General features: G+C 72.2%; 48 protein-coding genes, 1 pseudogene and 1 riboswitch (2 of these 50 running past the window's edge). Of the genes and pseudogenes, 19 read left to right on the top strand and 30 right to left on the bottom strand.

Going from position 1 to position 57,119, the window contains the following annotated elements; genetic code table 11:
* Positions 1-146 carry the 3' end of a PadR family transcriptional regulator gene (locus ACZ4YL_RS10545; protein ID WP_468115352.1) on the top strand. It extends 427 nt beyond the left edge of the window, so 146 of the gene's 573 nt are visible here — the last part of the coding sequence; the start codon falls outside the window, past its left edge; it ends in the stop codon at positions 144-146.
* A 142-nt stretch (positions 147-288) separates the two neighbouring features.
* Positions 289-2,025, top strand: coding sequence for an acyl-CoA dehydrogenase family protein (locus tag ACZ4YL_RS10540; RefSeq protein ID WP_468115351.1), 1,737 nt, complete (start codon positions 289-291; stop codon positions 2,023-2,025).
* A gap of 66 nt (positions 2,026-2,091) precedes the next feature.
* Here the strand turns inward: ACZ4YL_RS10540 and ACZ4YL_RS10535 are convergent.
* The 4 genes and pseudogenes from ACZ4YL_RS10535 to bla form a co-directional block, all read right to left on the bottom strand.
* Positions 2,092-2,737: pseudogene (locus tag ACZ4YL_RS10535) on the bottom strand (SDR family oxidoreductase); the annotation flags it as partial.
* Between the two features lie 88 nt (positions 2,738-2,825).
* On the bottom strand, positions 2,826-3,671 hold the full coding sequence (locus tag ACZ4YL_RS10530; RefSeq protein WP_468115349.1) for a class I SAM-dependent methyltransferase: 846 nt from the start codon (positions 3,669-3,671) through the stop codon (positions 2,826-2,828).
* A gap of 262 nt (positions 3,672-3,933) precedes the next feature.
* Complete coding sequence (locus tag ACZ4YL_RS10525; RefSeq protein ID WP_468115348.1) at positions 3,934-4,836, bottom strand: DUF6891 domain-containing protein; 903 nt, start codon at positions 4,834-4,836, stop codon at positions 3,934-3,936.
* A gap of 41 nt (positions 4,837-4,877) precedes the next feature.
* The gene (gene bla / locus ACZ4YL_RS10520; RefSeq protein ID WP_468115346.1) at positions 4,878-5,777 is read right to left on the bottom strand and encodes a class A beta-lactamase; all 900 of its coding nucleotides are present in this window, start codon (positions 5,775-5,777) and stop codon (positions 4,878-4,880) included.
* A gap of 277 nt (positions 5,778-6,054) precedes the next feature.
* Between bla and ACZ4YL_RS10515 the strand changes: the two genes are divergently transcribed.
* From ACZ4YL_RS10515 to ACZ4YL_RS10495, 5 genes are all read left to right on the top strand, one after another.
* Complete coding sequence (locus ACZ4YL_RS10515) at positions 6,055-6,672, top strand: hypothetical protein (protein ID WP_468115344.1); 618 nt, start codon at positions 6,055-6,057, stop codon at positions 6,670-6,672.
* A 106-nt stretch (positions 6,673-6,778) separates the two neighbouring features.
* On the top strand, positions 6,779-7,339 hold the full coding sequence (locus ACZ4YL_RS10510) for a GNAT family N-acetyltransferase (protein WP_468115342.1): 561 nt from the start codon (positions 6,779-6,781) through the stop codon (positions 7,337-7,339).
* A 271-nt stretch (positions 7,340-7,610) separates the two neighbouring features.
* Positions 7,611-9,023: a family 2B encapsulin nanocompartment shell protein gene (locus ACZ4YL_RS10505; protein ID WP_468115340.1), complete on the top strand. Its 1,413-nt coding sequence runs from the start codon at positions 7,611-7,613 to the stop codon at positions 9,021-9,023.
* Between the two features lie 105 nt (positions 9,024-9,128).
* Positions 9,129-10,481, top strand: coding sequence for a family 2 encapsulin nanocompartment cargo protein terpene cyclase (locus tag ACZ4YL_RS10500; protein ID WP_468115339.1), 1,353 nt, complete (start codon positions 9,129-9,131; stop codon positions 10,479-10,481).
* A 15-nt stretch (positions 10,482-10,496) separates the two neighbouring features.
* Positions 10,497-11,384 (top strand): geranyl diphosphate 2-C-methyltransferase, encoded by an 888-nt coding sequence (locus tag ACZ4YL_RS10495; protein ID WP_468115337.1) that lies wholly within the window; start codon positions 10,497-10,499, stop codon positions 11,382-11,384.
* 81 nt (positions 11,385-11,465) lie between these two features.
* Here the strand turns inward: ACZ4YL_RS10495 and ACZ4YL_RS10490 are convergent, their stop codons facing one another.
* Positions 11,466-13,088, bottom strand: a complete 1,623-nt coding sequence (locus ACZ4YL_RS10490) for an FAD-binding oxidoreductase (RefSeq protein WP_468115335.1) — start codon at positions 13,086-13,088, stop codon at positions 11,466-11,468.
* Between the two features lie 64 nt (positions 13,089-13,152).
* Here ACZ4YL_RS10490 and ACZ4YL_RS10485 point away from each other — a divergent pair, with 64 nt between their 5' ends.
* A complete protein-coding gene (locus ACZ4YL_RS10485) occupies positions 13,153-13,794 on the top strand; it encodes a TetR/AcrR family transcriptional regulator (RefSeq protein WP_468115333.1) in 642 nt (213 codons plus the stop codon).
* A gap of 81 nt (positions 13,795-13,875) precedes the next feature.
* The gene (locus ACZ4YL_RS10480) at positions 13,876-14,283 is read left to right on the top strand and encodes a DUF3224 domain-containing protein (protein ID WP_468115332.1); all 408 of its coding nucleotides are present in this window, start codon (positions 13,876-13,878) and stop codon (positions 14,281-14,283) included.
* 45 nt (positions 14,284-14,328) lie between these two features.
* Here the strand turns inward: ACZ4YL_RS10480 and ACZ4YL_RS10475 are convergent, their stop codons facing one another.
* Entirely contained in the window at positions 14,329-14,820 is a 492-nt protein-coding gene (locus ACZ4YL_RS10475) for a MarR family winged helix-turn-helix transcriptional regulator (RefSeq protein WP_468115330.1), read from the bottom strand.
* An 87-nt stretch (positions 14,821-14,907) separates the two neighbouring features.
* Between ACZ4YL_RS10475 and ACZ4YL_RS10470 the strand changes: the two genes are divergently transcribed.
* A complete protein-coding gene (locus ACZ4YL_RS10470) occupies positions 14,908-15,777 on the top strand; it encodes an SDR family oxidoreductase (protein ID WP_189744253.1) in 870 nt (289 codons plus the stop codon).
* A 263-nt stretch (positions 15,778-16,040) separates the two neighbouring features.
* Here the strand turns inward: ACZ4YL_RS10470 and ACZ4YL_RS10465 are convergent, their stop codons facing one another.
* Positions 16,041-17,159, bottom strand: a complete 1,119-nt coding sequence (locus ACZ4YL_RS10465) for a serine hydrolase domain-containing protein (protein WP_468115328.1) — start codon at positions 17,157-17,159, stop codon at positions 16,041-16,043.
* 171 nt (positions 17,160-17,330) lie between these two features.
* Here ACZ4YL_RS10465 and ACZ4YL_RS10460 point away from each other — a divergent pair, with 171 nt between their 5' ends.
* Complete coding sequence (locus ACZ4YL_RS10460) at positions 17,331-17,990, top strand: TetR/AcrR family transcriptional regulator (protein WP_189744257.1); 660 nt, start codon at positions 17,331-17,333, stop codon at positions 17,988-17,990.
* A 37-nt stretch (positions 17,991-18,027) separates the two neighbouring features.
* Positions 18,028-18,872 (top strand): IS5 family transposase gene (locus ACZ4YL_RS10455; RefSeq protein ID WP_468115325.1). Its coding sequence is split into 2 segments (ribosomal slippage): positions 18,028-18,358 and positions 18,358-18,872, totalling 846 coding nucleotides; the frame shifts between segments, so codons are not numbered across the junction.
* A 121-nt stretch (positions 18,873-18,993) separates the two neighbouring features.
* Here ACZ4YL_RS10455 and ACZ4YL_RS10450 read toward each other — a convergent pair.
* Entirely contained in the window at positions 18,994-19,392 is a 399-nt protein-coding gene (locus ACZ4YL_RS10450; protein ID WP_468115324.1) for a hypothetical protein, read from the bottom strand.
* Positions 19,393-20,021: 629 nt separating this feature from the next.
* Positions 20,022-20,441 (bottom strand): hypothetical protein, encoded by a 420-nt coding sequence (locus tag ACZ4YL_RS10445; protein ID WP_468115322.1) that lies wholly within the window; start codon positions 20,439-20,441, stop codon positions 20,022-20,024.
* Between the two features lie 348 nt (positions 20,442-20,789).
* Here ACZ4YL_RS10445 and ACZ4YL_RS10440 point away from each other — a divergent pair, with 348 nt between their 5' ends.
* Positions 20,790-21,527, top strand: a complete 738-nt coding sequence (locus tag ACZ4YL_RS10440; RefSeq protein ID WP_468115632.1) for an NPP1 family protein — start codon at positions 20,790-20,792, stop codon at positions 21,525-21,527.
* An 85-nt stretch (positions 21,528-21,612) separates the two neighbouring features.
* Here the strand turns inward: ACZ4YL_RS10440 and ACZ4YL_RS10435 are convergent, their stop codons facing one another.
* The 5 genes from ACZ4YL_RS10435 to ACZ4YL_RS10415 all read right to left on the bottom strand — a co-directional run bounded on the left by ACZ4YL_RS10435 (position 21,613) and on the right by ACZ4YL_RS10415 (position 29,441).
* Positions 21,613-22,767, bottom strand: a complete 1,155-nt coding sequence (locus ACZ4YL_RS10435) for a substrate-binding domain-containing protein (RefSeq protein WP_468115320.1) — start codon at positions 22,765-22,767, stop codon at positions 21,613-21,615.
* A gap of 33 nt (positions 22,768-22,800) precedes the next feature.
* Positions 22,801-23,865, bottom strand: a complete 1,065-nt coding sequence (locus ACZ4YL_RS10430; protein WP_468115318.1) for an ABC transporter permease — start codon at positions 23,863-23,865, stop codon at positions 22,801-22,803.
* Positions 23,862-25,412 carry a sugar ABC transporter ATP-binding protein gene (locus ACZ4YL_RS10425; RefSeq protein WP_468115316.1) on the bottom strand — a complete coding sequence of 517 codons (1,551 nt, stop codon included), beginning with the start codon at positions 25,410-25,412 and terminating at the stop codon, positions 23,862-23,864. The genes ACZ4YL_RS10430 and ACZ4YL_RS10425 overlap by 4 nt, the downstream gene beginning before the upstream one ends.
* A 131-nt stretch (positions 25,413-25,543) precedes the next feature.
* Positions 25,544-28,363, bottom strand: coding sequence for a SpoIIE family protein phosphatase (locus tag ACZ4YL_RS10420; protein WP_468115314.1), 2,820 nt, complete (start codon positions 28,361-28,363; stop codon positions 25,544-25,546).
* A 106-nt stretch (positions 28,364-28,469) separates the two neighbouring features.
* Positions 28,470-29,441, bottom strand: a complete 972-nt coding sequence (locus ACZ4YL_RS10415; RefSeq protein ID WP_468115312.1) for a cyclase family protein — start codon at positions 29,439-29,441, stop codon at positions 28,470-28,472.
* A gap of 91 nt (positions 29,442-29,532) precedes the next feature.
* On the opposite strand from ACZ4YL_RS10415, the gene ACZ4YL_RS10410 reads away from it, so the two are divergent.
* Positions 29,533-30,483: an NAD-dependent epimerase/dehydratase family protein gene (locus tag ACZ4YL_RS10410; RefSeq protein ID WP_468115310.1), complete on the top strand. Its 951-nt coding sequence runs from the start codon at positions 29,533-29,535 to the stop codon at positions 30,481-30,483.
* Between the two features lie 28 nt (positions 30,484-30,511).
* On the top strand, positions 30,512-33,901 hold the full coding sequence (locus ACZ4YL_RS10405) for an aminotransferase class I/II-fold pyridoxal phosphate-dependent enzyme (RefSeq protein WP_468115308.1): 3,390 nt from the start codon (positions 30,512-30,514) through the stop codon (positions 33,899-33,901).
* Between the two features lie 10 nt (positions 33,902-33,911).
* Here ACZ4YL_RS10405 and ACZ4YL_RS10400 read toward each other — a convergent pair whose 3' ends face one another.
* The 14 genes from ACZ4YL_RS10400 to ACZ4YL_RS10335 form a co-directional block, all read right to left on the bottom strand.
* The gene (locus ACZ4YL_RS10400) at positions 33,912-34,478 is read right to left on the bottom strand and encodes a toxin (RefSeq protein WP_468115306.1); all 567 of its coding nucleotides are present in this window, start codon (positions 34,476-34,478) and stop codon (positions 33,912-33,914) included.
* Positions 34,475-34,939 carry a helix-turn-helix domain-containing protein gene (locus ACZ4YL_RS10395; protein ID WP_468115304.1) on the bottom strand — a complete coding sequence of 155 codons (465 nt, stop codon included), beginning with the start codon at positions 34,937-34,939 and terminating at the stop codon, positions 34,475-34,477. Before ACZ4YL_RS10395 ends, ACZ4YL_RS10400 begins: the two co-directional genes overlap by 4 nt.
* Positions 34,940-35,234: 295 nt before the next feature.
* Positions 35,235-36,386: an MAB_1171c family putative transporter gene (locus tag ACZ4YL_RS10390; RefSeq protein WP_468115302.1), complete on the bottom strand. Its 1,152-nt coding sequence runs from the start codon at positions 36,384-36,386 to the stop codon at positions 35,235-35,237.
* Positions 36,387-36,426: 40 nt separating this feature from the next.
* Entirely contained in the window at positions 36,427-37,158 is a 732-nt protein-coding gene (locus ACZ4YL_RS10385; RefSeq protein WP_468115300.1) for a TetR-like C-terminal domain-containing protein, read from the bottom strand.
* A gap of 127 nt (positions 37,159-37,285) precedes the next feature.
* On the bottom strand, positions 37,286-38,005 hold the full coding sequence (locus ACZ4YL_RS10380) for a hypothetical protein (protein WP_468115298.1): 720 nt from the start codon (positions 38,003-38,005) through the stop codon (positions 37,286-37,288).
* A complete protein-coding gene (locus ACZ4YL_RS10375; RefSeq protein ID WP_468115296.1) occupies positions 38,002-40,263 on the bottom strand; it encodes an MMPL family transporter in 2,262 nt (753 codons plus the stop codon). Before ACZ4YL_RS10375 ends, ACZ4YL_RS10380 begins: the two co-directional genes overlap by 4 nt.
* Positions 40,264-40,348: 85 nt before the next feature.
* The gene (locus tag ACZ4YL_RS10370) at positions 40,349-41,737 is read right to left on the bottom strand and encodes a HAMP domain-containing sensor histidine kinase (RefSeq protein ID WP_468115294.1); all 1,389 of its coding nucleotides are present in this window, start codon (positions 41,735-41,737) and stop codon (positions 40,349-40,351) included.
* Positions 41,734-42,420 (bottom strand): response regulator transcription factor, encoded by a 687-nt coding sequence (locus ACZ4YL_RS10365; RefSeq protein ID WP_468115292.1) that lies wholly within the window; start codon positions 42,418-42,420, stop codon positions 41,734-41,736. The genes ACZ4YL_RS10370 and ACZ4YL_RS10365 overlap by 4 nt, the downstream gene beginning before the upstream one ends.
* A 203-nt stretch (positions 42,421-42,623) precedes the next feature.
* Positions 42,624-43,397 (bottom strand): enoyl-CoA hydratase, encoded by a 774-nt coding sequence (locus ACZ4YL_RS10360; RefSeq protein WP_468115291.1) that lies wholly within the window; start codon positions 43,395-43,397, stop codon positions 42,624-42,626.
* Positions 43,394-44,296, bottom strand: a complete 903-nt coding sequence (mmsB, locus tag ACZ4YL_RS10355; protein WP_468115289.1) for a 3-hydroxyisobutyrate dehydrogenase — start codon at positions 44,294-44,296, stop codon at positions 43,394-43,396. Before mmsB ends, ACZ4YL_RS10360 begins: the two co-directional genes overlap by 4 nt.
* The gene (locus tag ACZ4YL_RS10350; protein WP_468115287.1) at positions 44,293-45,402 is read right to left on the bottom strand and encodes an enoyl-CoA hydratase/isomerase family protein; all 1,110 of its coding nucleotides are present in this window, start codon (positions 45,400-45,402) and stop codon (positions 44,293-44,295) included. The genes mmsB and ACZ4YL_RS10350 overlap by 4 nt, the downstream gene beginning before the upstream one ends.
* Entirely contained in the window at positions 45,399-46,553 is a 1,155-nt protein-coding gene (locus ACZ4YL_RS10345; RefSeq protein WP_468115285.1) for an acyl-CoA dehydrogenase family protein, read from the bottom strand. The genes ACZ4YL_RS10350 and ACZ4YL_RS10345 overlap by 4 nt, the downstream gene beginning before the upstream one ends.
* Entirely contained in the window at positions 46,550-48,049 is a 1,500-nt protein-coding gene (locus ACZ4YL_RS10340) for a CoA-acylating methylmalonate-semialdehyde dehydrogenase (protein WP_468115283.1), read from the bottom strand. Before ACZ4YL_RS10340 ends, ACZ4YL_RS10345 begins: the two co-directional genes overlap by 4 nt.
* 204 nt (positions 48,050-48,253) lie before the next feature.
* Positions 48,254-48,424, bottom strand: a riboswitch (cobalamin riboswitch).
* A 103-nt stretch (positions 48,425-48,527) separates the two neighbouring features.
* Positions 48,528-49,943, bottom strand: a complete 1,416-nt coding sequence (locus ACZ4YL_RS10335) for a short-chain fatty acyl-CoA regulator family protein (RefSeq protein WP_468115282.1) — start codon at positions 49,941-49,943, stop codon at positions 48,528-48,530.
* 412 nt (positions 49,944-50,355) lie between these two features.
* On the opposite strand from ACZ4YL_RS10335, the gene aceA reads away from it, so the two are divergent.
* The 3 genes from aceA to ACZ4YL_RS10320 all read left to right on the top strand — a co-directional run bounded on the left by aceA (position 50,356) and on the right by ACZ4YL_RS10320 (position 54,195).
* Complete coding sequence (gene aceA, locus ACZ4YL_RS10330; RefSeq protein WP_468115280.1) at positions 50,356-51,642, top strand: isocitrate lyase; 1,287 nt, start codon at positions 50,356-50,358, stop codon at positions 51,640-51,642.
* 85 nt (positions 51,643-51,727) lie between these two features.
* Positions 51,728-53,317, top strand: a complete 1,590-nt coding sequence (gene aceB / locus ACZ4YL_RS10325; RefSeq protein WP_468115278.1) for a malate synthase A — start codon at positions 51,728-51,730, stop codon at positions 53,315-53,317.
* The gene (locus tag ACZ4YL_RS10320) at positions 53,317-54,195 is read left to right on the top strand and encodes a 3-hydroxybutyryl-CoA dehydrogenase (protein ID WP_468115277.1); all 879 of its coding nucleotides are present in this window, start codon (positions 53,317-53,319) and stop codon (positions 54,193-54,195) included. The genes aceB and ACZ4YL_RS10320 overlap by 1 nt, the downstream gene beginning before the upstream one ends.
* Before the next feature lie 152 nt (positions 54,196-54,347).
* On the opposite strand, the gene ACZ4YL_RS10315 is transcribed toward ACZ4YL_RS10320, so the two are convergent.
* Positions 54,348-55,190 (bottom strand): aminoglycoside phosphotransferase family protein, encoded by an 843-nt coding sequence (locus tag ACZ4YL_RS10315; RefSeq protein WP_468115275.1) that lies wholly within the window; start codon positions 55,188-55,190, stop codon positions 54,348-54,350.
* 752 nt (positions 55,191-55,942) lie between these two features.
* Between ACZ4YL_RS10315 and ACZ4YL_RS10310 the strand changes: the two genes are divergently transcribed.
* On the top strand, positions 55,943-56,863 hold the full coding sequence (locus tag ACZ4YL_RS10310) for a S1 RNA-binding domain-containing protein (protein WP_468115274.1): 921 nt from the start codon (positions 55,943-55,945) through the stop codon (positions 56,861-56,863).
* Positions 56,864-56,885: 22 nt separating this feature from the next.
* Here the strand turns inward: ACZ4YL_RS10310 and ACZ4YL_RS10305 are convergent, their stop codons facing one another.
* A protein-coding gene (locus ACZ4YL_RS10305; RefSeq protein ID WP_468115272.1) for a ZIP family metal transporter crosses the window boundary here: on the bottom strand, positions 56,886-57,119 show its 3' end. It continues 486 nt past the right edge of the window; 234 of the gene's 720 nt are visible here — the last part of the coding sequence; the start codon falls outside the window, past its right edge; its stop codon occupies positions 56,886-56,888.

Below are 57,119 nucleotides of genomic sequence, written 5' to 3'. Positions count from 1 at the left end.
CCGCACCGCTCGACGCCGGTCAGGAGCTCCAGCACGTCGTGCTGCGCGGCGGCATCGCGTTCGAGCGGATGACGATCGCCTGGCTCGACGACGTCCTCGCCACGCTCCACCGGCTCGGCGGGACCCCGCCGACCGCCACCGCCTGAACCTCGCCGCGCCGCGCCCCGGCAGCCGCACCGCCCGCGCCCCCGCCGCACCGCCCCCGCCGCACCGCCCTCGCCGCACCGCCCCCCACGCATTCGCCCGGCCTCCCCTCCCCTCCTCCAACCCCTCGGAAGGTGAACCTCCATGGCAGACGCCCTGCTCTTCAACCCGCACACGTACGACCCGGCGCACTTCGACCCCGAGACCCGCAGGCTGCTGCGCGCCACCGTCGACTGGTTCGAGAGCCGCGGCAAGCGCCGGCTGATCGAGGACTACCGCTCCCGCGCCTGGCTCGCCGACTTCCTCGCCTTCTCCGCGAAGGAGGGCCTCTTCGCGACCTTCCTGACCCCGGCCACCGCGGCCGGCGAGGAGGAGTCCGACAAGCGCTGGGACACGGCACGGATCGCCGCCCTGAACGAGATCTTCGGCTTCTACGGCCTCGACTACTGGTACGCCTGGCAGGTCACCATCCTCGGCCTCGGCCCGGTCTGGCAGAGCGGCAACGCCGACGCCCGCGCCCGCGCCGCGCAGCTCCTCGCCGAGGGTGAGGTGTTCGCCTTCGGCCTGTCCGAGAAGACCCACGGCGCCGACATCTACTCCACCGACATGCTGCTGCAGCCGTACGTCGACGAAGCCGGTGCCGGCGGATTCCGCGCGAGCGGCTCCAAGTACTACATCGGCAACGGCAACGCCGCCGGCCTCGTCTCCGTCTTCGGCCGCCGCACCGACATCGAGGGCCCCGACGGCTACGTCTTCTTCGCCGCCGACAGCCGCCACCCGGCGTACCACCTGGTCAAGAACGTCGTCGACTCCTCCAAGTACGTCAGCGAGTTCCGCCTCGACGACTACCCGGTCCGCGCCGAGGACGTCCTGCACACCGGCAAGGCCGCCTTCGACGCCGCCCTCAACACCGTCAACGTCGGCAAGTTCAACCTCTGCACCGCCTCCATCGGCATCTGCGAGCACGCGATGTACGAGGCCGTCACCCACGCGCACAACCGGGTCCTCTACGGCCGCCCCGTCACCGCCTTCCCGCACGTACGCCGGGAGCTGGCCGACGCGTACGTCCGCCTGGTCGGGATGAAGCTCTTCAGCGACCGCGCCGTCGACTACTTCCGCACCGCGGGCCCCGACGACCGCCGCTACCTCCTCTTCAACCCGATGACGAAGATGAAGGTGACCACGGAGGGCGAGAAGGTCATCGACCTGATGTGGGACGTCATCGCCGCCAAGGGCTTCGAGAAGGACAACTACTTCGCGCAGGCGGCCATCGAGATCCGCGGTCTGCCGAAGCTGGAGGGCACGGTCCACGTCAACCTCGCCCTGATCCTCAAGTTCATGCGCAACCACCTGCTGAACCCGGCCGAGTACCCGGCCGTACCGACCCGGCTCGACGCGGCCGACGACGCCTTCCTCTTCCAGCAGGGGCCGGCCCGGGGTCTGGGCTCCGTACAGTTCCACGACTGGCGGACCGCGTACGACGCGTACGCCGACGTGCCGAACGTGGCCCGGTTCCGCGAGCAGGCCGATGCCCTCTGCGCGTTCGTGGCCACCGTCGCCCCGGACGAGGAGCAGAGCCGCGACCTCGACTTCCTCCTCTCCGTGGGCCAGCTGTTCGCGCTGGTCGTGTACGGACAGCTGATCCTGGAGCAGGCCCGCCTGACGGACCTGGACGGGTCGGTGCTCGACGAGCTGTTCTCCGTCCTCGTGCGTGACTTCTCCGGCCACGCGGTCGAGCTGTACGGCAAGGACTCCGCGACGGCGGCCCAGCAGGAGTGGGCGCTGGGCGCGGTCCGGCGTCCGGAAGTCGACGAGGAGCGGGCGGCGCGCGTCTGGGCGCGGGTCGAGGCGCTGTCCGGCACCTACGAGATGGCCCCGTAGGGACGCGGACCCCGGGGGACCGGCACGGCCCGGCACGGCCCGTCGCGGCCGGAGCCGGTCCCCTTCTCAGGCCTGCGCGGTGGGGCGTACGACGATGTCGCCCACGTCGACACCGTCCGGCTGCTCGACGGCGAGGCGATGGCGCGGGCCACCGCGTCCGGCGACAGCGCGGTCTCCAACGTCCGGTCGATCCGGGCCCGCGCCCCCGGTCCCATGCGCCCGGTGAAGTCCGTACGGACGGCCCCGGGCGACACGACGGTGACGCGCAGGCTGTCCCAGGCCTCCTGGCGCAGGCCCTCGGAGATCGTGCGCACGGCGTTCTCGGTGCCCCCGTACACCGACTGGAGCGGCACGACGCGCAGACCGGCGGTGGACACGGTGTTGACGAAGTGTCCGGAACCCTGCTCCCGGAAGACGGGGAGCGCCGCGGCGATCCCGTAGAGGGCGCCCTTGAGGTTGACGTCGATCATCTCCTCTCAGTCCTCGACGCGCAGTTCGTCGAGCGGGGAGACGAGCCCGACCCCGGCATCGCTGACGAGGACGTCGGGCCTGCCGTAGCGCTTCCGCGCCAGGTCGACGAGGCCGGACACGTCGCCGCGCCGCGTCACGTCGGTACGGATCCAGGCCGCTTGACCACCGGCCCGCTCGATCCGGGCGGCCAGCGCCCCAGGCGTTCCGTGCGGCGTGCACCGAGGACCACCTTCGCGGACTGCGCCTCGGGCGGGAGTAGCGGTGCGGGCGAGCTGTCGGAGGGCCTGTCGTCGGCGCCGGGAGCCGCGCCGCGGCGAACGGTGTCCCGCTCACGCCACCCGGGCGAGGAAGAGGTCGCTGAAGTGCTCCATCTCGATGCCGCCACCGTGGGCGTCCAGAACCCGCGCCGTCTCGGCGAGGACCTGCTCGCGCCGGTCGGGAGGCAGGACGCGGTAGCGCGAGATCGAGGCCAGGTATCCCAGATACCGGCCGGTGTCGTAGTGCCGCTCCTGCCGGTACCGGACGGCCCGCAGGTCGGTGAAGCGCCCGTCCCGGCGGCATTCCTCCTCGGGCCAGCCGGGCTGTCCGGCCCAGTTCCCGGGCGCATCGCCGTAGGCGGACACCAGTTCGGCGTGCGGTGACCGATCGATCCCGTGGCGGCGGTCGACCTCGGCCAGGGCGGCGTGCACCCGCGCGTCGCGCACCGCCTGCGGGTTCCAGAACAACGCCACGGCCCCGCCCGGCGCGAGGGCGTTCCGGACCAGATCCCGGCGCCGCTCCGGGTCGACCCAGTGCCAGGACGTGGCGGCGAAGAGCAGCCCGAAGCGGCGGCCGCCGGGCCGCCAGTCCTCGAAGGCGCCGCTGTGTACCCGGACCCCCGGGTAGCGCACGGTGTTGCGGCGGAGCACCTCGGCCATGCGCGGATCGGGCTCGATGCACACCACCGGCGTACCCAGCGCCGCGAACGCCACCGTGGCCTTGCCGGTCCCCGCACCGACCTCCACGGCCGTGCGCCCGCCCAGATCCGCGTACGCGAGCACCTCCGCGGCCAGCGCGTCCGCATATCCCGGGCGGGCGGCATCGTAGAGCTCGGCCACCTCCCCGAACACCTGACTGCGCGCCATGTCGACCTGCCCCCACGCGGTCATCCCCGTCCCCGCCTCCCCGATCGGCAAACGACCACCGTACCGACGAAGCCGGCGACCCGCACCGGATCGCTAGTGCTGTGACCGGCAAGGTTCACCGGGTTGCGAGGCCCGGCACGGCACCTCATCCCCCAGACTCCGTCCGGGGGGACCCCCAGGTTGTCGGACCGCGCAAGTACGTCCAGTACGAGCCGCGGCCCTCCGTCTTGCGATGCTTCCCCTAGGCCCTGCGGGCCTGGGGAGACCCCATGCACCGGACGCCGCAACCCGGCAAACCTTTCCGGCCACAGCACTAGCCGACGAGGCGTCTGCGCCAGGTCAGCGGGGTGACGGTGATGGACTGCCCCGGATCGCCGTTCCATTCCGTGGGCAGGCCCGCACGGGCCAGGGCGGCGACGACCTCCCGGCCGACGGCGGCGGTGGTCGCGGAGGTTCCGTCGAAGCCGCCGTACAGCAGTGTCAGGCCGTGCCCGGCTGTCGCCGCGTCCGTGCACTGGCTGTGGAAGTACACGAAGCCGCGGGTCTCCGGTGCGCCCTCCGCTCCGATCTCGGCCTGCCCGCAGCTCCGGCAGCAGGTGAAGTTCTCGCGAGCCGTGATGCCCGCCGCGTCCAGCTCGGCGAAAGCCCGGGACAGCCGCTCCGGATCGGTCTCGCCCCCCCACCCCGCCTGCTCCCCGACCCGTTCGAGCCACATCCGGTCGGCGAGCGCCCGGGCCTGGGCAGCGGAGACGGGCCGGCGGTCCCCGGACACGAGGTAGTCCTCGGCCAGTTCGGCGAGTCGGTCCCGCGTCGTGTACCCGCCGGCCAGTACCTCGCGGATCCGGCCCTCCAGCAGCCCCCGCTCCTCCTCGCCGAGGTCGAGCGGGGGCACCGGCTCCGCCGGCGGGAACTCCACGCGTTCCCAGTCGTCCCGGCGGCCGCCCACCCATGCGGTCATGGCGGCGATGACCGCCCCGGGGTCGTCGACCGACATCCTGAAGTGCCGCTCGGGGCTGCCGGCGCGGTGCTCCAGGGTGTAGTCGCCGCCGGTGCGGTGCCACACCTGGATGAAGACATCGGGCAGGTCGGGAATCGCCTGGACGACGAGGAACCGGTCGCCGTCACCGCCGATCCGGTGGACCAGCGTGGAGAGTTCCCTCAGGGAGGGCCGTACGTGTCGGCGACCGGTTTCGGTCAGGATCGTGATCGCAAGCATGGTCGCCACTGTGCCCGGCGCCACTGACAACGGGGTCCGCCTCAGGCGAGCGTGTCCGCCAGGAGCTTCGCGGTTCTGGCGATCAGCGTGTTGTCGCGCGGTGTCGTCGCCTCCGGCATGGTCGAGAGGATGGCCAGGACCAGGGGCGGGCGTCCCGGGGGCCAGGCGATGCCCACGTTGTTGTTGGTCCCGTACGAACCGGCGCCCGTCTTGTCCGCGACGGCCCAGTCCTTCGGCAGGCCCGCCCGGAGGCGATCACCGCTGGTGGTGTTCGACAGCAGCCACCGGTTCAGCTGCTCCCGGTCCCCCGGGTCCAGCGCGTCGCCGAGCCCGAGGCGGGCGTACGTCCGCCCGATCGCGCGGGGGGTGGTCGTGTCCGTCACCCGCCACGGCTCGGCCGTGTTCAGGTCCGGCTCCCACCGGTCGAGCCGGGTCGTGCGGTCCCCGAGCGAGCGGCAGAAGCGGGTGATCGTGGTGGGGCCGCCGAGCTCGCGCAGCAGCAGGTTGGCGGCCGCGTTGTCGCTCTGGGCGATGGCGGCGGAGCAGAGTTCCGCCACGGTCAGGCCGCCGGCGATGTTCTCGGGCCGCTCCGTGACCGACCCGCCACCCGCGTCCGTGACGTCCTGGAGCGTGTAGTGGATGCGCTTGGCGAGATGCGCGCCGTCGTGGTCGAGGTCCCGCAGCACGGCAGCCGCCGCAAGCGTCTTGAACAGCGAGCACATGGGGAACGGTTCGTCAGCCCGGTGGACGACGGTCCGGCCGGTGGCGGTGTCCAGCGCGTACACCCCCAGCCGCGCCCCGTACTCGCGCTCCAGCGCGCTCAGCCCCGCCACCGGTGACGCGGCACGGGCCGCACCCACCGGCAGTGCGGCGGCCAGTGCCGCCCCCGCCCCCACAGTCAGCAGTGCGCGTCGCGACGTCCATGCGTCCGGGGTCCTCACGTCAGGTTCTCCTCTTCCTGGCCGGCCATGTGGCCCCGAAGACGTCAAACGTGATCAATTCGGTTCCGCCGCATTGATGTACCGGACAGCGGCTCGGATTCATCCGGACGGACGTGGACCCGGCCCTGCTGGCCGGTGCGACCGCGGCCGTGATGCGGGCGGCCGACGAATGGGCGCTGGGCACGCTGCGCTCGGCGCCGCCGACGGCGCGCGGTGCCGGGGAGCGAGCAGGTCTGGAGCCTGCTGCGGGGGCTGTGGAACGGCGGAGCGGCCGGGTGTGCGCACTGACCTGGAGATCCACTGGGAGATACCGCCCACCTCCCCGGGACCGCTGGGCCGCCTGGAGCGGTTCATGGGGCCGGGCAAGTCCCGCTCCGAGTCGGCGGTGGAACTGATCGGCGCGGGCGGGTGCGCGGTGCTGCTCGCGGCCGGGGTGTGGTCGTCGGGGATCCACCATGACTGGAACGGCCTCCAGCGGGCCGTGGTGGTGCTGATCGGCCTCGATCTGCTCGGAGGGATCCTCACCAACGCGACGAACTCCGCCAAGCGCTGGTACCACCGCCAGGCCCCCGGGGCCCGGCGCGCCCGCCTGCTCTTCGTCGGCGCCCACGTGCTCCATCTCGCCGCGATGGGCCTGCTGGTGCTCGGCGGGGACCGCGGCTGGACCCTGGGCAACACCGCGCTGCTGCTCTCCGCCGCCGTGCTCGTGGAGTTCACGCCCGTCCATCTCAAGCGCCCGGCAGCCATGGCCGGTTACTCCGCCGCCGTGGTGGTCAACCTGTTCTGGCTGCCCGTGCCCTCCGCCCTCGCCTGGTTCGCAACGCTCAACTTCCTGAAGCTCCTGGTGTGCCACCTCGTGCCGGAGGCGCCGCTGGAACGGCGGCGCGATGTCTGACCCCGACGCGGGTCCCGGTCCCGGTCCAGCTGCGGGTCCCGGTCCCGGTGCCGGTCCAGGCCGCCTGGACCGCGACGACGCCCCGCCGCCCGCGCGGTGCGCGCCGGTGCTCGCCGCAGCCTTCGTCCGCGAACCCGCCATGACATGGATCGCGGGCGGATCGGACCGCGTACGGCAGGCCTGGTTCACCGCCACCCTGCGTACGCACGCCACGCTCCCCGGAGCCCGCCGCCACCTGCTGACCGACCGTCACGGGCGGCCCGTCGCCGCCGCCATCCTCACCCCGCCCGCCACCGTCCCCTCGGGTGCGGCCCGGGCGGCCTGGGCGGCCCGCACCCTGGTGGGCTGCGGCCCGCGCACCCTGGTGCGGACGCTGCGCTATCTGCGTGCCGCCGAGGCCGAAACCCCGGCCGGGGCCTGGACCCTGGAGTTCATCGGCGTGGAGCCCGAGGCGGCGGGACGGGGCGCCGGAGGGCGGCTCCTCGGCCACCTGCTCGCCGTGACCCCCGCGCCCGGCGGCATCTTCCTCACCACCGCCGACGAGGCGAACGTCCGGCTCTATCACCGCTTCGGCTTCACCACCCTGACGCGCCTGACGGCGGGCCCCCTGGAGGTGACGGCGATGTGGCGGCCGGCCGCACCCGAACGGACACGCTCTAGCAGATGAGGGCAGCCCCGTGAGCCGACCGCCGCGCCGCTTTTCGGCCGCGTTCATGAGCAAGGCCGAATATCGTTCACAACCCCGGCAAACCACCTGCGTTACAAGATCACTGCATCGAGGTAATGCCAACGGTTTTCAGGCTCAAGGCGGATGCACCGGCCGCTACTGTTCCCCCGGATCTGGACGGAATTCCCGGATATTCCCCCCCTTTTTTTCCTCGTTCCTCGGTGATGTGCGCATCCGCCGATCACCACCCTTACGAAGGAGAGCTCGCCCGATGACCGTTGACACCAGCCCGGAAGCCCAGCTGGAGCCGCCGCGGCAGTCCAGCCTGAGCACGGCGGCGGCCCGCAACCTTGCCAGCACGACCAAGTCCGCCCCGCAGATGCAGGAGATCACCTCCCGCTGGCTGCTGCGGATGCTCCCCTGGGTGGAGACCAAGGGTGGCACCTACCGGGTCAACCGCCGGCTGACGTACACCGTGGGCGACGGCACCATCGAGTTCGTCCAGGACGGCGCGAACGTCCGGGTGATCCCGCGCGAGCTCGGCGAACTGGCCCTGCTGCGCGGCTTCGACGACGACGAGGTGCTGACCGCGATCGCCGACCGGTGCGTGCAGCGCGACTTCCGGGCCGGTGAGGTGATCGTCGAGCGCGGTGCCCCCGCCGACCAGATCCACCTGATCGCCCACGGCCGGATCAGCCAGACCTCCGTCGGCAAGTACGGCGACGACGTCGCCGTCGCCGTCCTCGCCGACGGCGACCGGTTCGGTGAGAACGCCCTGCTGGACGCGGACGCCACCTGGGACTACACGGCCACCGCCGAGACCCCTGGCATCCTGCTCACCCTCTCCCGCGGCGACTTCGCCTCCGTGCTCGCCGTGGCGCCGCAACTCCAGGACCACATCAACCGGTTCAGCTCGCTCCCGCAGCAGCGCCAGAACCGGCACGGCGAGGCCGAGATCGCGATGTCCGCCGGCCACACCGGTGAGGCGGAACTGCCCGGCGCCTTCGTCGACTACGAGCTCAAGCCCCGCGAGTACGAACTCTCCATCGCGCAGACGGTGCTGCGGATCCACACCAGGGTCGCCGACCTCTACAACGGTCCGCACAACCAGACCGAGGAACAGCTCAGGCTCACCATCGAGGCGCTGCGCGAGCGCCAGGAGCACGAGCTGATCAACAACCGGGACTTCGGTCTGCTCCACAACGCCGCCTTCAAGCAGCGGATCCAGACCCACTCCGGCCCGCCGACCCCGGACGACCTCGACGAGCTGCTCTGCCGCCGCCGCGGCTCCAAGTTCTTCCTCGCCCACCCCCGGACGATCGCCGCGATCGGGCGCGAGTTCAACTCCCGCGGGCTCTACCCGGACCACGTCGACGTCGGCGGGCAGTCGGTCCCGGCCTGGCGCGGGGTCCCGATCCTGCCCTGCAACAAGATCCCGATCAGCAAGGAGAACACCAGCTCGGTGCTCGTCATGCGAACCGGCGAGGACAACCAGGGCGTCGTCGGTCTGCGCCAGACCGGCCTGCCGGAGGAGTACGAGCCGGGCCTCTCGGTGCGCTTCATGGGGATCAGCGAGCAGGCGATCATCTCCTACCTGGTCACCACCTACTTCTCCGCCGCCATCCTGGTGCCCGACGCGCTCGGTGTGCTGGAGAACGTGCAGATCGCCCGCAGGCGGGACTAAGAGGACCTGCCCGACGGCCGTGACAGCCAGGACCTCTGCCTGTCCTGGCCCGCCGAGCATGCCCGGGATCCGGGACAACCCACTTACCTCTCCAAGGAGTTACGGATGCCCGATCCTGGGCCTTCCCCTCTGCAGTCGAGCCTGCCCGCCGCCGTGGCGTCCTTCGGGGCCCACGTGCTCGCCAACGCCCTCGCCGCCGGCGCCGAACCCGCCGCCGGCGGCGGGCCGGGCGAGCCTTCTCCACCGCCCTCGCCCGCCCTGCCCGTCCCGCCCGCCCTGCCGACGGGGCCCCCGGTCCTGACACCCGTACCCGTACCCGTACCCGACGAGGGTGCGGCCGCGGCCGCCGCGCCGCAGCCGAGTGCCGCCCTCGAACGGATCCTGCGCGGGCCCAGCGGTCTGGGCACGGCGAGCCTGCACTGGGCCCGGAGCGACGCGCCCGCGGCAACCGCGGCGCCCGACACACCCGCGCCGGTGGCCGGCCACCCGATCCCGGGCCTCTACTACCACCCGGTGCCGGAGCCCGACCCGGTGCGGGTGGAGGAGCTCAGCCGCCGTATCAAGGCCTGGGCGCTGGACGAGGTGTCGCTCTACCCGGAGGACTGGGAGGACCAGTTCGACGGCTTCTCCGTCGGGCGCTACATGGTCGCCTGCCATCCTGACGCCCCCAGCATCGACCACCTGATGCTCGCCACCCGGCTGATGGTCGCCGAGAACGCGGTCGACGACTGCTACTGCGAGGACCACGGCGGCTCGCCCGTCGGCCTCGGCGGACGCCTGCTGCTGGCGCACACCGCTCTCGACCCCGTCCACACGACGAAGGAGTACGCGCCGGACTGGGAGGCGTCGCTCCTCTCGGACGCTCCCCGGCGCGCCTACCGCTCGGCCATGGAGTACTTCCTCCAGGCCACCACCCCCTCGCAGGCCGACCGGTTCCGGCACGACATGGCCCGGCTGCACATGGGCTATCTCGCCGAGGGGGCCTGGGCGCAGACGGAGTACGTCCCGGAGGTGTGGGAGTACCTGGCGATGCGCCAGTTCAACAACTTCCGCCCCTGCCCCACCATCACCGACTCCGTCGGCGGCTACGAACTGCCGGCGGACCTCCACGCGCAGCCCGCCATGCAACGGGTGATCGCGCTGGCCGGTAACGCCACCACCATCGTCAACGACCTTTACTCCTACACCAAGGAACTGGCCAGTCCCGGACGGCACCTGAACCTGCCGGTGGTGATCGCCGAACGCGAGAGCTGCTCCGACCAGGAGGCCTACCTGAAGGCCGTCGAGGTCCACAACGACCTCATGCGCGACTTCGAGGCCGCAGCCGCCGACCTGGCCGTCACCTGCCCCGTCCCGAGCGTTCAGCGCTTCCTGCGCGGGGTGGCCGTGTGGGTCGACGGCAACCACTACTGGCACCAGACCAACACCTATCGCTACAGCCTGCCCGATTTCTGGTAAAGATGGGAATTGTTCATGACTAGCACCGATCTCACCGCCGCCGCCGGTACCTCCTCCGTGTTCATCCCCGGCCCGGTGACTCCCTATCAGGGGGACATCGCCCGTTACTGGGACCACGAGGCCAGGCCCGTGAACCTCCGTCTCGGCGATGTCGACGGCCTTTACCACCACCACTACGGCATCGGCGACATCGACCACGCCGCCCTCGGCGACACCGAGGACAGCGCATACGAGAAGAAGCTGATCGCCGAGCTCCACCGCCTGGAGTCGGCCCAGGCCGAACTCCTCCTTGAGCACCTCGGCCCCATCGGGCGCGACGACACGCTCGTCGACGCGGGTTGCGGCCGCGGCGGTTCGATGGTCATGGCCCACCAGCGCTTCGGATGCAAGGTCGAGGGCGTCACCCTGTCCGCCAAGCAGGCCGACTTCGCCAACCGGCGCGCCCAGGAACTCGGCATCGAGGACCACGTCCGGGCCCGTGTCTGCAACATGCTCAGCACCCCGTTCGAGACCGGGCAGGCCGCGGGCTCGTGGAACAACGAGTCGAGCATGTACGTCGACCTGCACGACCTCTTCGCGGAGCACTCGCGCGTCCTCGCGGTCGGCGGCCGGTACGTGACCATCACCGGCTGCTGGAACCCGAAGTACGGCCAGCCCTCGAAGTGGGTCTCCCAGATCAACGCGCACTTCGAGTGCAACATCCACTCCCGCCGTGAGTACCTGCGCGCGATGGCCGACAACCGTCTCGTACCGCAGGCCGTCATCGACCTGACCCCCGAGACCCTGCCCTACTGGGAGCTGCGGGCCACGTCCTCCCTGGTCACCGGCATCGAAGAGGCGTTCATCGAGTCCTACAAGGACGGCTCCTTCCAGTACGTCCTGATCGCGGCCGACCGCGTCTGACCGCGTCCGACCGAACGTGGACCGAAGGGGTCGGGGCCGTCGTCCGGCGGACCCGAACCCTTCGGGGTGTACGGGCCCCGATCAGTCCACGAGCACACCGGGGTTGAGGATGCCGCGCGGATCGAGGGCCCCCTTCGCGGCCTTCAGGGCGAGGGCGAACGGCTCCGGGCGCTGGCGGTCGTAGCCGGGGCGGTGGTCCCGGCCGACCGCGTGGTGGTGGGTGACGGTGGCCCGGTGGCGGTGCAGGACCTCGCCCGCGACGGCCTTCAGGTCGTCCCAGACGGCGACCTCGTCACCCGGCCGGCCGGCCGCGAGCACGGTGAAGTAGGGCGCCGCGCCGTCCGGATACACGTGCGTCAGACGGCAGTTGACGGTCGCCGGGAATCCGGTGGCCTTGACCGCGGCCTCGCCGACCTCCCTGCGTACGTCGTCGATCAGGCCGGGGATCCGGTCCCAGGTGGCCGCCGTCTCGAAGGTCTCCGCGACCGCGCCCATCCGGGCCAGACCGTCGCGGAGGTAGGGCATCCGCAGGAACGCCGAGCGCCAGGCGCGCACGGCCGCGTCGCCGTCCGGGCCGTCCTCCCGGCCGCCGGCCCCGTCCGTCCCCTCGTGCCGGCCGCCGTGCGAGCGGGCCAGCGCGACGGCCCGTTCGAGCCGGGCGGCCACCGGTTCGTCCGCCGACTCGAACCCCAGGACCAGTACGGAGCTGCCGTCGTGCGCCGCGCCCGACAGCGCGGCCTCACCGGCGTCCAGCAGACGGCAGTTGGCGGGGGAGAGGTCGGACTGCGCGAGGGCGCGCACCGCCCCGAGGGCTCCCTGGAAGTCCGTGAACGCGACCGCCGCGGACGCCTTGTGGCGGGGGCGTTCCTGCAGGCGTACCCATGCCTCGGTGATGACGCCGAGGGCCCCTTCGGAGCCCAGGAACAGCCGGTCGGGGGAGGGGCCCGCCCCGGAGGCGGGCAGCCGCCACGAGCTGCTCGTGCCGGCCGGGGTCACGACGCGCAGCGACTGGACGAAGTCGTCGATGTGCGTACGGCCGGTGGCGTAGTGGCCGCCGGCCCGGGTGGCGAGCCAGCCGCCCAGCGTGGAGAACTCGAAGCTCTGCGGGAAGTGCCGCAGGGTGAGGCCGTGGGGCCGCAGCTGGTCCTCCAGGCCCGGCCCGAGCGTGCCGGCCTGGATGAGGGCCGCCCGGCCCTCGGTGTCGACCTCCAGTACGCGGCCCATGGCGGTCAGGTCCAGGGACATGACGGCCCGGTGGGCATCGCCGCGGTACTCGACGCCCCCGCAGACCGAGGAGCCCCCGCCGTACGGGACGACGGCGACCTGCCGCTCACCGGCCCAGTCCAGCAGATCGGCCACGCCCTGGTCGTCCGTGGGGCGGGCGACGAGGTCGGGGATGCGGCCGGGGTGCCCGCGCAGGGCGCGCACCACGTCTCGGTAGGCCTTGCCCATGGCGTGCGCGGCGCGGTCCGCGGGATCGGCGGCGACCAGGCGGGCGAGGCTGTGCGGGGGTTCGACGGCGGGGCCCGCGATGGCCAGGTCGCGGACGCGGGGCACGGGGAGCGGGCGGCTGAGGGTACCGGGGAGCAGGGCGCCGATCGCGGTGCATTCCGCGTCGTCGGGATGCGCGTCCGTCCAGCCCCAGCCCCACCAGGACCGGGTGCGGGACGTGGACTGCGGCGGCTGCGGGGTGGTGCCGGCCATGGCGGCGCTCCAGGGGTCGAGGTAATTTACCTAGCGGTAAATTACCTACTGATAATATCCGCGCATGGCAACCCCCTCCTCGCATTCCTCGAAGGCCGGTACCAAGGGAGTCCCGCGGCAGCACCGCCGCCGGCAGATGCTGGAGGCGGCCACGGAGGAGTTCGGTACGCACGGCTACGCGGCCGCGTCGCTCCCCGCGATCGCCGCGCGCGTGGGAGTCACCAAGACGCTGCTGCACCAGTACTTCGGCACCAAGGAGGACCTGTACGTGGCCTGCCTGGTCCCGGTCGGGGACCGGCTGCTGGACACCGTCCGCGCCGCGATGGGGGAGGGCGGGGCCGCCCCGAACACGCCGCTGCGCGTGCTCCACGGCATCTTCACCGCCCTGGAGGGGCAGCGGGAGGCGTGGTTCGTGCTCTACGACGCCACCCTGCCGCCCGGTGGTGAGGCCGCGCGCCGGGCCTCGGAATACTGGGCGGCCATCGACCGGCTCGCCGCCGGCGGCACCGCGGAACTGCTGCGCGCGGCCGGGTCCGCCGACCCGCTGGACGCCGACGCGCTCAAGTACGTCTGGCGGGACCTGGTCGCCACCCTCGTCCGCTGGTGGGTCAAGCACCCGGAGCAGACGCCGGAGGCCATGACACGGCGCTGCGCCCGCTTCTTCGCGGTCGCCGCCACCCTCACCCCCGACGGGCACCTCGACTGACAGCGCGGCGGCCGCCGCGTGCGGCCGCCGCGCCGTCCCGGCCGGCGGCGCGTTGTCGGTGCCCACCGCTACGGTCGGTCCATGAGAGCTACTGGAACGTTCACCGTCGAAGCGTTCGTCCCGACCGGGCTGAAGCCGGAGCCTGCCGTCCCCACCGGGCTCCCCGTCGGTGTCGCGACCATGGAGAAGTCGTTCGAGGGCGAGGCGGCCGGCCGCTCCGCGACCCTGTTCACCGCCGCGTTCGACCAGGGGACCGGCGTCGGCACCTATGTCGCCATGGAGTCCTTCGAGGGTTCACTGAACGGCCGGGACGGGTCCTTCAACTTCGTGCACTCGGCGACCACGTCCGGCAGCGACCGCACTGCGGAGTTCTTCACCATCGTGCCCTCCAGCGGCACCGGCGCACTGGCGGGAATCGCGGGTGCCGGGGGCATGGCGGTCGATGCGGACGGCACCCACCGGATCTGGTTCGACTATCAGCTCGGCTGAGTCTGTCAGGTCGATGGCGGCCCGTAGCCCTTCCCGGACGGGGGACTACCCGGCGCGCTCCTGATCGGCCTGCGCCGCCTCTGCCGCCTTCGCGGCCTTGAGCTTGCGCCACACGGTGCCCAGTGCCTCCAGGTCCTTCTCGTCGAGGAGCTCGGTGAAGACCGGGGCGAGGGCTTCGCGCCGGGTGGCGTCCGCCTCGGCGAACACCGTGCGGCCCGCCTCGGTGAGGGAGACCTCCACCGACCGGGCGTCGCGCGCCGAGGGCGTGCGGGTCACCAGGCCCCGGGTCTGCAAGGCGTCCACGACACGGGAGACCTGGCTGCGGCTGAGCAGGGTGCTGTTGCCGAGTACGGAGGCGGGCACCGGGTCGGGGCTGGAGACCAGCCACAGCATGACCTCGAACCAGGACACGGGGAGGTCGTGGGCCTTGACCAGGGCCCGGTCGACGCGATCGGTCATGACCGTTCCGGCCCACACCAGCCCGTAGAAGGCGTAGTCGGCCGTCGGCATCTCGGATTCGGTGAGCTTCTTCGGCATGTCGGCAGTCTAGAGCTTGCGTGCGCACGCACATAATTTTATAGTGTGTGTGCACGCACATAAATCACCCCTGTGAAAGGCCCCGCCATGTCGACCCCCTCCGCCGCCACCTCCGCGACCTCCGCCCGCACCGTTCTGATCACCGGCACCTCCTCCGGCATCGGCCTGGCGGCCGCGATCGCCGCCGCCCGGGCCGGCTGGCGTACCGTCGCCACCCTGCGCGACACCCGCCGCGCCGACGCCCTGCGCAAGGCCGCGGTCGAGGCGGGCGTCGAGCTCGACATCCGACAGCTCGACGTCGTCGACGAGGCCTCCGTCGCCGCCGCCGTGGAGGGCGTCATCGCCGACTACGGCCGGCTGGACGCCGTCGTCAACAATGCCGGCGCCGGCCACGTGGGCACCCTGGAACTCGAATCCGTCGCCGACGTCCGCGAGGTCATGGAGGTCAACTTCTTCGGCGTGCTGAACGTCTCCAAGGCCGCGCTGCCCCACCTGCGGGCCACCGGGGGCCGCCTGATCACGGTCACCAGCGTCGGCGGCGTCATCGGTCAGCCCTTCAACGAGGCCTACTGCGCCGCGAAGTTCGCCGTCGAGGGGTACATGGAGAGCCTGGCCCCCGTCGCCGGCGCCGTCGGTGTGAGCGTGTCCGTCATCGAGCCCGGCGCCGTGGCGACGGAGTTCGTGAACAACATCGGCCTCGACCTCGAAGCCCGGATCGCCGCCGCCGGCCCGTACTCCGACGCGCTGCGCCACTACGTCGAGCGCACGGTCGGCCAGTTCTTGAACGGCGCACAGACCCCGGCCGGCGCGGCCGAGTCCGTCATGGAGGCGCTCACCGCCGACCGGCCCGCCTTCCGTATCCAGACCTCCCCGTGGGCCCGCGACTTCACGGGGACCAAGCTGGCCGACCAGGACGGCTCGGCGGTCGTCGGCATGACCGGAACCTGGGTCGCCTGACCTGCCGTGGGCGTCCCGGCCGCGGGGGCGTTGCCCCCGACCTGTGCTCCGGCCGGAATCGGGTCATGATGGCCGGAGGTGGACGAGTCCCCCGTGCGGTCCTGCGGACCGCACGCGGCGGCGCGCCCGAGTCGGGAGGTGACTCGCAGGCATGGACGAATCGCGCAGGGCCTGGTTCATGATCGTCGCCGTCGTCGCCGTCATCCTCCTGGACCTCCTGGCCATCATCCTGATGAACACCCTCGGCTGACGCCCGGTCCCGGTCAGCCGTACATCGCCAGGCGGTACAGAGTCGCGAGCGCGTCGTCGATGGGATGGGGCTGCGGCGTGCCGGAGGAGTCGAGCCGGTTCCACCTCTGCAGGTTCACCGCGACCGCCATCTGCCGCTTGCCGTCGGCACGGATCATGGCCAGCGCTCCACCTCCCCAGACTGTGCCGCCATGGCCCCAGAAGACGCCCTGACCGGGACCCTCCATCGGGTGCAGGCCGAGGCCGTAGTCGATCGTCCTTCCCTCTTGGGAGACGACCGGGACCGTGCGTTGCATCTGCGCCAGCGACGACGGGCTGACGATCTCTCCGGCCAGCAGCAGGCGGTAGAAGCGGTTGAGGTCCGCGACGGTCGATATCAGGGAGCCCGCTGGCCCCGCATATGACATGTCGTAGACGCTGTAGTCGCGCGGTGGGTCGATCATGCCGAACCACGCCTCGTAGAGCTGCGAGTGCGGTCCGTCGACGTACGGTCCGGCGGGGAGTTCGGTGTCCCGGAGCCCGGCGCGCTCGATGACGTTGCGGGTGATGTACCGCTCGGCCGCAGTGCCCGTCACCTCTTCCAGGAGTTGGGCGAGGAGCAAGTAGTTGGTGTTGGAGTACACCCCCGGAGCACCGCCCGGGGCGCCGACGGCAGGCGCGGTGACCCCCATCTCTATCAGTTCAACGGGGTCGAACCGTGTGAACCGGTGGTCGTCCAGGCTCTGGGGCCGGGTGTCCGCGACGACGGGCATCCCCTTGAGGGAGGGGTAGGCGTAAGGGAGGAACTCGGCGAGGCCGCTGGTGTGGTTGATCAGCATCCGGACCGTGATCGCGTCACCGAGTGCTCCGGGAACCAGTTTCGGCAGGTACCGGCCGATCGGTGTGTCGAGACCGATCCGGCCGCTCTCGACCTGTTGCAGGACCGCGGCGGCGGTGAAGGTCTTGGTGATGCTGCCGACGCGGTGGCGCATGTCGGCGGTGACGGGGCGGCCGGTGGCGAGGTCGGCGACCCCGGCGGCACCGCGCCAGACCTGGTCGCCGTCCCGCACCTCGGCGAACAGGCCAGGCATTCCGGCTCGGTGGACGTTTTCGAGGGCTGCGTCCAGCGCAGCGCCATCCAGTGGGTTCTTCACGTCATGCGTCCTTTCGTCTTCCCCGGGGTGGGCTCCGCATCGGTTGCCTGACCCGGACAACAGGGCACGAGTGGCATGCCGGCCCGCCCGGCACGCTCATGTCCTCATTATGCACGCGGTGCGTGCAACACCGAGTGCACAGGTAGGGTGAGACTCGGCGAGAGGAGCAAAATGGCAGGCCGAAGGCGTTGGTCAACCGAAGAGATCCTGGATGCGGCGGCCGAGCTGCTGCGCACGAGCGATGCGGATTCGTTCAGCGTGCGCAAGCTGGCCGCGGCCCTCGGGACCGATTCCTCCAGCCTCTACCGGCACTTCCGCAGCAAGACCGAACTGCTGCGTGCGGTCGCCGACCGGATTCTCCTGGCCGCGATGGACGGCTACCGCCCCGAGGGTGACTGGAAGCAGCGCATCACCGCCCTGGCCCTGCGCCTCAGAGAGGCGTTCGGCCGACAGCCCCAGCTCGCCGCGGTCTGGGGGCGGTACGCGTCAGGCGGCGCCGGTTCCCGGCTGGTCGTGGAAGAGGTGCTGCAGGCCCTGCGCGCGTCGGGGCTGCCCGATGAGGAGATCCCGCTGCGCTACCACCGGCTGGCGGTCCTCGTCGCAGCGCTGATCGCCTCCGAGGCCGGAGTCAGCGCCGTCACCCCCGAAGAGCACGAACAAGGCATGGAGCTGTTCCGCGTCGCGGTACTCGGCGCCGATCCCGAACGCTTCCCGGCCCTGGCCCACTTCGCCCGCGACGTCCGCCCCCTCGGTGCGGAGCGCCGCGCCGCCTTCGAAGAGATCCTCGCCGCCCAACTCGCCGACATCGAGGCCGCGATCCGCCCGAGCTAGGGCGTTTCCTTCAGATCATCGGATCGTTGGTTGATGTGTGTCGTTGACTGACGCCCAGTGGGCCCGCATCGAGCCGCTGCTGCCGGACCGGACACCTCGGCGGGGCGGGCGGTGGCGGGATCACCGGCAGGTGATCGACGCCATCGCGTTCAAGTACCGCACCGGGACGCCGTGGATGGACCTGCCCGAGCACTTCGGGTCGTGGAAGGGCGCCCACAACCGACTACGCAAGTGGGCCGCCGACGGGACCTGGGAGAAGGTCTTCACCGCCCTGCTCTCGCAGGCCGACGCCGAAGGCGACCTCGACTGGGTCGTCGCCGTCGACTCCACCGTCGTCCGTGCCCACCAGCACGCCGCCGGGGCCCGTCAAAAGGGGCCCCGTCCGGCGAGCCGCCCGACCATGCCCTCGGACGGTCCCGCGGCGGACTGACCACCAAGATCCACCTGGCCGCAGACAGCCGCTGCAGGCCACTGGCGTTCGTTCTCACGCCGGGCCAGGCCGGTGACGCACCAGCGTTCGTGCAGGTCATGACCCGCTTACGAGTGCCCCGGCCGGTCGGCCGTCCCAGGATCACCCCGGACGTGGTCCTGGCGGACAAGGCCTATTCGTCCCGGGCGATCCGCCGCCATCTGCGGCGCCGCGGAATCAGGGCGGTGATCCCGCAGCCGGCCGACCAGGCCGCCAACCGCAAACGGCTCGGCCGACTCGGCGGCCGCCCACCTGCCTTCGACCGCGAGGCCTACAAACAGCGGAACACCGTCGAACGCTGCATCAACAAGCTCAAGCAGTGGCGCGGCCTGGCCACTCGCTACGACAAGACCGCCACCATCTACCTCGCCGGACTCCACCTCGCCGCCATTTTCATCTGGTCAGCCAGGTAATCCGAAGGAAACGGCCTAGCCGAGTCCCGCCAGGCCGTTCAGCGCGCCGCCGGGCCCGTCAAAGGGGACCCCGGCTGGCGAGCTGGCCGACACCAGTCAGCAATATGGCCCGAAAGTTGCCCTAGTTCGAGGTCTGTGGCCACACGTACAAATTGCCGCTGACCGACACGTCCGTCGTTGCTCCTCCGCTCATGTGGTCGATCAACGCCATGGCGACCGCGCCGTCGGCGGTCACTGCGCACAGGGCGGCACCGACGGTGAAGCCTCGCTCCTTGGTGTCCCGCCGTTCGTACAGGGGCAGCGCGGCGAAGCCGGTGCCCGCGGCCGCTTTGCAGGCCTCGGCGGTACGGGGAGCATCTGCCCGCAGGAGACCCGCCCGGGTATTCGGCAGAGCCCGTAGCACGTAGTCCCCGATCCCCGTGCAGGTGTCCGGCCAGTACAGCAGTTCGGCGCCGCCAGGGTTCGCCACTGCCCCGTTGTCTTCCTGCTCGACGCGGCTCTCGCCGGTGTCGAGGTCCACCAGCTGCTGCTCGTGCTGCGTGCACGGGGCAGGCGCCAGACCCCATGTCGCCTTGCGCGCCGGGCCGTGTCCGGCCGGGGGCGTGAGGTCGGTGTCGGCCGATGGTGTGGTGCTTCCGCTCGGCCCGGGAGTCAGGCCGGCGGTCAAGGTCGGGCTCGGAGCGGGAGGCGCTGGGTCCGTAGGGGTCGGTGTGGGGACGGCCGTCTGCGAACCGGTGGCGGATATGGGTGCGGGGGCTGCGGCATCACGGCCGCCGCTCACGATCACACTGACCACGATGCCCAGCAGCGGAATCGCGATCCCCCCGACCCACCATGCCCATCGGGGAGGCACTGAGCCAGGCGTCGATGGCGAGTGTGACGGAGGATATGGAGGTGGTGGAGGAGGCGTTGCCCCTGTCTGACCCTGTGCTGCCATTGCGCTCAAGTCCCCCGGCCGTCAATGAACTTCACATGCAACACCACAGTATCCACCGCCCCGGCTGTCACCATTCAGCGATGTCGGGCATCGCGGGCCGGAAAGATCCAGAAGAGATGGCCTAGGTCCCGGGCTGGTCAACGGAGACCAATGCGCTGCGCACCTGGGACGGGGCGGCTGGTGCATCGTCGGCCTGGCCCGCGAGCGCCATGTCAGCCCGCAGCGTCATCCTTCCTTCGCGCGGCTGAGCCGGAGCCCGCCGAGGGGAGCGTGCGGGGGCGAAGTCGGATGACGTCGGCCTGCTCGGGCTCGGCCTCCAGGACGGTGGCCTCGGTGGTGTCGTTCGCCTTGCGGTTCAGCTTCGACCTGAGGTCGTTCAGCTTGCTCTTGACATGCGGTGCGGCCTTGAGGGAGGCGACGCCCAGGGCGGCGCCCGCGCCCAGGAGGGCGACGGCCGCCGTGATCGCAGCCACGTTGGCCGGAAACAGATCGGCGTGCGTGACCAGCGCATTGTCGTCATCCAGCGCAAGACCACGAAGGGCCCCAGGGGTGCTCGACTCCGGGAAATGAGTCTCGGCCGGACGCTCCACGAACATCAGGTCCCGCACCGTCTTGGGCGACTCGTCATCCATGCGGCCACTTTAGAAGGCGGCAGCGACGCCGCGGGCCGGAATGCGACTTCGGTGATCTCATTCCGTCGAGCTTCCCGCAGCGGCCTTCCGGCGGGCGGGAGACGGGCTGCGCCCGGCTCGTGAGCGAACATATCTGACATTCCGTCAATTTTCTTGTCTGCAAGGTGTATCCGGCTTCTCGGTACGCAAGGAACGGAGTCTTCCCGGCCTCTTGCCGTGTCGCCCCGGTTCGCGAATGATGCTCGCGGCGTGTCGGTCGGCGGTGTTCCGTCGTGACGCGTCCGCCCCCTTCGCACCCGGTCGGCCAGGAGGCCCGTTTTGCGGACGAACCGTCACATCCGGACGTCGATGGTGGTCGTCGGTGCTGCCCTTGCGGTGGTCATCGCTGTTCCCCACGTGGCCTTCGCGGCGCCGCCCCCGGCGCTTCCCGGCAGAGCCGAAGCGATCGAGCTGACCTACCAGCCCGCCTACGACTACGACACCGACGGCTGCTACCCGACACCCGCCATCAGTTCGAGCGGGGTTCTGAACGGCGGACTCAAACCCACCGGCGCCCTCAACGGCAACTGCCGGGACGCCTCGGACCTCGACAACACCAACGGCTACTCCCGCTGGGCCTGCAACAACGGCTGGTGCGCCGTCATGTACGCGCTCTACTTCGAGAAGGACCAGGCCCTGGCCGGCATCGAGCTCGGCGGGCACCGCCACGACTGGGAGCACGTGGTCGTGTGGATCCAGGGCAACGAGGCCAAGTACGTCGCGACCTCCGCGCACGGGGACTTCAACATCCACTCCCGTGACCAGATCCGCTGGGACGGCAACCACCCCAAGATCGTCTACCACAAGGACGGCATCGGAACGCACTGCTTCCGCGCCGCGAACACCAACGACGAACCGCCCGAGAACCACCGCCGCGCCTGGCAGTTCCCCACCCTCGTCGGGTGGTCGGGCTACCCGGCGACGGTGCGGGACAAGCTCACCCAGGCCGATTTCGGCAGCGCGCACTTCGGGCTGAAGGACGGCTCCTTCGCCTCCCACCTGGCGGAGGCCAAGCCGGCGGGCATCCCCTTCGACCCGTACCAGTAACACCCGGAACCCGGAACCCGGAACCCGGCACGCCACGGGCACCGGCCCCGCACCGAGCGGGGCCGGTGCCCGCCGCGCCGTGTCGTCAGCCCGCCCAGATCCGGCGGTACCCCTCGCGGTAACCGGACGGGTCCCAGGACGTGGCGCCGTCGCTGTTGCCGGCCGTGGCGATGTGCACGGGGGCCACGTAGCCGCTGGCCGGCCGGTCGGCGAAGGCGCGGTTGAACTCGTCGATGATCTGCCAGCCCTGCTGGTTCAGCGGCTCGGGCACGGTGGCGGCCTGGAACTGTTTGCTGTTGATCCGCTGGAAGGCGGAGGGGTCGCCGTCGCCCGCGCCGATGTTGAAGGGCGGCCCGGAGCCGGGCCTGCCCCCCGCGCGCAGGGCCGGGGCCGCGTCCGCGAAGTAGAGGTCGTTGATGGCGGCGGAGTACGTCCAGTCGTCCTGGAAGCGGGAGAGCAGCGAGGAGACCGCCTGCGGCGTGCGGCTCGCCGCGTCGGGAATGGGGATGTTCTCGTAGCTCAGGAGCCGTACGCCGGAGCAGGTGGCGAGCTCCTTGCGGATCAGCTCGGCCTTGTTCTTCGCGAACGGGATCGAGTCGTCGGTGAAGAGGACGACCCCGGCATCACCCGCGGACCGGGCGATGATCCAGTCCGCGCTGATCCTCGCCACGTCCTCCACCTTGGTGGTGACGTTGGTGAACAGCTTCGGCCTCTCGCTCGGGCCGGGGGAGCCCACCGCGTGCCAGCCGATCACCGGGATGTGCGCCGCTTCGGCCCGCGCCATCTGCTGCGAGGTCAGCTGGGGATCGAAGCCGCCGATGACGATGCCCGAGGGCCGCAGGGTGATGGCCTGGCTGAGCGCCGCCTGGATGCCGGCCGGGGTGCCGTCCCCGTCGATCACCCGGACCTGCCAGCCGATGGCCTTCGCGGCCTCCTCGACGCCCTTCGCGACGCTCGCGACACCGGGGTTGGTCATGGTCTGCGCGACGTAGACGATCGACTTGCCGGGGACCGCCGCAGGGCCGGTGGTGGGGCCGTGCCAGGCGGTGTCGGCCTTCTCGGCCCGCGAGACGGCCGCCGCGGCGCTCGCGAGGGCGGTGGGGCAACCTGCCTCGGGCGGCGCGGCGCCGGTGGAGGGGCCGCCGCTCCCGCAGCCGGAGACGAGGGCGGCGGCCGCTGCCAGCAGGGCCGCGGTCGTACGGGTGGTCCTGCGGTGCGAGTGCGAGTCCTTCGGGTACACGGTGCTCCTGACGCGGTGCGCGTACGAACTTTTCTAGGGGGTGCGCAGCCGGCGGCGGGCGGAGTAGCCGGCCAGGCCGACGGCGATGAGCAGGGTGGCCCCGTTGAACAGCGGCGTGGCCCAGAAGTCGGCGCCGAGCTGGCCGATGCCGGCGAGGCCGATGGCGAGGACGGCGACCGCCACGACGGTGCCGAGGGCGTTGACGCGGCCGGGTTTGATCGTCGTGGACCCGAGCAGGGCGCCGACGAAAGCGGGCAGCAGGTAGTCCAGCCCGACGCTCGGGTTGCCGGTCTGCTGCTGGGCGGCGAGGAGGACCCCGGCGAGGCCGGTGACCAGGCCCGATCCGGCGAAGGCGTAGACGGAGTACCGGTGGCTGGGGATGCCGATGATGTCGGCGGTGCGCCGGCTGGAGCCGATGACGTACATGTACCGGCCGAGCGGCAGCCGTTCCAGGACCACCCAGAGCGCGGCCGCGAGGGCCAGGACGTAGTAGGCGGGCAGCGGCAGGCCGAGGAAGCGGGAGTCGTAGAGGCCGGTGAAGGCGGCGGGCAGACCGTCCGGGCCGGGGACGATCCGGGAGCCGTCGGTGATCCAGCCGGTGACGGCGTACATCATGCTGCCGGTGCCGAGCGTCGCGATGAAGGAGTCGATCCGCACGTACTCGACGATGGCGCCGTTGAGGACGCCGACCAGTGCCCCGCCGAGGACCACGGTGAGACAGGCGAGCGGCCAGGGCCAGCCCGTGTTGACGATGAGCTGCATCACCATCACATGGGCCAGGCCGAGGCCGTAGCCCATGGACAGGTCGAACTTGCCGGTGGCGATGGGGATGGTCGCGCCGAGGGCCAGGATGGCCGGGATCGACTGGTTGGACAGGATCGAGGAGACGTTGTCCCGGGTGGGGAAGGTGTCCGGCAGGACGAGGGAGAAGACCAGGAAGAGCAGGACGGCGAGGGCAAGCAGGCCGTAGGCGCCGATGTGGTGACCCCGCAGGTGGTCCAGCGGGGAGCGCGGCGGAGGCGAGGACGAGGACGAGGGCGGGGACGGGGACGAGGACGAGGGCGAAGGGGAAGGGGAAGGGGAAGGAGGCATGGTCATCGGTCCGTCGTGGGTCCGGTGATCGCGGGCATGGCCGAGGCGGTTCGGGTGAGTTCGGCGACGGTGAGGGCCGCACCGCTCAGCTCGGTGCTCACGCTCCCGCGGGCGAACACCAGAGCGCGATGGCACACGTCCGCGACCTCTTCGAAATCGGTGGAGATGAGCAGGACCGCCAGGCCCGAGGCCAGTGCGTCGGCGAGCAGCCGGTGGATGGTCGCCTTGGCCCCGACGTCCACCCCGGCGGTCGGCTCCTCCAGGACGAGCAGACGCAGGTGTCCCCGGAGCCAGCGGCCGACCATGACCTTCTGCTGGTTGCCGCCGGACAGGGTGGCGATCGGCACCTCGCTGTCGCGGGGGTGCACCGAGAACCGGTCGATGAGGGCCGTGGCCTCGGCGCGCTCGCGGCGGGGGCTGATCCAGTGCGCTGCGGGGGCGCCGGCCGCGCGCGGGTTCGCCAGGAAGTTCTCCCGCACGGTCAGGTCGGCGGCGCAGCCCTCCTCCTGGCGGTTGGCCGCCACGAAGCCGACACCGGAGTCGAGTGCGGAGTGGACCGTACGCGGGTGGTAGGGCCGGCCGTCGAGGAGCACCTGCCCGCCGAGGATCGGCCGGGCGCCGGCGAGGGCGCGGCCCAGCTCCATGTGGCCGGCGCCGGTCAGGCCCACCATGCCGAGGATCTCACCGGCGCGCAGGTCCAGGCTGACCTCTCCGGTGGACACGGTCCGCACCCTCGCGAGGCTCAGCAGGGGCGCGCCGGCGGCCGGGGCAGTGCCCGGCGCCCGTCCGGCCGGTGCGTGGCCCACGATCGCGTGAACCAGTCGGTCCGGGCTGTGACCGGCGAGCGGGCCCCGGTCGACCAGCCGGCCGTCCCGCAGGACGGCGAAGGTGTCGGCGACCCGGTAGACCTCGTCGAGCCGGTGGCTGACGTAGAGGATGCCGTGACCGCGGTCGCGCAGGGTGTGCAGTACGTCGAAGAGCCGCGCGCAGTCGGCGGCGGGGAGGGTGGCGGTCGGCTCGTCGAGCACGATGAGCTCGGCCCGGGTGGCGAGGGCGCGGGCGATGGCGACGAGCGAGCGCTCGGCGGGGCCGAGGCGGGCGATTCGGGCGTCGGCGTCCAGGTGCCCGGCGACGATCCGCAGGGCCTCGTCGCAGCGCTTCCGGGTCCGCCGCCAGGAGATCAGTCCGCAGCGGCGGGGGAAGCCGGCGCCCAGGGCGATGTTCTCCGCCACCGTCATCCACGGGACGAGCCCGAGATCCTGGTGGATGAAGGACATGTTCCGGGTCGCGGCGTGGCTGCCGAGGGGATGGCCCGCCACCGTGACCTCGCCCGTGTCGGCCTGGTGCACCCCGGCGAGCACCTTGATGAGGGTCGACTTTCCGGCTCCGTTGGGGCCGAGCAGGGCGAGGACGCTGCCGCGCCGGATGTCGAGGTCGACCGAGTCCAGCGCGAGCGTGCCGCCGAACCGCTTGCTCAGGCCGCGCAGGCGGACGAGTGGTGCGGCACCGGACTGCGAGGGTGGGCTCGCCCAGGTGTCGGGAGCGTCATGCACAGACTTCTCCGGGGGTCGGCCTCCGAGTTCTTCCCGACGGTACGGGGCACTCTACGGGGATATCACGGCTCATTCCCGGTATGTCGCCGTGCTGTCTGACCCCAATGGCCGAACGGCCGGGGGTTCGCGGGTCAGGCGGCGGCCAGGGTGCACTCGGCCCAGATGACCTTGCCGTCGGTGGTGTAGCGGGTGCCCCAGGACTGGGCGAGCTGCGCGACGAGGAACAGGCCGCGGCCGCCCTCGTCGGTGGTCGCCGACTGACGCATGCGCGGGGCGCTGCTGCTGGCGTCGTGCACCTCGCAGATCAGGTTGCGGTCGTGGATGAGACGGACCCGGATGGGTGCGTTCCCGTACCGGACGGCGTTCGTGACCAGCTCGCTGAGCAGGAGTTCGGTGGCGAACGCGGACTCCTCCAGCCCCCACCGGTTCAGCTGGCTCACGGAAGCGGCGCGGACCTCGGAGACGAGGGCCGGATCGGCGGCCAGCTCCCAGGTGGCGATCCGGTCCGCGGGTATGGCGTGGGTGCGGGCGACGAGGAGCGCGATGTCGTCGTCGGGGTGCTCGGGTGCCACGGCGTCGAGGACGGCCTGGCAGGTTTCCTCCGGGGCCCGGTCCGGGTGGGCCAGCGCCCGGTTCAGGGCGTCGAGGGCCACGTCGATGTCGCGGTGGCGGTCCTCGATGAGCCCGTCGGTGTAGAGGACGAGCTGGCTGTGCTCGGGGAGCCGGATCTCGGCCGACTCGAAGGGCAGGCCGCCGAGGCCGAGCGGGGGACCGGCGGGCAGGTCGAGGAGGGACACGGTGCCGTCGGGTCGCACCAGCGCGGGCGGAGGGTGTCCGGCGCGGGCCATCGTGCACTGCTGGGAGGTGGGGTCGTAGATGGCGTACAGGCAGGTGGCGCCGACGATGCCGGTGCTGCCGGAGCCGGGACCGTCCCCGCCCTCCTCCCGGTCGAGGCGCACCATCAGGTTGTCCAGGTGGGTGAGGAGCTCGTCGGGGGCCAGCTCCAGCTCGGCGAAGTTGCGGGCGGCGGTGCGCAGCCGGCCCATGGTGGCGGCGGCGTGCAGTCCGTGGCCGACGACATCGCCGACGAGGAGGGCGACCCGGGCCCCGGACAGGGGGATGACGTCGAACCAGTCGCCGCCCACGCCCGACTCGGCGGGCAGATAGCGGTGGGCGACCTCGACGGCGCTCTGCTCGGGGAGGTCGCGGGGGAGCAGGCTGCGCTGCAGGGACAGGGCGAGGGTGTGTTCGCGGGTGTAGCGGCGGGCGTTGTCGATGCAGAGGGAGGCGCGGGCGGCGAGCTCCTGGGCCAGCGAGCGGTCGTCGTCCCCGTAGGGGGCCGGGTCCTGCGAGCGGTAGAAGCTCGCGACGCCGAGCACGGCGCCACGGGCGAGCAGCGGGACCGTGATGAGGGAGTGGATGTTGTGGGCGAGGAGCCGTTCGGCGTGCCGGGGTTCCTGGGCGATCCAGCCGAAGGCAGCCCGCAGATCCGGTTCGAGCACCGGCTGCCGGGTGGCGATGCAGCGCATGTGGGGCGTGGTGGGCCGCAGGCTGATCCGCGCGCCGACCGGGTAGAAGGGGCAGTCCTCGCGGATGCCGTGGACCACCGTGCGCTGCATCTCGGTGGTGGGATGGGGGGACTCCTCCCCGAGCAGTACGCTCCCCGGCAGGTCGATGGTGACGAAATCGGCCAACCTCGGGACGGCCGTCTCGGCGAGCTCCCAGGCGGTGCGGCTCACGTCCAGCGTGGTGCCTATGCGGTTGCTGGCCTCGGCCAGCAACTCCAGGCGCCGGCGTGCAGCGACGGCGTACTTGCCCACCTCGGGCTCGCCCACCAGCACCAGCCCTCTGACACGGCCCTGGGCGGGGCCGGCGGCGGGCGCCGCGACGGCCTCCCCGGCGGGGCCTTCGGCGCCCGGTGCGCCGCGTGCGCGGACCGTCGCCGGTCCGGGACCGGGGGTGACGTGAGGACGGAGCGCGGGACCCGCCACAGCGGGGGCATGCGGCTGGGCGTGCGAGGGGGCGGGGGCGTGCCGCTCCGAGTCCTCGGGGAGCAGTGCCTCGACGACGACCCCCTCCACCCCGGCGGCGCTCGTCACGGGGTGGCTGACCAGCGTGACCCACCGGCCGCGGGACAGGGGCACTTCGGCGGCGGCCCGCCGGTCCCCGGACATCAGCTCCGTGGCCTTCTCCTTGAGGGTCGCCTGGTCGCTCTGCTCCAGCTCGCTCTGGAGGAAGTCGGACATCGCGACCGGGTGCCCGTCGAGGCCGTGCTCGCTGCTCAGGGCCAGGCTCGCGGTGTCGAGATAGGCCTGCAGCAGACCGTGCTCGCGCGCCGAACTCTGGTCCATCAGCCGTCGTTCGATGGCTTCGGCCGCCTTGCGCACCACGGGGATCAGCGCCGGGTCCGCGTCGGTGTAGGGATAGCCGAGGCACAGGACGCCCTGGATGTGCCCGCTGAGCTGGTCGCGCAGGGGGATCGCGGTGCAGGCGCTCGACTGGGACCGCTCGGCGAAGTGCTCGGCACCGTAGACCTGGCACAGCCGCCTCTCCGCGAGGGTGAGGCCGATGCCGTTCGTACCGGCCACCTGCTCGGCGAACACGAACCCGGGAAGGATCTGGATCGGGGCGAGCTGCCTGAGCATGGATTTCTCGCCGAAGCGGCGGGCGAGCACCATGCCGTGACCGTCGGCGAGGCAGATGTTGGTACGGCTGCCCGCGAAGATGCTCTGGAGCCGGTCGAGTACGGGCTCGGCGGCGCGCAGCAGCGGACCGTCCGGGTCGAAGCCCTCCTGGAACGGGAGCTCGGACTGCTCCGGCGACAGCCCCAGCAGCCGACTGCGCTGCCACGAGCTCAGGATCGGACTTCTCACGCTTCCCTCGACCGACTCGCCCTGCAGGAATCGGTCACGGAATCGCACGGGGCCGATGCGGTCTCCGACGACCCCCATGTGCATCACTTCCCCTCACCGGAGCACCCTCGATCGCCAGATTTGAGTATATTCCTCACATTTCGGCAATGAGGTACGGGAGCGAAGTGATCAGCGGGTGCCCGCGTCACAGGATCGCGACCGGATTGACGGGTGAGCCGGTTCCGCCGGGGACGTTCAGCGGGGCCACGACGAGCAGGAACGCGTAACGGCCCGCCTCGGCGCACGCGGCCGAGAGCGGTTCGAGGTCGAGGTTGTCCAGCAGCGGCACCCCCATCGCCGTGACGGCGAGCGTGTGGACGGGGGAGTGCAGCCCCTCGACCGGCGAAGGCCGTACGTCGCTGTCCCCGTCGCCGCCCAGCAGCGCGACGGCGCGCTCGGCCAGCAGCGGTACGGCGTGCACGTGCCAGCCCGCGCTCGCCGCGTCGGGGTTCCAGGGGCCGAGCTCCCGGCGCCGGCGCAGGGCCCCGGAGCGCAGCAGCACGGCGTCGCCGTCCCCGACGGTCACCCCGAGCGCCTCCTCCGCGGCGACGATGTCCCGGGCGTGCACCGCACGGCCCGGTTCGAGCCATTCGACCCCGAGGACGGCGGGCAGGTCGACCAGGACGCCCCGCGTGACCAGGGGGCCGAGCGCCGACACCGCGCCGAAGCGGGCCCCCGCCGCATCGACGCACTCGCGCGCCGCGCGCCCGTCGTACAGTTGCCCTCGGTAGGCGACGTGCGACAGTGCGTCGAGGTGCGTCACGCTCTTGCCGTGGTAGTCCGCGGCCAGGAAGTCCTTGTGGACGGACGGCTCGGGGGCCTGCACGTCGCCGAGGTCGGACATGTAGTGCAGCGCGGGCTTCGCGTTGTCCGGGCCGGGGCGGGTGTCCCAGGGCCGTGCCATCGGGACGACCGTCCCGTCCCGGACCGTGGCGGTGGCCCTGCGCGCGTGCTCGGCCGTCACCCGGTTCCAGGCCCCGCGGTCGGCCGCCGCCCACCGGCCCCACGTACGGACCGACGCGAACAGGGCGTCGAACTCCTGGCGGGAGACGGCGGGCCCGTTCGCCGGTCCGCCGGTGGGGACACCGGCGGGGGCGTCGGTGGGGTTGCCGCTCATGTCCCCAGTGTCCGGCGGTTCGCGCCCCGGCGCTGGCCGGGAGACGTTCTCCGCGGCAGGGGGCGCCGGTCGCTCGCGCTAGTGTGCGCGCGTGAGCTTTCATGTCGTCATAGGTTTTGGACCCGCCGGCGCCGCCACCGCCCGGCTCCTCGCCGAACAGGGCCGTACCGTAAGGGTGGTCACCAGATCGGGCCGAAGCCCGGAACCCGGGATCGAACACGTCGCCCTCGACGCGACGGACACCCGGCAACTGACCGAAGCCGCGCGGGGCGCGGCGGCGATCCACAGCTGCGCCGCACCCCCCTACCACCGCTGGGCGGGCGACTGGCCGCCGCTGGCCTCGTCGCTCTGCGCCGCGGCCGAGGCGACCGGGGCCGTACTGGTCATGCTGGGGAACCTCTACGGCTACGGCCCCGTGGACGGCCCCATGACCGAGGAACTGCCGCTCGCGGCCACCGGTACCAAGGGGCGGGTCCGCGCCGCGGTCTGGGAACAGGCGCGGACACTGCACGAGCAGGGCCGGATCAGGGCGGTCGAGGTACGCGCGTCGGACTTCTTCGGACCCGGCGTCACCGATGGCGGCCACCTGGCCGCACGGGTCGTGCCGCCGCTGCTGCGCGGCAGGCCGGTCACCACGCTGGGGGACCCGGACGCCCCGCACAGCTGGACCTATCTCCCCGATGTCGCACGGACGCTGGCCGAGGTCGCGGACGAGGAGCGTGCCTGGGGACGCGCCTGGCACGTCCCGACCCAGCCGGCGCTGTCCGTACGGGAGATGGTCGGGCGGCTCTGCGCCCAGGCGGGAACGGGACCGGTCGCCGTGCGCGGGCTCCCGTCGGCCGTGGTCGGCGTGGCATCGCTCTTCTCCCCGCTGATCCGCGAACTCAAGGAGATCCGCTACCAGTTCGACGGTCCGTTCGTCGTAAATTCGAGCGCCTACGAGGCGGCGTTCGCGGTACGGTCCACCCCCGTCGACGAGCAGGTCAAGGCGACCTTGGACTGGTGGCGCGAACGGCTCGCGACCAGCGACCGACAGGGGTGAGAGGGGTGACAGGACAGGGATGGAGCACATGGAGGACGCCAGGAGACCGCGGCGGGAGGACATCGCCGTCGTGGGGATGGCGTGCCGGTTCCCGGGAGCACGCAATGTGAACCAGTACTGGCGGTTGCTGACGGCCCCGCAGGCACAGTTCGGGGCGATCCCGGACTCGCGGTGGCGCACCGCGGCCTTCAGGAGCGACAACTTCCGTGACGCCTCGTCGGCATACACGGACACGATGGCACTGCTGCCGGACGTGGGCCACTTCGACGCGGCCCACTACGGCATCCCGCCGCGGCGGGCCCGGGCGATGGACCCGCAGGCCCGGCTGCTGATCGACCTTGCCCGCGAGGCCATCCAGGACGCGGGGTGGGAGGTCGACGGCTTCGACCGCGAGGAGACCTCGGTGATCACGGCGCTCACCGAGGGCGGCTACCGCGAACTCAGCACCCTGCAGATCCGGATGCGCCAGCTGGCCGGTGGCGAGTTCGGCGCGCGGCTCGGCCACCCCCGCCTGCTGGAGTCGGTCCGGGCCGTCGACGGACTCAACGGCACCTCCGTGGCCGGGCTCCTGCTCAACATGGGCCCCAACACCATCAGCTCGGTCTTCGACCTGCACGGCGAGAGCTACGCCCTGGACTCGGCCTGCTCGGGCGGACTCATGGCCGTGGCCAACGCCGTGCACGCACTGCGCGCGGGCCGTTCCCGCATCGCCCTCGCGGGCGGCGCCCAACTGATACTCACCCCCGACCTGCTGGTCGGGCTGTGCCGGATCGGCGCCATCTCGCGCAGCGGCCGCTGCCTGCCCTTCGGCGCGCAGGCCGACGGCTTCGTCCTGGGCGAGGGAGCCGGGGTCCTGGTGCTGCGGCCCCTGACCGACGCGCTGGCGGCGGGCGACCGGGTCTACGCCGTGATCCGCGGTGTGGGCACGGCCAACGACGGGACCGTGCACGGCGGCATGCATCCCCAGGCGGCCGGTCAGCTCCGCACACTGCGCCGGGCCTACCGGGACGCGGGACTCGCCCCGGACGCGGTGGCCTACCTGGAGGCGCACGGCACCGGAACCACGGTCGGCGACCCCGTCGAGCTCGGTGTCCTGCGCGAACTGCGCGGTGAGCGCGCCGAACCCGCCTACCTCGGCGCCGTGAAGGCGGTGGTCGGACACTCGCTGAACTCCGCGGGGATCGCCGGGCTCATCAAGTCGGTCCTGGCCGTGCAGCGGGGCGTGATACCCCCGCAGCCGGAGTGCGACCTGGCCGATCGCTCCGGGCTCGACGCCGCTCGGCTGACCGTGGCGACGGCCCCGACGCCGTGGCCGGACCGCGCCGGGCCGCGCCGGGCGGGGGTCAGCGCCTTCGGCTTCGGCGGTACCGGCGTCCACCTGGTGGTGGAGGAATGCACCACGGCGCCGGCCGGCCCGGCAGCACCCGCGGCGCCGGCCGGCGGACCGTACGTACTGGCCCTCAGCGCGCGCGACCGGGACGGACTGGCCCGCTACGCCCGGGAGCTCGCGGACACCCTCACCGACGACCGGCCCCCGCTGGCCGCGGTGGCGGACACCCTCGCCCGCCGCACCCCCCTCACACAGCACCTCACCCTGGTGGCCCAGGACGCCGCCGACGCCACCGCCCGGCTGACGGCGGCGGCCGCCGCCCTTGAGGCGGGCCGTACGGATGAGCTCGCGCGGCACACGGCCACCGGCACCGTGCCCGGGCCGCCCGCGACGGTGCGGACACCCCCGTGCACCCTGCCGCCGAGCCCGCTGGCCCCGCGCCGCCACTGGGTCGTGGACGACTCGGCGCGCGAGGTCCCGGAACCCGCCGAGGCCACACCCACGGCACGCGCGGCACCCGCCGTGCCACGCCCCGGCGGCGTGCCCGCCACGGCCGCCGCGCGGGCCGCGTCCGCCGCCTCCCTCGTGCTCGAAGAGGTCTCGCGGACCGGTGTCTTCCCGCTCTCCGAGCTGAGCGGGCACCTGACCCTGGTGACCGATCTCGGATTCGACTCCCTGATGCTGCAGGAGCTCGAAATCAACATCGCCAAGCGGATACCCGGCTTCCGGTCCGAGGAGCTGTTCTCGCCCGAACTCACCGTCGGCCGGCTGATCGAACTCGTGGATCCTGACACGGATCCGCACACCGCTGCGGACCGCACGCCGGCGGCGGCCCCCGCCGGACCGGCCCCGCAGCAGGAGCCCGTATGGGACGCCAGGACGGCAGCCGTCGACGCGTTCCCGGAAGTGGGCGAGTTCGAGCAGCGCCTCGGCCGGATCACCTACAGCGGAGCGGCCAACCCGTACTTCCGGGTCCATGAGGGAAACATCCGCGACACGACCGTCATCGGGGGCCGCACCCTGCTGTCCTTCGGCAGCTACAACTACCTGGGGCTCTCCGGCCATCCGGCGGTCGACGAAGCCGTGCACCGGGCGGTGGACCGGTACGGCACCTCGGTCTCCGCGAGCCGCGTGCTCTCCGGCGAACGGGACCTGACCGTACGGCTGGAGCGGGCGCTGACGGACTTCCTCGGCGTCGGCGACTGCCTGACCCTGGTGAGCGGCCACGCCACGAACGTCACCGCGATAGGGCACCTCGTCGGCCCCGAGGACCTTGTTCTGCACGACGCGCTCGCCCACGACAGCATCCTCCAGGGCTGCGCCCTGTCCGGGGCGGCGCGACGCCCCTTCGCCCACAACGACATGGGGCAGCTGGAGCACATGCTGCGGCTCAACAGGTCCCGGTTCCGGCGGGTGCTGATCGCCGTCGAGGGCGCCTACAGCATGGACGGCGACCTCGTGGACCTGCCGGCCGTAATCGAGCTGAAGAAGCGCTACGGCGCCCTGCTGATGGTCGACGAGGCCCACAGCATCGGCACCGTCGGCGAACACGGCAGGGGAGTGGGCGAGTTCTACGGCGTCGACCGGTCCGACGTGGACCTGTGGATGGGCACCCTCTCCAAGTCCTTCGCCAGCTGCGGCGGTTACCTCGGCGGCTCGGCCCGGATGGTGCGCTGGCTGCGTCACACCCTCCCCGGCTTCGTCTACAGCGTCGGCCTGACCCCGGCCAACGCGGCCGCGGCGCTGGCCGCCACCGAGCTGCTCACCGCGGAGCCGCAGCGGGTGCGTGACCTCAGACGGAACTCCGAGCTCTTCCTCCGGCTCGCCACCGAGGCCGGCCTGGCGACGGGCTCCAGCGCCGGCACCCCCATCGTGCCGTGCATCCTCGGCGACTCGGCGAGAACCCTGCGCGTCGCGGACGGGCTGTTCGCCCGGGGCGTCGTCGCGGACCCGATCTTCCACCCCGCCGTGGAGGAGGGGCTGTCGAGACTGCGGTTCTTCATCACCAGTGAACACCGCGCGGAGGACATCCGACGGGCCGTGCCGATCCTGGCCGAAGAGGTGGCGGCAGCCGCTGCCGGGCGATAAGTGATCCATCTCAGATCAGGGTGCGTTCGATGCGGCTGAGCGTGGCGTTCCTGGCGGGATCGCCGTCCTCGCCCGCCGCTGCGGCATGCCGCTGATCGGCGTCGCCGAGCCGCTGGGACAGGAGGTAGGCGATGATCTCCGCCTCCTGCTCCTGGACGTCGTCGTAGGTCGCCCGCAGGAGCATGTCGCGTACGAGTTCGGGGTCGAGGTTGGGGAAGAGGAGGCGCGCGGCCGCCTCGTCCAGCCCGCCTGCACCGCGATGGCAGCAGATGATGTGGCCCAGCTCGTGCAAGATGATGTGCTCCTGATGCGCGCCGGTGGTGTTGGCGTCGTAGAAGATGAGGTCCTCGTCACGAGCGGCCACCCACATGCCGCACGGATGCGACGAGGGCATCTGCATCGGGACCAGCGTGATCGGACGGTCGCGCACCTCGCCGAGATGGCGGCACAGTTCGGCCACGTCGGCCGCCGCCGGCAGATCGAGTTCGGCGATCCGCTGCGCGCCGGCCTTCCGGAGCTTCTTGAGCCGGCTGCGGCGTTCGTGATCGGCCGCCCGTTCCTTGCGGGCGCCCCTCATTGCGACTCGGAGGGGTCGGCGACGGGCGGCAGGCCTTGCATCTGCCGGTACTGGTCCATGATGGCCGTGATGGCCTGGAGGTTCTCCTTCTTCATCCCGGCCGCCCGCATCGCCACGGCGCGCACCCCGGACTGGCGCAGCGCCTCGATGGCGGCGAGCTCGCCGAGCACGGACTCGGCGACCTTGTCGTCGAAGAAGTAGGCGACCGAGACCCCGAAGAAACGGGCCAGGGCGGACAGCAGGTCGGGTGACGGGTTGGAGCGCTTCCCCGTGCGCAGCTGCGACAGATACACACCCCCGACCTTGAGTTCGGGGTTGACCCGCTTCAGCTCGTCCGCGACCTCGGCGTTGGTCCAGTGCTTGCCCTTGGGGCGGACCGTTCGGAACAGGTCGTCGAGGCGCTTCGCGAGCAGGGGGCGTTCCTCACTCCCGTTCTCGGTGTCGTTCTCGGTCCCGGTCATGGTGAACCATCCTCCCGTCGCCTGTCGGTATAGCCCTCAGCTATACGTCAGTTTCACAGATTAGCTGTCAGTTGACAATTGGCCAGGACTCGGCGAACGTGGGGTCCGGCCGATAGCTGGCAGCTAACTTGCGCTCACGGGGGACGCACGTTGGTCGCCGGACATCGGACTGGCCCGGCCCTCGGGGGATGGGCCGGGCCAGTCCGGGCGGGAGTCACCCGTCCGGCCGCCAGAACAGCGGGGGAAACGGGATACCCGCCCGGTTTGACGGGGGATGCAAACCGGGCGGGAGTTCTCAACTCGCGTTGCCGAGCTTACTGTAGGCGGCTGCCACTTGGGTGAGCCATGCCAGCTCTGCCGCGAAGTTGTTCGTATCACGGTCGTCGAAGTCGCCGGCGTCCTTGTTGTTCCGGGGCACCGTGTGGGTCAGTTTTGCCTGCAAGGCGCGCTTGATCTGTGCAGCTTCCGTGAAGGCCTGCCGTGATTCCGCACTCCCCTCCTTGGCCGGATCGTGACCCTCTCCCGCGGTCCGGTCGATGTACGGACGCAAGTCCCGCCACCCGTCCCGTATTTCGACGACCCGGCGGTGAAGGCGGTAGTCGAGGTCGGACACCGAGGCGCCGGGCGGCTCCAGAGCGATGTCCGGGGAGGACTCGTACAGGTCCCGCCACAACGGGTAGAGCGCCCGGTACGAGCGGTACGTGCGGGCCCACTCCAGGAGCCGGGTCGCCGCCGGGCCCCAGGAGGAGTTGGTCAGGCTGAGCGACAGCATGACGATGCCCGCCGCGCTGAATACCGAGGCGGCGACCTTCCAGACGCCGATGTCGACCCCGCCCGCCGCCGTGAGGATGTTGACCGTCCTGGCGAGGCAGTAGAGGAACAGGACCACCGCGGTGACCGAGAGCAGCCGCAGGGCCTGTCGCAGCGAGGCGTTGTCGGTCATCCGGGCGTACGGCCCGCACTGGAGGTAGATCGTGACGCACGGAATCGCCTGCGAGACGATGAACGCCAGGAGATAGGTGAGCAGCAGCGGCTCGCTGGTGCCGTCGAAGTCCGAGGCAGGCCGGCCGGTGCCGTCCGCGAGGAGGAACAGGGCCGTCAGCAGCACGTCGAGGGCGATACCGGTGATCAGCCAGTAGCGGGTCTTGCGCGCGGCCTCCTCGTCCGCCGCGGCCCACCGCAGCAGGATGATCTGCGCGCTGACGCAGAAGGCGACCGCCGACAGGTGCATGAGGAGGACGGCGAGGTTGCCGACTCCCAGCAGGGGCCCGCCCCCCATGGCCAGGGCTCCCATGGTGAAGGTGAGGCACTGGAGAAGCAGAGTGGCGATCAGCGTGCGGTACGCGCCGTCCTTCCAACTGCGCCGGGCCTGGCACAGCCGGTAGACGAGCGCCGCGTACGAGGAGAGCGCCGCTATGACGAAGCAGAGGGTTCTGGTGGTGTTCACGTCCTGGTTTTCTGCCGGTGCCGCGCGGGCGGCGGGCGGGTCAGTCGGTGTTCTCGGCCGGGGGGACCACGAGGCCGATGCTCTCGGCGGCCACGGCGATGGCGTAGTCGAAGAACGCGGCCTCGTCCCGGACGCTGTCGTGGGTACGGCTGAAGACCTGGAACACCAGGAGGCCGATCAGGTTGCTCCACAGGACGATGCCGCGCTCGATGATGTCCGAGAACGGGGCCTCGGGCGTGCCGCCGAAGAGCTGCACGGCCTCCGGCAGGAGCAGCGGCGGGCCGGGCACCGGCCGCCGGGGCGGGGTGAGTTCACCGGCCTCCAGCGCGGAGCGCACGATTCCGGCGAGGACCGCGGGGGTGCGCGAGGCCGCCGGGACCGTGTCCTGCGGGGCGTGGTAGCCGGGTACGGGAGAGCCGTAGATCAGGGTGAACTCGGCCGGGTTGTCGAAGGACCACCGCCGCAGCGCGCGGGTGACCGCCAGGAGCCGTGCGCCCCCGGACCCGCCGGCCGCCGTGGCGGCGCCGTCGGCCTGTTCCATCGCCTCGCCCGACGCGTCGTACGCGTCGATGACCAGGGCGGTCAGCAGATCGTCGCGGTGCGGGAAGGCGGCTTCGACATCGGCGACGGGAAGGCCGCTGTCGCGCGCCACGCCGTCCAGGGACAGTCCGGCGGCGCCCAGCTTCACCAGCTGCTGACGCGCGATGTCCTTGATCACCACCGCCAGGGTGATGTCGTCGTCCTCGGTCGAACTGATTGCGGAAACATCCATGCCGGAACCGTACCCGCCGGCAACTGCGGCCGTGCGTCCGGTCTTTCGAACGCCCTGGTCATGCGGTGTGATCCGGCCACCGGGCGGGTACGGAACGTTCCGGGCGAATGCGGTCGAGCGGTGGGCGTCAGAGGTCGGACAGGGCGCTGGGGCCGCCCGTGAGGGAGACGTGCAGCCCGTTCGGCCGGATCTCGGCGGAGGTGGCCGCGAGCCCGAGCGGGTACTCCTTCGGCGCGCCCGCCTGCGGGCCGAAGCCGCCGGCACCGATTCCCAGCCGGTCGGTGGGGACGGAGCGGCCGAACAGGGTGAGCCCGTCGACGGCGAGGGTGACCTTGCCGTCCGCGAGGACCGGACGCAGCGTCAGCCGCCCGAGCCCGCCCGGGCCGACGTCCGCGAGGACCGTCCCCTTCGCGGGGTCGGTGGTGACCGCGGCCACCGCCACGGACGGTACTGCCTCGCGGATCGCGGCGGCGAGGGACTGCGTGGAGACCGTCACGTCCGCGTGGGTGCCGCCGACCGTGGTCGTTCCGCCGAGGCGGACGTCGTCCAGCCGGGCCCGGACGCGGACCTGGGAGAGCCGCCCGACCCGGGCGTCGTCGCTGCTGATGTCGAGCCGGGGGATGCTCTCGTGCGCCAGGTCCCACAGGGCCCAGCCGCCGGCGACACCGACCGCCACGTCGTCGCCGAGGCCCGGAGCCGCCTTCGCGACACGGCTTTGGATGTGGTGGCGGACCGTGTACTCGGCCGCGCCGGTGGCGACGACGGCCGACAGGACCACGGCGACTGTGATCGTGAGGACGGTACGGCGGCGCAGGGCGGCCCAGGTCCTCGTCAGGGGGCGCTTCATCGCCGTTCTCCTCGGGCGGGTGCGAGATCGGGTGTGGTGGCGGGATCCGATGCGGGATCCGATCCGGCCAGGGGCTCCGGCCCGGCGGCGGGCCCTTCCGGGTCGAGGTGCGGCAGGAGCCGGTCCAGCCAGCCGGGGAGCCACCAGTTGGCGCGCCCGAAGAGGTACATGGACGCGGGCACCAGGAGCAGGCGGACCACGGTGGCGTCGATGATGACGCTGACGCCGAGGCCCAGCGCGAGCATCTTGACGGCGACGTTCGTCGAGAGCAGGAAGGCCAGGAACACGCTGGTCATGATCAGCGCCGCGCAGGTGATGACGCGGGCGGTGGCGGCGAGGCCGGTGGCGACGGCCAGGTGGTTGTCCTCGTGCTGCAGCCAGCTCTCGCGGATCCGGGAGAGCAGGAAGACCTCGTAGTCCATGGAGAGCCCGAAGACGATCGCGAACATCATCATCGGTACGTAGGACTCGACGGGCACCTTCTCGGTGACGCCGAACAGCGCGCCGCCCCAGCCCCACTGGAAGACCGCGACGACCACGCCGCAGGCGGCGGCGATGGAGAAGAGGTTGAGCACGGCGGCCTTGAGCGCCACCAGCGGGCTGCGGAAGACGGTGAGCAGCAGCAGGAACGCGGCGGCGACGACCACGGCGATGATCAGGGGCAGTTTGGCGGAGAGGGTGTCGGTGAAGGTCTGGGCGGCGGTGGCCGTGCCCGTGAGGTAGCCCGTGGCCCCGGTGCCCGAGAGGGTCCGCGGCACGGTCTCGTCCTGCAAGGTGTGGATCAGGTCCGCGGTGGCCGCGTCCTGCGGGCCGGTGGTCGGCACGACCGTGGTGATGAGCAGGGCGTGGTCGGGGCTGGGCACCGGAGGAGTGACGGAGGCGACGCCCGGTACGGCGGCCAGCTCGCGCCGGAGCGAGGCCGCGAGGTCCTGGCGCAGGCTCTCGCTCTCGACGTGCCGGCTGTCGAGGTGGGTGACGACGGTGAGCGGGCCGTTGGCGCCGGGGCCGAAGCCCTCCGTGATCAGATCGTAGGCGCGGCGGTCGGTCCTGCTGGTGGACTGGGCTCCGGCGTCGACATGCCCGAGCTGCATGGACGCGACGGGGACCGCGAGTACGCCGAGTACGAGCAGGCCGCCGACCAGGAAGAGCCACGGGCGGCGGCTCACCCTGACGGCCCAGCGGTGCCAGACGTCCGCCTCACCGGTGGGTTCCGCGACGGGCTCGCGGACGTGGAAGCGGTCGATGCGGCGGCCGAGCAGACCCAGCAGGGCGGGAGTCAGGGTCACGGACGCGGCGGCGGCCACGAGGACGCTGAGTCCGGCGGCGACACCGAGGGCGCCGATGAAGCCCACGCCGGAGGCGCACAGCCCGCCCAGGGCCATGGCCACCGTGGCGGCGGCCACCAGCACGGCCCGGCCGCTGGTGGCGACCGTACGGCCGACCGCCTCGGCGGGTTCGGTTCCGGCGTGCAGCAGGGCCCGGTAGCGGGTGGCCAGGAAGAGCGCGTAGTCGATGCCGACGCCGAGGCCCATCATCGCGGCCAGGGTCGGGGCCGCCTGGGCGAAGCTGAAGTGCCCGGCGAGCAGTCCGAGCCCGGCCAGGCTCGCGGACAGGCCGGTCACGGCCGTCACCAGGGGCAGGCCGGTGGCGGCGACGCTGCCGAAGCCGACCAGCAGGACGAGCACGGCGACGGCCAGACCGATCGCCTCGGAGGCGCGGTCGGCGGACTTGGGGCTGGCCAGCTGGCCGAGCGGGGCCCCGTACTCGACGGTGACGTCGTCGGCGCGCAGCGGTTCGACGGCGGTGTCCATCCGGGCGAGGTAGGCGGGGTCGAAGCTCGCCGGGTTGCCGTCGAAGCGGACGGTCACCTGGGCGGTCCCGCCGTCCGCCGAGACCGCCCCGGGGGTGGTGAGCGGGTCGGCCACGGACAGGACGTCCGGGAGCCGGCCCAGATGGGCGACGGCCGCGTCGATCGCCGCCCGGTGATCGGTGACCGCGCCCTCGTCGGTGGTGATCACGATGGCGGAGGCCGTGCCGCCGGACCCGGTGGTGTGGGCCGTCAGCAGGTCGGCACCGGTCTGGGTGCTGGTGCCGGGGAGGGAGAAGCTGTCCGCGTAGGTGCCGCCCCAGGTGTGGTTGGCGAGCCCGAGGCCGACCAGTGCCAGTACCCACAGGGCGACGACCCGCCAGGCGTGCCGGGCGCACCAGCGCCCGCTCCGGTGGAGGAGCCCCGGCCGCCGGGCCGATTCAGTGTTCATGGGGGCCACTGTGCGCGGTGTGTGTAAGGGGGGCGTGGGCGCATTGTTCGGGGAATGCAAGGGGGCCGCCGCGGCACCCGGGTGCTCAGACGGCGGGCGCCGGCGGGAGGGTGACGGTGAAGCAGGCGCCGCCTTCCGGACCGTGCCCCTCGACGCGGATGCCGGCGCCGAGACGGCCGGTCAGGCGGTGGGCGATGGCCAGCCCCAGGCCGCTGCCGACCGGGCGGGTGTCCCGGTAGCGCTCGTGGAGGGCGCCGTGGTCGAAGGCGATGCGTACGTCGTCGTCGGTGAGGCCGGGCCCGCCGTCCCGGACCTGCAGCTCGGCCCCGCCGCCCGTGGCGGCCGGGCGGACGGCGAGGACCAGGGGTGCGCCCGCGGGCGTGACGCGCAGCGCGTTCTGCACCAGGCCGTCGATCAGCTGCCGGACCCGGAAGGCGTCCGTCGCGACGACGACGGGCAGCTCCGGCCGTTCGAGCCGGAGGTCGACGCCGTGGCGTGCGCACAGGCCGGTCCAGAACGCGGCGGCCTCGCAGACCAGTGCGCGGAGATCGGCCGGGGCCACGTCCAGGCGGAAGTCGTCGGCCTCCAGCCGGGCCAGGTCCAGCAGGTCCCCGAGGAACCGGTCCAGGCGCCGGGTCTCGCCGGCCAGGATGGAGCCGACCTCGGGCACCCGCTCCGGCTCGATGAGGCCGTCGGCGAGCGCCTCGGCGTAGCCCTGCAGCGCGGTCAGCGGGGTGCGCAGGTCGTGGGAGACGGAGAGCAGGAACTCCCGCTGCCGGTTCTCGCTGTGGGCCAGCGCCTCGTCCAGGACATTGAGGGCGCGCCCGATGTCCGCGGTCTCCCGCGGGCCGTCGACCGGGGCCGGTACGCCGCGTTCGCCGTCGGCCAGCCGGTGTGCGATCTGCGCGGCCGTCACGAGCGGACGGGCGATCCGGCGGGCGAGGAGCGCTCCCGCCAGGGCCGCGCCGAGCATGCCGAAGACCAGCGGGACGATCACGTTGCGGCGGATCTGGTTCGTGTTCTCGGTGACGACCGTGTACGGCTCGGTCAGCACGACGGCGCCGCCGCGTACGCCGGGCTGCCCCACCAGCAGTACCTCCTGGCCACCGAGGATGCCGGTGGTGGAGACCGGGTCCCCTGCCAGCAGGGCCGATCTGGACGTACGGTCGACGGCCGGGCCGGCCGTTCCGCTCATGGTGCCGTCCCGGGCGATGACCGCGAGCTGCACCCCGTTCGGCCCCGCCAGGGCCTGGGCGCCGGTGAAGAGCGCCTCGGACAGGATCGGCAGCCGGCTGAGCACCGTCGCCTGGCGGGTCAGCTGGTCGCGTTCACGCTGTTCGGCGCCGTGCGCGGCGGTCTGCCAGGCGATCAGCCCGGTCAGGGCCACCGCGAGCGCCGCCACCACGGTGGTCAGGACCACGATCTTGCGGGCGAGGGAGCCGCGGTGCGGACCGGTGCGGGGGTGGCGGTTCACGGGCCGGGCGCCGTCGCGCTGTACCCGACGCCCCGGACCGTACGGATCGGGCTCGCGTCGCCGAGCTTGGCGCGGACCTGCGAGACGAAGACGTCGACCATGCGGGTGTCGCGGTAGGCGGGGTACCCCCACACCTGGGCGAGCAGTTGCTCGCGGGTGAAGACCTGGCCCACGTGCTGGAGGAGGTGGAAGAGCAGATTGAACTCGGTGGCGGTGAGTTCGACCGGCTCGCCGTCGCGGCGTACGGTGCGGCTGACCGGGTCCACGCTGAGCCGGGCGGTGCTCCCGGGCGGCGGTCCGGGCGGGCCCGCCGCCCGGCGCAGCACGGTCTTGACCCGGGCGACCAGCTCGCGGGGCGAGAACGGCTTGGTCAGATAGTCGTCCGCGCCGAGTTCGAGGCCGAGGATCCGGTCGGCCTCCTCGCCGCGGGCGGTGACCAGCAGCACCGGCGTCCAGTCGCCGGCGTCCCGCAGGGCGCGGCAGAAGGCGATGCCGTCCATGCCCGGCAGGCCGATGTCCAGGACGATCGCCACCGGGTGCATGCGCCTCGCCGCCGCGAGACCGGCGGCCCCGTCGGCCTCGACGTGGACCCCGAAGCCTTCGCGGGTCAGGTAGAGGCGTTGCACGTCGGAGATGTGGCGCTCGTCCTCGACGATCAGTACGAGGCCCCTGGACTCCGTCATCACTGCCTTTCAGCCGCGGTTGGCAGCATCGATGCTAACCGCGCCGACCGGCCCTTCCGGTGGGCGCGCCGCCATCCGTACATTCCCCGAACAATGCGACGGCCGCGCTCCGGGACGAGGCCGCCACCGTCGCGGCCCGCACGCCGGCGGGCCGCAGGCCGGGTGCAGCGCAGTCGCGCGCCGCACCCGGCCCGCGCACTGCCTCAGCCGTGGCTGAAGCGGGGCGGGCGCTTGTCCACGAAGGCGGACATGCCCTCTTTCTGGTCGGCCGTGGCGAAGACCGCGTGGAACAGCCGGCGTTCGAAGCGGACGCCCTCGGTGAGGGTGGTCTCGAAGGCCCGGTTCACGGCCTCCTTGGCCATCATCGCGACCGGCTTCGACATCCCGGCGACGGTCTCGGCGACCGCGAGGGCCTCGGACAGCAGTTCGCCGGCCGGGACGATCCGGGAGACCAGGCCGGCCCGTTCGGCCTCGACCGCGTCCATGGTGCGGCCCGTCAGGCACAGTTCCATGGCCTTGGCCTTGCCGACGGCCCGGGTGAGCCGCTGGGATCCGCCGATCCCCGGGATCACCCCGAGCCTGATCTCGGGCTGCCCGAACTTCGCGGTGTCCGCGGCGAGCAGGATGTCGCACATCATGGCGAGCTCGCAGCCGCCGCCCAGGGCGTAGCCGGAGACCGCCGCGAGGGTGGGCGTACGGACCTGGCCGAGCCGGTCCCACGCCGTGAACCAGTCCGAGAGGTACATGTCCATATAGCCGCGCGGCCGCATCTCCTTGATGTCGGCGCCGGCCGCGAAGGCCTTCGCGGAGCCGGTCAGCACGATGCAGCCCACCTCCGGATCCCGGTCCAGTTCCTCCGCGGCGGCCACCACCTCGGTCATGACCTGGAGGTTGAGGGCGTTGAGGGCCTCCGGCCGGTGGAGGGTGAGGACGGCCACCCGGCCCTTGCGCTCCAGCAGGATGGTTTCGTAGGTCATGCGGGGGTTCCGTTCCGGGGTCGCAGCGTGTGGACGATCGCCGAGAAGTCGAGGCCGGCGCCCTCGCCCGCGGCGAAGTCGGCGTACAGCTCGGCGGCTTTCAGGCCCAGCGGCGCCTCCACCCCGCCGGCCCGCAGGGCGTTCGCCGCCAGGGCGAGGTCCTTGGCCATGAGGGGTGCGGCGAAGCCGGGAAGGTAGTCACGGTTGGCGGGACTGCCCGGAACCGGTCCGGGCACGGGGCAGTTGACGGTGAGGGCCCAGCACTGGCCGGAGGCGGTGGAGGCCACGTCGAAGAGGGCCTGGTGGTCCAGGCCGAGGCTCTCGGCGAGGACGAAGGCCTCGCTCACCCCGATCATCGAGACCGCGAGGATCATGTTGTTGCAGATCTTCGCGGCCTGTCCGGCGCCCGCCGTCCCGCAGTGCACGGCCTTCCTGCCCATCGCGCCGAGCAGCGGCCCGGCCGCCGCGAACTCCTCGGCGCCGCCGCCCGCCATGAAGGTGAGGCCCGCCGCCTGCGCGCCGACCACCCCGCCCGAGACGGGCGCGTCGAGGGACCGGTGGCCGGCCGCCGCAGCGGCCTCGTGGGCGGCCCGCGCGTCGGCCACGTCGATGGTGGAGCAGTCGACGAACAGGGTGCCGGGCCGTGCGGCGGCCAGCAGCCCGCCGTCCCCGTACAGGGCGAGGACGTGCCCGCCCGCCGGCAGCATGGTGATCACCACATCGGCCTCGGCGGCCGCCGCGGCGGCCGACACCGCCGGCTCCACCCCCGTCACGGCGGCGGTGGCCAGCAGCTCCGGCACCAGGTCGAAGCCGAGGACACGGTGTCCGGCCTCCACCAGGTTGGCCGCCATCGGACCACCCATGCGGCCCAGTCCGACGAACGCCACGGTCCTGCTCACCAGGGCACCTCCTGAGTCGAATCCGTCCGGGTCAGCTGCAGTTCGCGCGCGCCGAGCGGGGCGAAGAACCGTTCCACGTCCGCAGGAAGGACCTCCGCCAGGGAGGGCGGTGACCACCGGGGGCTGCGGTCCTTGTCGATCACCTGCGCGCGGATCCCCTCCACCAGGTCGGGGGAGGACAGCGCCGCGCAGGAGATCCGGTACTCCTGCTCCAGAGCCCGCTCCAGCGGGCCGAGTTCGCGCACCCGGCGCAGGGCGGCCAGGGTCACCTTGAGGGACGTGGGCGACTTGGCCGCAAGGGTGGCCGCGGCCTCCTTCGCCGCCGGGACACCGCTGCCGAGCAGACGCTCCACGATGTCCTCCACCGTGTCCGCCGCGTAGCAGTGGTCGATCCACTCGCGGTCACCGTCGAGCGCGCCGGCGGGCGCCGGACCGACGTACCGTTCCAGCACCTCGTGCACGGAGGCCCGTGCCAGGTCCGCGGCCAGCCGCGGCAGCAGCTCCGAGGGCACGAAATGATCGGCGAGCCCGCAGAGCAGCGCGTCCGCCGCTCCGGCGGGCGCCCCCGTCAGGGCCAGGTGGGTGCCGAGTTCTCCGGGCGCCAGCGCCAGCAGGTACGTGCCACCGACATCCGGGACGAAGCCGATGCCCGTTTCCGGCATGGCCACGCGGGAGCGTTCGGTGACGATCCGTACGGTGCCGTGGGCCGAGATCCCGACGCCGCCGCCCATGACGATGCCGTCCATGAGGGCGACGTACGGCTTGGGGTAGCGGGCGATGCGGGCGTTGAGCCGGTACTCGTCGCGCCAGAAGCCGGCCGAGGCCGTGCCGCCCGTGCGGGCGTCCTCGTAGATCGCGCGGATGTCACCGCCCGCGCACAGGCCGCGTTCACCGGCCCCCTCGATGACGACGGCCGCGACGTCCGGGTCGTGCTGCCAGTCGGCGAGCGCCCCGTCGATGCGCAGCACCATGGCGTGGGTGAGGGCGTTGAGGGCCTTGGGGCGGTTGAGGGTGATGTAGGCGGTGTGGCCCTCGGTCCGCAGGAGCACGTGGTCCTGGTCCTGGCCGTGGTCCTGGTCGTGGGCCCCGGGGGATCCGTGGTTCATCGCAGGGCCTCCGTGAGCCCGCGGGCGACGATGATGCGCATGACCTCGTTGGTGCCTTCCAGGATCTGGTGGACCCGAAGGTCGCGGACGATCTTCTCGATGCCGTACTCGCTCAAGTAGCCGTAACCTCCGTGGAGTTGGAGGGCCCGGTCGGCGACCGCGTAGCCGGTGTCGGTGGCGAACCGCTTGGCCATCGCGCACAGCTGCGGGGCCAGGGGGTCGCCCCGGTCCAGCGCGTCGGCGGCCTGGCGGACCAGGGCGCGGGCCGCGGCCAGCTCGGTGGCCATGTCCGCGAGCCGGAACTGCAGGGCCTGGGCGTCCAGCAGCCGGGCCCCGAACGCCTCCCGGTCGGCCAGGTACGCGAGGCTGCGGTCCAGCGCGCTCTGCGCACCGCCCAGCGAGCAGGCGGCGATGCCGAGGCGGCCGCCGTTGAGGCCGTTCATGGCGATGCGGAAGCCGTCGCCCTCGGCGCCGAGACGCCGGTCGGCGGGGACGCGGACCCCGTCGAGGATCACCTGGCGGGTGGGCTGGGCGTTCCAGCCCATCTTGCGCTCGTCCGGGCCGAAGGAGACCCCGGCGTCCGCGCGTTCGACGACGAACGCGGAGACGCCGCCCGCGCCCTCGCCGCCGGTGCGCGCCATGACGATGTAGACCTCGGAGGTGCCGGCGCCGGAGATGAACTGCTTGACACCGGTCAGCACATAGCCGTCGTCCGTGCGCTCGGCCCGGGTGCGCAGCCTGGCCGCGTCGGAGCCGGCGCCGGGTTCGGTCAGACAATAGCTGCCCAGCGACCGGGCGGAGCACAGGTCGGGGAGCCAGCGGGCCCACTGGTCCGCGTCCCCGTACCGGTCGACCATCCAGGCGACCATGTTGTGGATGGAGAGGTACCCGGCGATGGAGGGGCAACCGGTGGCGAGGGTCTCGAAGACGAGGACGCCGTCGCTGCGGCTGAGCCCGGAACCGCCGTGCTCCTCGCGGACGTAGACGCCGCCGAGCCCGAGGTCCGCCGCCTTGCGGATCACGTCCAGCGGGAAGTGCTTGTCCTGGTCCCAGGTGACGGCGTACGGGCCGAGCTGCTCCTGGGCGAAGTCGAGGGTGACCTCGGCGAGGGCGAGCTGATCGGGGCTGAGGGTGAGGGTCACCGGGCTCATCCCATCGTCGGGATGGTGAAGCTCGCGCCCTCCTTGGCCCCGGAGGGCCAGCGCGAGGTGACGGTCTTGGTACGGGTGTAGAAGCGGAACGAGTCGGGGCCGTGCTGGTTCAGGTCGCCGAAGCCGGACCGCTTCCAGCCGCCGAAGGTGTGGTACGCCACTGGGACGGGGATCGGCACGTTGACGCCGACCATGCCGGCGCCCACCCGGCGGGTGAAGTCGCGCGCCGTGTCCCCGTCACGGGTGAAGATCGCGACGCCGTTGCCGTACGGGTGCTCGGTGGGCAGGCGCAGGGCCTCCTCGTAGTCGGCGGCCCGTACGACGGACAGCACCGGGCCGAAGATCTCCTCGCGGTAGATCCGCATCTGCGGGGTCACGCGGTCGAAGAGGGTCGCTCCGGCGAAGAAGCCGTCCTCGTGCCCGGGCAGGGTGAACCCGCGCCCGTCCACGACGAGTTCGGCGCCCTCGGTGGCTCCGATGCCGACGTAGCGGTTCACCCGGTCGAGCGCGTCCTGGCTGACCAGCGGCCCGAAGTCGGCCTCGGGGTCGTCGGAGCGGCCCACGTGCAGGGTGGCGATGCGCTCCGTCAACTTGGCCACGAGGGCGTTCGCGGTCTCCTCGCCGACGGGTACGGCGACGGCGATGGCCATGCAGCGCTCGCCCGCGGAGCCGTAGCCGGCGCCGATGAGGGCCTCCACGGCCTGGTCGAGGTCGGCGTCGGGCATCACGATCATGTGGTTCTTGGCGCCGCCGAAGCACTGGGCGCGCTTGCCGTGGGCCGCGGCGGTGGCGTAGATGTGCGCGGCGATCGGAGTGGAGCCGACGAAGCCGAGGGCCTGCACGCGCGGGTCTTCGAGGAGGGTGTCGACGGCCTCCTTGCCGCCGTTGACCACATTGAGCACGCCGGGCGGCAGACCGGCCTCCAGGAACAGCTCGGCGAGGCGCAGCGGTACGGAGGGGGCGCGCTCGGAGGGCTTCAGGATGAAGGAGTTGCCGCAGGCCAGGGCGGGTGCGGCCTGCCACAGGGGGATCATCGCGGGGAAGTTGAAGGGGGTGATCCCGGCGACCACGCCCAGCGGTGAGCGCAGGGAATGCACGTCGATCCCGGTACCCGCGTTGTCGGTGAACTCGCCCTTGAGCAGGTGCGGGACACCGGCGGCGAACTCGACCACCTCCAGGCCGCGTTGCAGGTCTCCGTGGGCGTCGGCGACGGTCTTGCCGTGCTCGGAGGACAACAGCCGGGCGAGGGAGTCCCGTTCGCCCTCGACCAGCTGGAGGAAGCGCAGCAGTACGCGCGAGCGGCGCTGCGGGTTCCACTGCCCCCAGTCGGCCTGCGCCTCCTCGGCGTTCGCGATGGCGGCCTCGGTGTCGGCCCGCCCCGCGAGCGGTACCCGGGCCTGGACGGCACCGGTGTTGGGTTCGTACACGTCGGTGAAGAGGCCGGAGGATCCGGTGGTGTGCTTGCCGCCGATGAAATGGGTGAGTTCACGGACCATGGGTGCCTGCTCTCGTCAGGTTGGATCCGGGGATGGCACGGCCGACCGGCGGACCGCACCCGATGGGGCGCGCCGCTGGGGAGGGTCGTGGGACTGGTCGAAAGAGACGACCTATGAGCGCGCGAACGTGTGTGTGCGCTCCGCCGGATCACCAGGGTCGTGGGTACAAACCGGTGCCATGCGTGTCTGCTCCATCCTCGTGGACAACACGGAACATCCGCGGCCGGTATCCTGACTCCCGGATCCCCGCGTGCCGCCCGCCTTCCCGACAGGCCTCGTCAGTGGCGTGTTGATGGCAGCACACTCCCCGGTCACAGTGGCGGGACCGTGCCGGTTTCTCACCGGCTTCCCTGCACCGCGGACCTTGTGCCACGAACATATAGTTGGACGTCCTAGTAAGTCCAGAGCCGCCGCCGCGCGCCTTCGCCATCCGGCCGCGTCGCCCCGCCCGCGACCCGAGTCCGCGGTTGACGCCCGCTCAGTCCCGCGCCGGGGCCGCGTTCCTGGTCACTGGGTACGGGATGAAGGTGCTGCTGTTCTCGTCCACGGCCAGCGCCCGCCCGAGCGGCGGCACGGCCCGCTGCGGGCAGTCGAGGCGTTCGCAGAGGCGGCAGCCCATGCCGATCGGGGTGGCGGCCGCCGTGTTGTCGAGGTCCAGCCCGTCGGCGTACACGAGCCGCGAGGCGTGCCGGATCTCGCAGCCGAGCCCGATCGCGAAGGTCTTGCCGGGCTCGCCCCAGCCGCCGCGGTGACGGGTGACGGCCCGGGCGGTCCACAGGTACCGCTGCCCGTCGGGCATGGCGGCCACCTGGACGTGGATGCGGCCGGGCGCGGCGAAGGCCTCGTACACGTTCCACAGCGGGCAGGTGCCGCCCGCGCGGGAGAAGTGGAATCCGGTCGCCGACTGCCGCTTGGACATGTTCCCGGCCCGGTCCACCCGGACGAAGGAGAAGGGCACCCCGCGCAGCCTGGGCCGCTGCAGGGTGCTCAGCCGGTGGCAGACCGTCTCGTAGCCGATCCCGAAGTGGTCGGTGAGCCGCTCGATGTCGTAGCGGAACTCCTCAGCAGCCGCGTGGAAGGCGCGGTACGGGAGGATGAGCGCGCCCGCGAAGTGGTTGGCGATGCCGATCCGCGCGAGGGCGTGGACAGGGGAGCCGGGCGGGAAGTCCTCGGCGGCCAGCCGGTCCAGCTCGTCCCCGTACTCGATCAGCGCCAGCTGGGTGGCCATCCGGAACGCCTGCTGCCCCGGCCGGAGCCGGTTCGACAGGTGCAGCACCCGGGCGGCGGGGTCGTAGTGGTGCAGTCGGTCGGAGTCCGTGGCCGTCCGGATCCCGTGCCGGTCGGAGAGCCGGCGGGTCAGCGCGCGGATGACGTCCCCCGGGTGGATGCCGATCTCGGCGGCGAGACCCTCGGCGGCGAGATCGGTGTCGTGGAGGTAGTTCTGCCGCCGGTAGAAGAACTCGCGGATCTCCTCGTGGGGCGAGCGCGGACTGTCGGTGGCCGCGTCCCGGCCGTCGGCGGCGTCGGCGAGCCGCTCGGCCAGGAGCTGGCTGCGCCGGCCCAGGTCCAGCAGGACCGAGGCGACCGCGGGCATGCGGGTGGCCAGTTCGGCCAGGTCGGAGGGGGAGACGCGGGCCTGCGCCACCTCGTTCGCGAGCGCCTCGCGCAGGTCGGCGACCAGCCGGCTGGTGTCGCGCTCGGAGAAGAACCCCGGATCCACACCGAAGGCCTCGGTGAGCCGCAGCAGGACCGGAACGGTGAGCGGCCGGGAGTCGTGCTCCATCTGGTTGAGGTAGCTGGGGGAGATGGCGAGCACCCGGGCCAGGTCGGCCTGGGTCATCCGCCGCTCCTCGCGCAGCCGTCGCAGCCGCGCTCCCGCGTACGTCTTGCTCACCGCACTCCCTCGCCGTCTTCCGGGCCGTGCACGCCGCCCTGCACGCCGCCGTACACGCGCCGCCAGGATACGGGGATCTTCGCGGCCGCCGAGCTTCGCAACCTTGGCAATTCCGGGGTCGAAGATTCGCAGAGCTTGGCAGATGTACTTCCTTGATGGCACTCGGTGTCAGTGTCAGAGTCGGTGCTGCGGCCCGCCGGACACGGTGGCCGGGAAGAGCCGACTGGCCCGATTCACGCCCTGATTTCGGCCGTTCAGACAGTTCGTCCCGGCGGCTCGGCAGCATTGCTCAGCTTCGGCCCATGGTCGGGTTCGGCGGCCGCATCTCATCGACAGGCACAGAGTGCCAATGAATCGGGTCCACGTCCCGGCTCATTGGCAAGACAAGCGACGGATGGAAACGGTGACGGTCATGGCAGAGGCGAACACGACGGCGGCGGCCGAGCAGCTCAAGCAGCGGTGGGCCGACGACCCTCGCTGGGCGGGCATCGAGCGCACCTACACGGCCGAGGACGTGGTGCGGCTCTCGGGCAGCGTCCGCGAGGAGCACACCCTGGCCCGGCGCGGCGCCGAGCGGCTGTGGCGACAGCTCCACGAGCAGGACTACATCCACGCCCTCGGCGCGCTCACCGGCGGCCAGGCGGTCCAGCAGGTGCGGGCCGGACTCCAGGCGATCTACCTCTCCGGCTGGCAGGTGGCCGCCGACGCCAACCAGGCCGGGCACACCTACCCGGACCAGAGCCTGTACCCCGTCAACTCGGTCCCGCAGGTGGTGCGCCGGATCAACAACGCGCTGCTGCGCGCCGACCAGATCGCCACCGCCGAGGGCGGCACCGACACGACGGACTGGCTCGCGCCGATCGTCGCGGACGCCGAGGCCGGCTTCGGCGGCCCGCTGAACGCCTTCGAGCTCACCAAGGCGATGATCGCGGCGGGCGCGGCCGGCATCCACTACGAGGACCAGCTGGCCTCCGAGAAGAAGTGCGGCCACCTCGGCGGCAAGGTCCTCGTCCCGACCTCGCAGCACGTCCGCACCCTCAACGCGGCCCGCCTGGCGGCCGACATCGCCGACACCCCGACCCTGATCATCGCCCGTACGGACGCCCTCGCCGCCACCCTCCTGACCAGCGACGTCGACGAGCGCGACGCGGAGTTCTGCACGGGCGAGCGCACCGCCGAAGGCTTCTACCACGTGCGGGGCGGCATGGCCCCGGTCATCGCCCGCGGCCTCGCCTACGCCCCGTACGCCGACCTGATCTGGGTGGAGACCGGCACCCCGGACCTGGAGCAGGCCCGCGAGTTCGCCGAGGCGATCCACGCGCAGTACCCCGACCAGATGCTGGCCTACAACTGCTCGCCGTCCTTCAACTGGAAGGCCGCGCTGGACGACGACCAGATCGCCAAGTTCCAGCGGGAGCTCGGCGCGATGGGCTACCGCTTCCAGTTCATCACCCTGGCCGGCTTCCACTCCCTCAACCACGGCATGTTCGACCTGGCCCGCGGCTACGCCGAGCACGGCATGACCGCCTACGTCGACCTCCAGGAGCGCGAGTTCGCCGCCCAGGCCCAGGGGTTCACCGCGGTCAAGCACCAGCGCGAGGTCGGCACCGGCTACTTCGACCTCGTCTCCACCGCCGTCAACCCGGCCTCCTCCACCACCGCGCTCTCCGGCTCCACCGAGGAAGAGCAGTTCCACTAGGCCGTCGCTGCGCCGAGTCCTTCCGACGGGTGCCCGAGGGACCTCCCCCGGGCACCCACCCACCGCCCCCGCTGAGGAGAACCGCATGCCCCTATCGCCTCTGACCAGCAGCGTCCAGGTCCTCGGTGCGCCGGGTGAGCGCCACGAGGAGATCCTGACCCCCGAGGCCCTGGAGTTCATCGGCCGGCTCGACACCGCGTTCGCGGACCGCCGCCTGGAGGTCCTCAAGGAGCGCCACCGCCGCTCGGGCCACCTGGGCGGCGGCACCCCGCTCGACTTCCCGCTCGCCACCCGCGCCCTCCGCGAGGACCCGCACTGGCGCGTCGCCCCGCCGCCGCCCGGCCTCACCGACCGCCGCGTCGAGATCACCGGCCCGCCCGAGCGGCGGATGGCCGTCAACGCCCTGAACTCCGGCGCCAAGGTCTGGATGGCCGACTTCGAGGACGCCACGGCCCCGACCTGGACCAACGTCATCGGCGGCCAGCTGACCCTGCTCGACGCCATCGAACGGCGCATCGACTTCACCACCCCGGAGGGCAAGGAGTACCGCCTCGGCGAGCAGCTCGCGACCATCATGGTCCGGCCGCGCGGCTGGCACCTCCTCGAAGAGCACCTGGAGATCGACGGCCGGCCCCTGTCCGCGTCCCTCGTCGACTTCGGCCTGTACTTCTACCACTGCGCCCAGCGGCAGATCGACGCGGGCCACGGCCCGTACTTCTACCTGCCCAAGCTGGAGAACCGGTACGAGGCGCGCCTGTGGAACGACGTCTTCCTCCTCGCCCAGGAACTCCTCGGCATCCCCCGCGGCACCGTCCGCGCCACCGTCCTCATCGAGACGATCACCGCCGCCTTCGAGATGGAGGAGATCCTCCACGAGGTGCGCGAGCACAGCGCGGGACTGAACGCGGGCCGCTGGGACTACCTCTTCAGCCTGATCAAGACCTTCGGCCACCGCACCGACTTCCAGCTGCCCGACCGGGCCAGGGTCACCATGACCGCCCCCTTCATGCGGGCCTACACCGAGCTGCTCGTCCGTACCTGCCACCGGCGCGGCGCCCAGGCCATCGGCGGGATGGCCGCCCACGTCCCCAGCCGGGACGCGGAGGCGAACGCCGCCGCCCTCGCCAAGGTCCGCCTCGACAAGGAGCGGGAGGCCGAGGACGGCTTCGACGGCTCCTGGGTGGCCCACCCCGGACTGGTCCCCGTCTGCCGCGAGGTCTTCGACGGCGTTCTGGGGGAACGGCCGAACCAGCTGGACCGGACCCGGGAGGACGTCGAGATCACGGCCGCCGACCTGCTGTCCGTACGCCGGATCGCCGCGCCCCCCACACGGGAGGGCATCCGCTCCAACGTCGCCGTGGCTCTGCGCTACTTCGACGCCTGGCTGCGCGGCAGCGGCGCCGTGGCCCTGTACGGCCTGATGGAGGACGCCGCGACCGCCGAGATCGCCCGCGTCCAGATCTGGCAGTGGCTGCGCCACGACCAGGCCGACCGGGCGGCGGTCCTCGACCTCCTCGACGCCGAATGCGCGGCACTGGAGGAGGAGAACCCGCGGGCCCGGGTCACCGAGGCCCGGGAGGTCTTCGTGAACACCGCGCTCACCCCCCGCCTGCCCGCCTTCTTCACCCCCGAGGCCTACACCCGCCACCTCGTCCGCCGGACGGAGAACCACTGATGACCACGTCGATCGCGTCGATCCACCGGGTCGGTATCGTCGGCGGCGGCCAGATGGGCGCCGGCATCGCCGAGGTGTGCGCCCGCGCCGGCCTCGACACCGTCGTCGCCGAGTCGGACGCCACCGCCGCCCGGGCCGCCCGGGAGCGCGTCGCCGTCTCCCTCGAACGGGCCGTGCAGCGCGGCAAACTGGACCGGATCTCCGCCGAGGACTCCCTGGCGCGGCTCGTCTTCACCGGCGACCTGGAGGACCTCGCCGACCGGCAGCTCGTCATCGAGGCCGTCACCGAGAACCCCGAGGCCAAGATCGAGGTCTTCGCCGGCCTCGACAAGATCGTGGCGGACCCGGAGGCGATCCTCGCCACGAACACCTCGGCCATCCCGATCATGCGCCTGGGCATGGCCACCGGCCGCGCCGACCGGGTCGTGGGCCTGCACTTCTTCAACCCCGTCCCCGTCCTGCCGCTCGTGGAGGTCGTCTCCTCCCTCCACACCTCGCGCGACACCCTCGACGCCGTGGAGGCCTTCGCCCGCGGCGCCCTGGGCAAGACCACCGTCCGCTCCCAGGACCGGGCCGGCTTCGTGGTCAACGCGCTGCTGATCCCCTACCTCCTCTCGGCCATCCGCATGGCCGAATCCGGGTTCGCCGCCCCCGAGGACGTGGACGCCGGAATGGAACTGGGCTGCGCCCACCCGATGGGCCCGCTCAAACTCGCCGACCTGATCGGCCTGGACACCGTCGCGGCCATCGCGGAATCCCTCTACGAGGAGTTCAAGGAGCCCCTGTACGCGCCGCCCCCGCTGCTGCAGCGGATGGTGCAGGCGGGTCTGCTCGGCCGCAAGAGCGGCCGCGGGTTCCACACATACGGCCGGGGCTGAGGGGCCCCGGCGGTCTCCAGGGCAGAGGGTGCGCCGGAGACGCACGGGAACGGCGCGGGTGGGGCGAGTGGTGTCGCCGCACCCGCGCCGCACCGCGTACGGGAGCAAGGGCACGGGGCGAGGGCACGGGGCGAGGGGCTCGGCGGCCGAGGTCAGGCGGGCCGCGTCAGCAACTGCGCCAGGTTGTCGGCGAATTCCGTGATCCAGTCGAGCAGGGGGCCGCTGCGGGCGACCCGGAAGCCGTGCCGACGGCCCCAGAACGCGGCCTGAACGGCATGCAGTTGAGCCCAGCGCCGAACGCGCTCGCGATCGAGTTCCGCAGCCTCGACGAAGATGTCCAGCGTGCGGTGGACCGCCTTGCCGAGGTCCTCGGCTCCGAGGAGGGACAACGCACGCGTCTTGAGCAGCGTGCCGCCGTCGTAGGCGGGATCGCCCACGTAGCCCTTGGGATCGACCGCGAGCCACGGCTCGCGGTCCGCCCGCAGGATGTTCCGGGCGTGGAGGTCGCCGTGGATCAGGACGTCCGGCTGGGTGCGCCCCAGCTCGCGGACGGTCGCCACCGCCGCGTCCACCGCGTACCGCGGCATCGCGTGCGTCAACTCCTTCTCGTCCCGGCGGAGCTGCTCCTCCCAGGAGTCGGCCTGCTCCCGCAGCCGGGGCAGGCCGGCCGGCGCCGGGACGGCCAGCCGGCGGCTGAGCCGCCCCGCCACCGTCACCACCTCGTCGCCGTCCTCGACCCCCTCCAGCGTCGATGTCCGGACCCGCTCCAGCAGCATCGCGAAACGCTCGTCGTCGCGCTCATGCAGCAGGACGGCTCCACGCCCGCCCCACGCCTCGAACGCGTCCGGCTCGTGGACGTTGCCGGGATGCGGGAAGGAGGCCTTCAGTACGGCCGGTACCGCGTCCCGCCGCAGCACCGGAACGATGATTCCGACACCCCCGTGCATGACCTCGCCGTCCGGTACGCACTCCCAGCGTGCGAGTAACTCGTCCACGATGGAAGGCAGTTCGGCGAGCCATGCGGCTCCGGCCGCTCCCTCGCGTTCGACGGTGCAGTCCGTGAACGCCCTCTGGTGTCTCGATCATCCCGGTACCTTACGCTGGGCCACATGATCCAACTTTCTGTCCGTCCGCGACCGGCCCTCAGGGCGACTTCGAGCCGCCGGGGGCACTGAGATGCCGCCCTTCACCTACCGGCTCACCCCGGGTGCGGCCGTCCCCTTCGCCGTCCGGGAACAGGCGGCCGAGACCTTCGTCGCCGCCGCGCGCCGCTTCGCCACGGAGGCCGGCATCGACCGGCTGACGATCGACAATCCGATGGCCCGGGGGTTCTTCTCCTTCCGATCCCGTTCGGCCCCGAGCGCCCCGGAGATGGCGGGGCTGTTCCCCAGCGACCGGCCGGGCTCGTCCGGCCCGCTCCCACCGTCCGGTTACCACGACGGCGCGCCCATACCGCTCGACACCGGCCTGGAGCTGCTGCGGGCCATGCTGCTGCGCGAGGGCCCCTGGTGCCGGCTGCACACCGAGGGAGGTTTCTTCCTCCACGTCGGGGAACGGCACGACGTCTACGTCGGGGGTGCGGGGCCGTACGCGGAGGCCGCGGCGCACGCCCGCCGATCGGGGCTGACCGTCGAACCGGTCGAACGCTCCCCGTACGACCCCGCCCTCGACGAGACCGACCCCCAGCCGCCCGCGGACGCAGCCTTCTGGACGGCGCTCCACCGTCTGGTCGCCGAGCGCGGCGGGCGTGCTGGTCGAGGAGCGGTACGTCGCCGGCGCCCATCGCTGGCACCGGCCGGCCACAGCCGCCGAGATCACCCGGGTACGGGAGCTGCTGACCCCGCGGGCCCGGCTGGCGGTGTGGCCGGACCTGACCGACGACATCGAGGCGGTCCGCACCGCCGTCCTGCACTCGGAACGGCTCGAACTCCTGGTCCAGCAGCATCCCGACGGGATCCCCCGGGCGCGCCTCGCCGAGCCGTGGATGGGCCGCACCGACATCGCCTACCCGATGATCGGGGGTGGTCCGGGGCACCGGGCCGGGCTGGTCCCGCTGGCACCGGCCGATCGCCACCCCCTGCTCGCCGGAGTGCTGCCCGACGCCGACGGCGTCGTACGGGCGCGCTGGCGTACCAACCGCACCCCGGCCGACGAGCGGCGGACCCTGCTCGGTTCGCTGCGGACCGGAGACGTGGTGACAGGCACCGTCGCGAGCGGCCTGGACGACGTCGGTGTGCACGTGCACCTGGACCTGGAACACGAGCGGGGATGGCCCCTGGGCTTCCTGCGCGTCCCCGAAATGTCCTGGGAGTACTTCGAGGACGTGGACGAGGTGGCCCCGATCGGACGGCGGATCCGCGCCGAGGTCCTCCACGTCGACCTGGAGTGGGAGCGCGTGGGCCTGTCCGTCAAAGCACTGCGCCCGGACCCCTGGCGCCCCTTCGCCGAAGCACTCCGGGTCGGCGACACCTTCCCCGGCACCGTCACCAAGATCATTCCGTTCGGTGTGTTCGTGCGCATCGCACCGGGCGTCGAGGGCCTGGTCCACGAGACCGAGTTCTCCGGCAGGACCTTCGAGACGGGGGACGACGTACGCGTCACCCTGCTCGCCGTGGACCTGGACCTGGACCGGCGCCGGATCAGCCTTTCCCCGGCCCCCGAGGCCTGAGCGGGCGGCCGCCGGCGGCGCGTCACTCCAGGAGGGAGAGCGCACCGGCGGCCGCGAAGCCGAGCACGGTCGACAGGCCCGCGAGCCTGCCGCCCAGCTCGAAGGCCTCCGGCATCATCGAATTCGCGAGCATGGTCAGGACCGCCCCGGCCGCGAACGCCTGCACCAGCCGGCCCTCGGTGCCGGGAACGAACCCCACCAGCCCGTACCCCAGCGCCGCGCACGCGCCCGAGATCGCGGTGATGCCCCACCAGAT

The organism is Streptomyces sp. NPDC030021 (genome assembly GCF_055574035.1).
The sequence above is the reverse complement of the archived record's forward strand: the minus strand, read 5'-3'. Positions and strand labels throughout refer to the sequence as shown.

Coding starts and splice junctions, on each gene's coding strand:
- ACZ4YL_RS10380 (WP_468115298.1), bottom strand. CDS start 38,005: ATGAAGCGCCCCCTGACGAGGACCTGGGCCGCCCTGCGCCGCCGTACC.
- ACZ4YL_RS10495 (WP_468115337.1), top strand. CDS start 10,497: ATGACTAGCACCGATCTCACCGCCGCCGCCGGTACCTCCTCCGTGTTC.
- ACZ4YL_RS10490 (WP_468115335.1), bottom strand. CDS start 13,088: ATGGCCGGCACCACCCCGCAGCCGCCGCAGTCCACGTCCCGCACCCGG.
- ACZ4YL_RS10340 (WP_468115283.1), bottom strand. CDS start 48,049: ATGGTCCGTGAACTCACCCATTTCATCGGCGGCAAGCACACCACCGGA.
- ACZ4YL_RS10345 (WP_468115285.1), bottom strand. CDS start 46,553: ATGAGCCCGGTGACCCTCACCCTCAGCCCCGATCAGCTCGCCCTCGCC.
- ACZ4YL_RS10475 (WP_468115330.1), bottom strand. CDS start 14,820: ATGCCGAAGAAGCTCACCGAATCCGAGATGCCGACGGCCGACTACGCC.
- ACZ4YL_RS10385 (WP_468115300.1), bottom strand. CDS start 37,158: ATGGATGTTTCCGCAATCAGTTCGACCGAGGACGACGACATCACCCTG.
- ACZ4YL_RS10360 (WP_468115291.1), bottom strand. CDS start 43,397: ATGACCTACGAAACCATCCTGCTGGAGCGCAAGGGCCGGGTGGCCGTC.
- ACZ4YL_RS10375 (WP_468115296.1), bottom strand. CDS start 40,263: ATGAACACTGAATCGGCCCGGCGGCCGGGGCTCCTCCACCGGAGCGGG.
- ACZ4YL_RS10365 (WP_468115292.1), bottom strand. CDS start 42,420: ATGACGGAGTCCAGGGGCCTCGTACTGATCGTCGAGGACGAGCGCCAC.
- ACZ4YL_RS10430 (WP_468115318.1), bottom strand. CDS start 23,865: ATGACCATGCCTCCTTCCCCTTCCCCTTCCCCTTCGCCCTCGTCCTCG.
- ACZ4YL_RS10500 (WP_468115339.1), top strand. CDS start 9,129: ATGCCCGATCCTGGGCCTTCCCCTCTGCAGTCGAGCCTGCCCGCCGCC.
- ACZ4YL_RS10485 (WP_468115333.1), top strand. CDS start 13,153: ATGGCAACCCCCTCCTCGCATTCCTCGAAGGCCGGTACCAAGGGAGTC.
- ACZ4YL_RS10350 (WP_468115287.1), bottom strand. CDS start 45,402: ATGAACCACGGATCCCCCGGGGCCCACGACCAGGACCACGGCCAGGAC.
- ACZ4YL_RS10480 (WP_468115332.1), top strand. CDS start 13,876: ATGAGAGCTACTGGAACGTTCACCGTCGAAGCGTTCGTCCCGACCGGG.
- ACZ4YL_RS10505 (WP_468115340.1), top strand. CDS start 7,611: ATGACCGTTGACACCAGCCCGGAAGCCCAGCTGGAGCCGCCGCGGCAG.
- ACZ4YL_RS10400 (WP_468115306.1), bottom strand. CDS start 34,478: ATGAGGGGCGCCCGCAAGGAACGGGCGGCCGATCACGAACGCCGCAGC.
- aceA (WP_468115280.1), top strand. CDS start 50,356: ATGGCAGAGGCGAACACGACGGCGGCGGCCGAGCAGCTCAAGCAGCGG.
- ACZ4YL_RS10415 (WP_468115312.1), bottom strand. CDS start 29,441: ATGAGCGGCAACCCCACCGACGCCCCCGCCGGTGTCCCCACCGGCGGA.
- ACZ4YL_RS10445 (WP_468115322.1), bottom strand. CDS start 20,441: ATGGATGACGAGTCGCCCAAGACGGTGCGGGACCTGATGTTCGTGGAG.
- ACZ4YL_RS10405 (WP_468115308.1), top strand. CDS start 30,512: ATGGAGGACGCCAGGAGACCGCGGCGGGAGGACATCGCCGTCGTGGGG.
- ACZ4YL_RS10420 (WP_468115314.1), bottom strand. CDS start 28,363: ATGGGGGTCGTCGGAGACCGCATCGGCCCCGTGCGATTCCGTGACCGA.
- ACZ4YL_RS10470 (WP_189744253.1), top strand. CDS start 14,908: ATGTCGACCCCCTCCGCCGCCACCTCCGCGACCTCCGCCCGCACCGTT.
- ACZ4YL_RS10395 (WP_468115304.1), bottom strand. CDS start 34,939: ATGACCGGGACCGAGAACGACACCGAGAACGGGAGTGAGGAACGCCCC.
- aceB (WP_468115278.1), top strand. CDS start 51,728: ATGCCCCTATCGCCTCTGACCAGCAGCGTCCAGGTCCTCGGTGCGCCG.
- ACZ4YL_RS10440 (WP_468115632.1), top strand. CDS start 20,790: ATGGTGGTCGTCGGTGCTGCCCTTGCGGTGGTCATCGCTGTTCCCCAC.
- ACZ4YL_RS10460 (WP_189744257.1), top strand. CDS start 17,331: ATGGCAGGCCGAAGGCGTTGGTCAACCGAAGAGATCCTGGATGCGGCG.
- ACZ4YL_RS10320 (WP_468115277.1), top strand. CDS start 53,317: ATGACCACGTCGATCGCGTCGATCCACCGGGTCGGTATCGTCGGCGGC.
- ACZ4YL_RS10540 (WP_468115351.1), top strand. CDS start 289: ATGGCAGACGCCCTGCTCTTCAACCCGCACACGTACGACCCGGCGCAC.
- ACZ4YL_RS10525 (WP_468115348.1), bottom strand. CDS start 4,836: ATGCTTGCGATCACGATCCTGACCGAAACCGGTCGCCGACACGTACGG.